The sequence below is a fragment of the Bacillus horti genome (assembly GCF_030813115.1).
Taxonomy (GTDB): Bacteria; Bacillota; Bacilli; order Caldalkalibacillales; family JCM-10596; genus Bacillus_CH; species Bacillus_CH horti.
Genome location: NZ_JAUSTY010000014.1, coordinates 1 through 57,671 on the forward strand (window position 1 = coordinate 1; position 57,671 = coordinate 57,671).

At 41.0% G+C, this 57,671-nt stretch carries 48 protein-coding genes and 1 riboswitch (1 of these 49 running past the window's edge); of the genes, 37 read left to right on the forward strand and 11 right to left on the reverse strand.

The window, feature by feature from the left end:
- Positions 1-481 precede the first annotated feature (481 nt).
- The 14 genes from J2S11_RS15310 to purD all read left to right on the forward strand — a co-directional run bounded on the left by J2S11_RS15310 (position 482) and on the right by purD (position 16,700).
- Entirely contained in the window at positions 482-1,348 is an 867-nt protein-coding gene (locus tag J2S11_RS15310; RefSeq protein ID WP_307395994.1) for an alpha/beta fold hydrolase, read from the forward strand.
- Positions 1,349-1,627: 279 nt separating this feature from the next.
- The gene (locus tag J2S11_RS15315) at positions 1,628-2,791 is read left to right on the forward strand and encodes a metallophosphoesterase (protein WP_307395996.1); all 1,164 of its coding nucleotides are present in this window, start codon (positions 1,628-1,630) and stop codon (positions 2,789-2,791) included.
- Between the two features lie 227 nt (positions 2,792-3,018).
- Positions 3,019-3,121, forward strand: a riboswitch (purine riboswitch).
- Between the two features lie 313 nt (positions 3,122-3,434).
- Positions 3,435-3,926: a 5-(carboxyamino)imidazole ribonucleotide mutase gene (gene purE, locus J2S11_RS15320; RefSeq protein WP_307395998.1), complete on the forward strand. Its 492-nt coding sequence runs from the start codon at positions 3,435-3,437 to the stop codon at positions 3,924-3,926.
- Positions 3,923-5,068, forward strand: coding sequence for a 5-(carboxyamino)imidazole ribonucleotide synthase (gene purK / locus J2S11_RS15325; RefSeq protein ID WP_307396000.1), 1,146 nt, complete (start codon positions 3,923-3,925; stop codon positions 5,066-5,068). Before purE ends, purK begins: the two co-directional genes overlap by 4 nt.
- A gap of 126 nt (positions 5,069-5,194) precedes the next feature.
- Positions 5,195-6,490, forward strand: coding sequence for an adenylosuccinate lyase (gene purB, locus J2S11_RS15330; protein WP_307396002.1), 1,296 nt, complete (start codon positions 5,195-5,197; stop codon positions 6,488-6,490).
- A 151-nt stretch (positions 6,491-6,641) separates the two neighbouring features.
- Complete coding sequence (purC, locus tag J2S11_RS15335; RefSeq protein WP_307396141.1) at positions 6,642-7,361, forward strand: phosphoribosylaminoimidazolesuccinocarboxamide synthase; 720 nt, start codon at positions 6,642-6,644, stop codon at positions 7,359-7,361.
- Positions 7,354-7,602: a phosphoribosylformylglycinamidine synthase subunit PurS gene (gene purS / locus J2S11_RS15340; protein WP_307396003.1), complete on the forward strand. Its 249-nt coding sequence runs from the start codon at positions 7,354-7,356 to the stop codon at positions 7,600-7,602. Before purC ends, purS begins: the two co-directional genes overlap by 8 nt.
- A 36-nt stretch (positions 7,603-7,638) precedes the next feature.
- On the forward strand, positions 7,639-8,319 hold the full coding sequence (gene purQ / locus J2S11_RS15345) for a phosphoribosylformylglycinamidine synthase subunit PurQ (RefSeq protein WP_307396005.1): 681 nt from the start codon (positions 7,639-7,641) through the stop codon (positions 8,317-8,319).
- Positions 8,306-10,540 (forward strand): phosphoribosylformylglycinamidine synthase subunit PurL, encoded by a 2,235-nt coding sequence (purL, locus tag J2S11_RS15350; protein ID WP_307396006.1) that lies wholly within the window; start codon positions 8,306-8,308, stop codon positions 10,538-10,540. The genes purQ and purL overlap by 14 nt, the downstream gene beginning before the upstream one ends.
- Positions 10,540-11,955 carry an amidophosphoribosyltransferase gene (purF, locus tag J2S11_RS15355; protein WP_370875543.1) on the forward strand — a complete coding sequence of 472 codons (1,416 nt, stop codon included), beginning with the start codon at positions 10,540-10,542 and terminating at the stop codon, positions 11,953-11,955. Before purL ends, purF begins: the two co-directional genes overlap by 1 nt.
- 104 nt (positions 11,956-12,059) lie before the next feature.
- Positions 12,060-13,136: a phosphoribosylformylglycinamidine cyclo-ligase gene (purM, locus tag J2S11_RS15360; protein ID WP_307396008.1), complete on the forward strand. Its 1,077-nt coding sequence runs from the start codon at positions 12,060-12,062 to the stop codon at positions 13,134-13,136.
- 6 nt (positions 13,137-13,142) lie between these two features.
- Entirely contained in the window at positions 13,143-13,748 is a 606-nt protein-coding gene (gene purN, locus J2S11_RS15365; RefSeq protein WP_307396009.1) for a phosphoribosylglycinamide formyltransferase, read from the forward strand.
- On the forward strand, positions 13,733-15,361 hold the full coding sequence (gene purH / locus J2S11_RS15370; protein WP_307396010.1) for a bifunctional phosphoribosylaminoimidazolecarboxamide formyltransferase/IMP cyclohydrolase: 1,629 nt from the start codon (positions 13,733-13,735) through the stop codon (positions 15,359-15,361). The genes purN and purH overlap by 16 nt, the downstream gene beginning before the upstream one ends.
- A gap of 28 nt (positions 15,362-15,389) precedes the next feature.
- Positions 15,390-16,700 (forward strand): phosphoribosylamine--glycine ligase, encoded by a 1,311-nt coding sequence (gene purD / locus J2S11_RS15375; protein WP_307396011.1) that lies wholly within the window; start codon positions 15,390-15,392, stop codon positions 16,698-16,700.
- Positions 16,701-16,908: 208 nt separating this feature from the next.
- On the opposite strand, the gene J2S11_RS15380 is transcribed toward purD, so the two are convergent.
- From J2S11_RS15380 to J2S11_RS15415, 8 genes are all read right to left on the reverse strand, one after another.
- The gene (locus J2S11_RS15380; protein ID WP_307396013.1) at positions 16,909-18,288 is read right to left on the reverse strand and encodes an MATE family efflux transporter; all 1,380 of its coding nucleotides are present in this window, start codon (positions 18,286-18,288) and stop codon (positions 16,909-16,911) included.
- A 2-nt stretch (positions 18,289-18,290) separates the two neighbouring features.
- Positions 18,291-19,385 (reverse strand): hypothetical protein, encoded by a 1,095-nt coding sequence (locus J2S11_RS15385; protein WP_307396015.1) that lies wholly within the window; start codon positions 19,383-19,385, stop codon positions 18,291-18,293.
- 14 nt (positions 19,386-19,399) lie between these two features.
- On the reverse strand, positions 19,400-21,058 hold the full coding sequence (locus tag J2S11_RS15390) for a YcaO-like family protein (protein ID WP_307396016.1): 1,659 nt from the start codon (positions 21,056-21,058) through the stop codon (positions 19,400-19,402).
- Entirely contained in the window at positions 21,033-22,154 is a 1,122-nt protein-coding gene (locus J2S11_RS15395; RefSeq protein ID WP_307396018.1) for a hypothetical protein, read from the reverse strand. Before J2S11_RS15395 ends, J2S11_RS15390 begins: the two co-directional genes overlap by 26 nt.
- A complete protein-coding gene (locus tag J2S11_RS15400; protein ID WP_307396020.1) occupies positions 22,155-23,144 on the reverse strand; it encodes a hypothetical protein in 990 nt (329 codons plus the stop codon).
- Positions 23,125-26,073 carry a lantibiotic dehydratase gene (locus J2S11_RS15405; RefSeq protein WP_307396022.1) on the reverse strand — a complete coding sequence of 983 codons (2,949 nt, stop codon included), beginning with the start codon at positions 26,071-26,073 and terminating at the stop codon, positions 23,125-23,127. Before J2S11_RS15405 ends, J2S11_RS15400 begins: the two co-directional genes overlap by 20 nt.
- Before the next feature lie 104 nt (positions 26,074-26,177).
- Positions 26,178-26,330, reverse strand: a complete 153-nt coding sequence (locus J2S11_RS15410; protein WP_307396024.1) for a thiopeptide-type bacteriocin — start codon at positions 26,328-26,330, stop codon at positions 26,178-26,180.
- A 545-nt stretch (positions 26,331-26,875) separates the two neighbouring features.
- Positions 26,876-27,643, reverse strand: coding sequence for a CPBP family intramembrane glutamic endopeptidase (locus tag J2S11_RS15415; RefSeq protein ID WP_307396026.1), 768 nt, complete (start codon positions 27,641-27,643; stop codon positions 26,876-26,878).
- A gap of 237 nt (positions 27,644-27,880) precedes the next feature.
- Between J2S11_RS15415 and J2S11_RS15420 the strand changes: the two genes are divergently transcribed.
- The 13 genes from J2S11_RS15420 (at position 27,881) to J2S11_RS15480 (ending at position 41,823) form a co-directional block, all read left to right on the forward strand.
- Entirely contained in the window at positions 27,881-28,201 is a 321-nt protein-coding gene (locus tag J2S11_RS15420; RefSeq protein ID WP_307396027.1) for a YokU family protein, read from the forward strand.
- 21 nt (positions 28,202-28,222) lie between these two features.
- Entirely contained in the window at positions 28,223-29,971 is a 1,749-nt protein-coding gene (locus J2S11_RS15425) for an adenine deaminase C-terminal domain-containing protein (RefSeq protein WP_307396029.1), read from the forward strand.
- 122 nt (positions 29,972-30,093) lie between these two features.
- Entirely contained in the window at positions 30,094-31,164 is a 1,071-nt protein-coding gene (locus J2S11_RS15430) for a DUF3048 domain-containing protein (protein WP_307396031.1), read from the forward strand.
- A gap of 47 nt (positions 31,165-31,211) precedes the next feature.
- On the forward strand, positions 31,212-31,517 hold the full coding sequence (locus tag J2S11_RS15435) for a YerC/YecD family TrpR-related protein (protein WP_307396032.1): 306 nt from the start codon (positions 31,212-31,214) through the stop codon (positions 31,515-31,517).
- Between the two features lie 69 nt (positions 31,518-31,586).
- Positions 31,587-31,937: a hypothetical protein gene (locus tag J2S11_RS15440; RefSeq protein WP_307396033.1), complete on the forward strand. Its 351-nt coding sequence runs from the start codon at positions 31,587-31,589 to the stop codon at positions 31,935-31,937.
- A gap of 247 nt (positions 31,938-32,184) precedes the next feature.
- Positions 32,185-32,889, forward strand: coding sequence for a heptaprenylglyceryl phosphate synthase (gene pcrB, locus J2S11_RS15445; RefSeq protein WP_307396035.1), 705 nt, complete (start codon positions 32,185-32,187; stop codon positions 32,887-32,889).
- The gene (gene pcrA, locus J2S11_RS15450; protein WP_307396036.1) at positions 32,886-35,144 is read left to right on the forward strand and encodes a DNA helicase PcrA; all 2,259 of its coding nucleotides are present in this window, start codon (positions 32,886-32,888) and stop codon (positions 35,142-35,144) included. The genes pcrB and pcrA overlap by 4 nt, the downstream gene beginning before the upstream one ends.
- Before the next feature lie 127 nt (positions 35,145-35,271).
- A complete protein-coding gene (gene ligA, locus J2S11_RS15455) occupies positions 35,272-37,284 on the forward strand; it encodes an NAD-dependent DNA ligase LigA (RefSeq protein WP_307396038.1) in 2,013 nt (670 codons plus the stop codon).
- A gap of 204 nt (positions 37,285-37,488) precedes the next feature.
- A complete protein-coding gene (locus tag J2S11_RS15460; RefSeq protein WP_307396040.1) occupies positions 37,489-38,382 on the forward strand; it encodes a Yip1 family protein in 894 nt (297 codons plus the stop codon).
- Positions 38,383-38,455: 73 nt separating this feature from the next.
- Complete coding sequence (locus J2S11_RS15465) at positions 38,456-38,818, forward strand: DUF4395 domain-containing protein (RefSeq protein WP_307396042.1); 363 nt, start codon at positions 38,456-38,458, stop codon at positions 38,816-38,818.
- Between the two features lie 312 nt (positions 38,819-39,130).
- Positions 39,131-39,952, forward strand: a complete 822-nt coding sequence (locus tag J2S11_RS15470) for a cobalamin-binding protein (RefSeq protein ID WP_307396043.1) — start codon at positions 39,131-39,133, stop codon at positions 39,950-39,952.
- A complete protein-coding gene (locus J2S11_RS15475; protein ID WP_307396044.1) occupies positions 39,936-40,301 on the forward strand; it encodes a toprim domain-containing protein in 366 nt (121 codons plus the stop codon). The genes J2S11_RS15470 and J2S11_RS15475 overlap by 17 nt, the downstream gene beginning before the upstream one ends.
- 133 nt (positions 40,302-40,434) lie before the next feature.
- Positions 40,435-41,823: a sodium-dependent transporter gene (locus tag J2S11_RS15480; protein ID WP_307396045.1), complete on the forward strand. Its 1,389-nt coding sequence runs from the start codon at positions 40,435-40,437 to the stop codon at positions 41,821-41,823.
- A 143-nt stretch (positions 41,824-41,966) separates the two neighbouring features.
- On the opposite strand, the gene leuD is transcribed toward J2S11_RS15480, so the two are convergent.
- Together leuD and leuC are read right to left on the reverse strand one after the other, a co-directional pair.
- Positions 41,967-42,557, reverse strand: coding sequence for a 3-isopropylmalate dehydratase small subunit (gene leuD, locus J2S11_RS15485; RefSeq protein WP_307396046.1), 591 nt, complete (start codon positions 42,555-42,557; stop codon positions 41,967-41,969).
- Complete coding sequence (gene leuC / locus J2S11_RS15490) at positions 42,557-43,990, reverse strand: 3-isopropylmalate dehydratase large subunit (protein ID WP_307396144.1); 1,434 nt, start codon at positions 43,988-43,990, stop codon at positions 42,557-42,559. The genes leuD and leuC overlap by 1 nt, the downstream gene beginning before the upstream one ends.
- A gap of 925 nt (positions 43,991-44,915) precedes the next feature.
- Here leuC and ilvB point away from each other — a divergent pair.
- The 9 genes from ilvB (at position 44,916) to J2S11_RS15535 (ending at position 56,470) form a co-directional block, all read left to right on the forward strand.
- Positions 44,916-46,658: a biosynthetic-type acetolactate synthase large subunit gene (gene ilvB / locus J2S11_RS15495; protein WP_307396048.1), complete on the forward strand. Its 1,743-nt coding sequence runs from the start codon at positions 44,916-44,918 to the stop codon at positions 46,656-46,658.
- Positions 46,655-47,167 carry an acetolactate synthase small subunit gene (gene ilvN, locus J2S11_RS15500; RefSeq protein WP_307396050.1) on the forward strand — a complete coding sequence of 171 codons (513 nt, stop codon included), beginning with the start codon at positions 46,655-46,657 and terminating at the stop codon, positions 47,165-47,167. Before ilvB ends, ilvN begins: the two co-directional genes overlap by 4 nt.
- A gap of 149 nt (positions 47,168-47,316) precedes the next feature.
- The gene (ilvC, locus tag J2S11_RS15505) at positions 47,317-48,333 is read left to right on the forward strand and encodes a ketol-acid reductoisomerase (protein ID WP_307396051.1); all 1,017 of its coding nucleotides are present in this window, start codon (positions 47,317-47,319) and stop codon (positions 48,331-48,333) included.
- Between the two features lies 1 nt (position 48,334).
- Positions 48,335-49,909: a 2-isopropylmalate synthase gene (locus J2S11_RS15510; protein WP_307396053.1), complete on the forward strand. Its 1,575-nt coding sequence runs from the start codon at positions 48,335-48,337 to the stop codon at positions 49,907-49,909.
- Between the two features lie 144 nt (positions 49,910-50,053).
- Positions 50,054-51,160 carry a 3-isopropylmalate dehydrogenase gene (gene leuB / locus J2S11_RS15515; RefSeq protein WP_307396054.1) on the forward strand — a complete coding sequence of 369 codons (1,107 nt, stop codon included), beginning with the start codon at positions 50,054-50,056 and terminating at the stop codon, positions 51,158-51,160.
- Positions 51,161-51,215: 55 nt separating this feature from the next.
- Entirely contained in the window at positions 51,216-52,121 is a 906-nt protein-coding gene (gene ilvE / locus J2S11_RS15520; RefSeq protein WP_307396056.1) for a branched-chain-amino-acid transaminase, read from the forward strand.
- A 311-nt stretch (positions 52,122-52,432) separates the two neighbouring features.
- Positions 52,433-53,590, forward strand: coding sequence for a CamS family sex pheromone protein (locus J2S11_RS15525; RefSeq protein ID WP_307396146.1), 1,158 nt, complete (start codon positions 52,433-52,435; stop codon positions 53,588-53,590).
- 174 nt (positions 53,591-53,764) lie between these two features.
- Entirely contained in the window at positions 53,765-55,312 is a 1,548-nt protein-coding gene (gene pruA, locus J2S11_RS15530) for an L-glutamate gamma-semialdehyde dehydrogenase (RefSeq protein ID WP_307396058.1), read from the forward strand.
- Between the two features lie 204 nt (positions 55,313-55,516).
- A complete protein-coding gene (locus tag J2S11_RS15535; RefSeq protein ID WP_307396060.1) occupies positions 55,517-56,470 on the forward strand; it encodes an MraY family glycosyltransferase in 954 nt (317 codons plus the stop codon).
- Positions 56,471-56,483: 13 nt separating this feature from the next.
- Here the strand turns inward: J2S11_RS15535 and J2S11_RS15540 are convergent, their stop codons facing one another.
- Complete coding sequence (locus J2S11_RS15540) at positions 56,484-57,209, reverse strand: TioE family transcriptional regulator (protein WP_307396062.1); 726 nt, start codon at positions 57,207-57,209, stop codon at positions 56,484-56,486.
- A gap of 185 nt (positions 57,210-57,394) precedes the next feature.
- Between J2S11_RS15540 and gatC the strand changes: the two genes are divergently transcribed.
- A protein-coding gene (gene gatC / locus J2S11_RS15545) for an Asp-tRNA(Asn)/Glu-tRNA(Gln) amidotransferase subunit GatC (RefSeq protein ID WP_307396064.1) crosses the window boundary here: on the forward strand, positions 57,395-57,671 show its 5' portion. 17 nt of this gene lie beyond the right edge of the window; only the first 277 of its 294 coding nucleotides appear in the window; the start codon lies at positions 57,395-57,397; the stop codon falls past the right edge of the window.

The following is a 57,671-nucleotide window of genomic DNA, read 5'->3' on the forward strand; positions in this document are numbered from 1 at the left end:
CAAGCTAAAACGACTTCTGATGGAGTCGTTTTTTTGTTGGACAGAAACCTCTAGGGGTGGATCCTAGGGACTTTTTTATGGAGAAAACGTCCACTCTCGTCATTCGCTGAAAGAGTATCCGGAACCTGAATCGCAGCCAACTCGGAGAAGGGCATCCATGATTAGAGGAAGGTTCCGATGCCGACCTCGAAGCGTGGACAGGAGAAGTGTCGCTCGGTGCGGGAGGACGTTGCCGGGGAAACCAAACGACTTCAATTGAGAAGTCGTTTTTTAATTGAGAAGTCTTTTTTTATTTGGTCTCTTAGGAGTTTATCCTAGGGGCTTTTTTTATTAGGAAAACGTCTCCTCTCATCATTGGCTGAGTGGGAAAAGGAATTTTGGATTTCATCATAGAATATTATTTCTAAGTAAACAAAAAGGTGAACAAAGATAGAATACTAAACCGAAAGAAAAAAGATCGAAAGTGGAAAAGGAGGAGAAAATGCAAGGGGAGATTTCGCAGGTGAACGGTGTGTTACTCTGGCATCTTGGACAAGGTCAGGGTATCCCAATTGTGCTTATTCATGGTGGTCCAGGTGCATATGATTATTTAGCGCCAGTGGCTGACTTATTGGATAAAAGTCGTTTTCAAGTTATTCGATACGAACAAAGAGGAAGCTGGAGATCTGAGAAAAAGGGTCCTTATGATATTGCGACTTTTATAGAAGATTTAGAGCAATTAAGGATTTATTTAGGTCTTAAGAAATGGATTGTATGTGGACATTCTTGGGGTGCCTCATTAGCGTTAGCTTATTCCACCAAATATTATACGAGTGTTAAAGCACTAATTTATATATCGGGTACGGGAGTTAATCCCGCTTGGCATGCGGACTATCGTGTAAACAGACTCAATAGAATGAGCCCAGCTGACAGAGAAGAATATATTCATTTACGTTCCATCCTAGAAACATTGGAAGGAGCAGAAGGGGAACATACAAAAGATCGATTACGTGAACTGAGTATAAGAGCTGATTTATTTAATCAAGAAAATTTTGATAAACTTCCTCGTACTGATGGACAGTTTGTAAATAATAAAGTGAATCAAGAAATTGGTTCTGAATGTACTGAGTACTTTTTAAATGAGGAATTTCTTAAAGCCATTTCAACTCATAGTTTCCCATCTCTTTTTGTTCATGGAGGGACAGACCCACGCCCATATCAATACGTTTATGAGCTTGCTTCCAATATGAAAAACAGCGAATTTGTAGTGATTCCTAACGCTGGACATTATCCTTGGCTTGATCATCCAGTTGCTTTAGGGGAGCAGATTAACGAGTTTTTAGCTAAGAAAGTTTTGAGTGAACGATAATTTTCTATAATTTACTCTCCATTGTGGGGAGAATGTTGTCGAACAGCCATTGTCCATACATGTCTCTTCACAGTATGAAAGGGTGTAAAGCAGGCATTAAGTAATGACTGACTTTGAATTTTACTATATTATAGGCAATAGATTGTGGTACTAATGATGTGTAGTTTACAAAGAAGAGGTCCACATTATTGGTTAGGAGAAAACAAATTTATGCAGTCACCATATACATCACAATACACATCATACATCAAATAGATGGGATCTGAGGAGAGTATAATCATGAATGCTAGGCGCTTTTTGGGGAGAATAGGTCTATTTTTAGTGATCTATTTAGTTTTACTTTTTTATGTTGGAATACATGGTTGGTGGTATTTAAACGCACTTATCGAAGGCTTTAATGGGTTTCCATCGGTGATCTATTGGATTGTTTTTTCATTTATAGGACTTGCTTACCTTATAGCCATGCTTGGAAGAAAGGCGCTCCCTTATTCCCTTAGTCCTTTTTTTAAATACACCGGTGCACTTTGGTTAGCAGCGTTTCAATACAGTGTAATTTTACTTCCTATAGCAGACATAATGGTGGGTATACTCTCTCTTTTTTCTGCTCCACTACAGACTTCTGTTATTATATTAGGCACTATTGTGGTTATTGTCCTAACAAGCATCTTAATATTAGGGTCATGGAATGCTTGGAATCCAAAAATCCGTAAAGTTGAGATTACCGTACCAAAATCGGGAGGAAATATTGAATCTTTAAAAATAGCTGTAGCTTCTGATCTACACTTGGGAGTTATCGTAGGAAATAAGCATATCAAGCGTTTACTGAAGACCATTGAAATCATAAAGCCGGATTTAGTTCTACTTCCTGGGGACGTACTTGATGATGAGCTTAAACCATTTATCCATAAAAAAATGGCGGACACTCTACAGCATTTAAGAGCTCCATTAGGTGTATATGCGGTATTAGGAAACCATGAATATATTGGAGGCAATTCAAAAGAATATATATCTATAATGAAAGAAATCGATATTCAGGTTTTGACAGATGAAACGATTCTTATAGAGGATTCTTTCTATATTATAGGAAGAAAAGATCGTGCTGTGAAATCATTTGGTTTTAATCAAAGGGTCGAACTGTCAGAGCTTATCTCTACTCTTGATCAAAAAAAGCCCATCCTCTTGATGGATCATCAGCCCACGGATTTAAAGGAGCCTTCCGAGTTAGGGATTGATGTTATGCTTTCTGGGCATACTCATCGGGGTCAATTAGCTCCAAACCATTGGATTACACAAAGAATGTTTGAACTCGATTATGGCTACCTGCAAAAGGAATCTATGCATGCCATCGTGTCCTCAGGTTTTGGAACATGGGGACCGCCTGTAAGGATTGGAAGTCGCTCTGAAGTCGTGGAGCTAACGATACATTTTAATGGTACTAATTAATGTGTCCCCAATGGTGACACAACGTTAAAGAGAAAAAGTAAATAAATTAGCTCGTAGATTGATTTAAAATTGGATTTGAAAACATTTATTTTCAGACTATTTATAGCAAAACACGAACATTAAATGTTAAAAAACGAATGTTGAGTTAAACTAGCTTAATATTGTTCGGAAATTGTTGACGAGATAAAGTGTCTTTTGTTACACTAATCATGTACTTATGGTAAGGTTTTTTAACAATCGAATAGCCTCGTATAAAGTCGGGAATATGGCCCGAAAGTTTCTACCTAAAGACCGTAAAATCTTTAGACTACGGGGGAAAGAGAATCTAGGGTTCCACATTTTTCTGCAATGCGATTATCTCGCTGAAAACTGGTCGGTCCGAGCGATTCTAATAGGCTTGCTTAGATTAAAAGAAATGCTAAGAAAGAATGCAAATTCATTCTAGAGGATTTATTTAGTAAATTCCTCTGCGTTTTCTTTTAGTTTAAACAATTGCTGTCTATTACACCGAAGGGACAAAAACCCAGGCGGGTAGGTTTCTCTCATGCTTTAGAAATCTACCCGCCTTTTTTTAATGTGTTAAAGAAGAAAAAGCTTGTTTAGCAGTAAGGAGTAAGCAAGAAGCTGATAAGGGAGGAAGACAATGAAGAACTCAGTAGGTGTGATCATGGGAAGCACATCAGATTGGGAAACGATGAAGGAGGCTTGCCTTATTCTTGAGGAGTTAGAAATTCCGTATGAAAAGAAAGTGGTATCTGCCCATCGTACACCAGACGAAATGTTTGTATACGCTGAAACAGCGATTGAACGTGGAATAGAAGTCATCATTGCTGGAGCGGGGGGAGCTGCTCATCTTCCAGGAATGGTTGCCTCGAAAACCGAGCTTCCTGTTATCGGAGTTCCCGTTAAATCATCTACACTAAACGGAATGGATTCACTACTGTCTATTGTCCAAATGCCTGGTGGAGTACCGGTAGCCACTGTTTCCATCGGCAAAGCTGGGGCGATCAATAGTGCTCTTCTTGCAGCTGAAATTTTGGGTATTAAATATCCACAGATTCAAAAGAAACTGAAGGAGAGAAGGGATCAGATTAAGCAGAGAGTTATAGCAGAATCCGATCTTGATGCAGAATGATGAGTCATAAGTCTATTCTTCCTCCAGCCACTATTGGAATTTTGGGAGGCGGTCAGCTTGGCCGCATGATAGCGAATGAAGCAAGAGAAATTGGGTATCGGATCATTACTCTAGACCCTACACCAGATAGTCCTTGTGGCCAGCTTGCTGATGAACAAATTTTAGGGGCATTTGATGATCTTGCTGCTGCCCAACAGCTAGCGCAAAAAGCAGATGTTATAACGTATGAATTTGAGAATATAAGTCCAGAAATAGCCAAAGAGCTAGAGCAACACAGTCATCTTCCTCAAGGCTATCAATTGCTATACACAACACAAAATAGAGTAAGGGAAAAAAGAGCAATAGAAGCTGCTGGAGTCAAGGTTGCTCCATATGCTGTCATTGAATCCTATACAGATTTAGTTCAAGCAACGAACAAGCTAGGCTATCCTTGTGTGCTGAAAACTACAGAAGGCGGATATGACGGTAAAGGGCAGCTTGTTTTGCATTCTGCTGAGGATTTGGAACTTGCCAAGCAGCTGTTAAAGGAAGCTCAAATGACCCTTATTCTAGAAGCCTTTGTCCCTTACGTTAAAGAAATTTCAGTAATTGTGGCTAGAAACGGACGTGGGGATGTTCAAACATTTCCAGTGGCTGAGAACATTCACCAAGAGAATATCCTGCATGTTTCCATCGCTCCTGCTCGAATCACGCTAGATTACCAAGATCAAGCAAGACAGTTAGCATTACAGCTTGCTCAGCATGTTGAGCTTGTGGGACTATTGGCCATTGAGATGTTTGTTCTAGAGAACGGAGAAATCTACGTCAACGAGCTAGCACCTAGACCGCATAATTCAGGACATTATACGCAGCAGGGCTGCTATACAAGTCAGTTTGAGCAGCATGTTCGTGCTGTATGTAATCTTCCTTTAGGGTCTACTGAACTTTTACATCCTACGGTGATGGTGAACATTCTAGGTGAGCATGTCGAGCCTGTAAGGGAGAAAATGGCTCATTTTGATCCAGCTATTAAGACGCATTTTTATGGTAAAAAAGAGGCTAAAGTAAAGCGTAAAATGGGGCATCTTAACGTATCTAAGGGTAGCATAGCAGATTCATTAGCAGTGGTGAACGAGCTAGGCATTTGGCCACCAATAGAATAGGTTACGATTCCAAGAAATAACAGGTTACTATAACAAGCGTTTATTTGTCATATAATCCAAATTTAAACAAGTGTTTAAATCAAAATATATATTCGATAGTGATGTAAATAATGGAGGGCAGCAGACATGATAGAACGTTATTCAAGACCACAAATGACAGCAATTTGGACAGAGGAAAACAAGTTTAAAGCTTGGCTCGAGGTTGAAATTTTAGCCTGTGAAGCATGGTCTGAGCTAGGGCATATTCCTAAAGAGGATGTAGCTTTAATTCGCCAAAAGGCAAAATTCAATGTAACTCGCATCAAAGAGATTGAGCAGGATACGCGTCATGATGTGGTGGCTTTCACAAGAGCAGTGGCCGAATCACTAGGACCAGAATCAAAATGGGTACACTATGGTCTGACTTCTACTGATGTCGTCGATACAGCGTTAGGCTATCAGCTTAAGCAAGCGAATGAGCTTCTCCTTCAGGATGTGAAGAACTTCATAGAAATTCTAAAGAGTAAAGCGATTGAGCACAAATATACGGTAATGATGGGACGTACCCATGGTGTACACGCTGAGCCTACAACATTCGGTCTAAAGCTGGCTTTATGGTACGCCGAGATGAAGCGAAATCTTGAGCGTTTAGAGCATGCGGTCAAAACAGTGGCTTTTGGTAAAATGTCTGGGGCAGTAGGAACGTTTGCTAATATTGATCCTTTTGTTGAACAGTACGTCTGCGAAAAGCTAGGCATCCAACCAGCGCCTATTTCTACACAAACTTTACAGCGTGATCGCCATGCTCAATACATGAGTACATTAGCTCTAATTGCTACGTCTCTCGATAAATTTGCTACAGAAATTCGCGGGTTACAGAAAAGTGAAACAAGAGAGGTAGAGGAAGGCTTTGGTAAGGGGCAAAAGGGATCTTCGGCTATGCCTCATAAACGTAATCCGATCGGTTCAGAAAATATCTCTGGTTTAGCTAGGGTGATTCGCGGACACATGGTATCTGCTTACGAAAACGTGCCTTTATGGCATGAAAGAGATATTTCTCATTCTTCTGTGGAACGAGTTATCTTACCAGATGCAACTATCCTTTTAGATTACATGCTGAATCGCTTTGGCAGGATTATAGAGGACTTAAGCGTATTCCCAGAGAATATGAAGCGTAACATGGAGCGTACATTCGGATTAATTTATTCTCAGCGTGTCCTTTTGACGTTAATCAATAAAGGATTAAAAAGAGAAGAAGCCTATGATTTAGTACAATCGAAAGCGATGGAGGCTTGGGAGAAGCAAACATCCTTTAAGGAGCTTATAGAGGCTGAGGAAAAAATAACGGCTACACTTTCACAGGATGAAATTAACGAGTGCTTTAACTATGAGCATCATATGAAAAATGTAGATTTGCTGTTTGAACGTGTAGGCTTGCAATAGAGCTAGTAGGATCAATTAGGGCAGCAAGAGACACATGCTTAGAATACATTCACTCGGAGGAGCGAAAAAAATCATGACAAATGAAGGACAGGCAGCGGGTTTGCAGCAAAGTCAGTCTTGCGTGGTTCAGATAGGCACAGAGCAGGTTCAGGTGAGCAAACAAGAGCAACTCTATGAAGGTAAGGCAAAGAGAATTTATAAGACAACTCATCCTGAGCTATATTGGGTGGTTTATAAGGATGATGCAACAGCGTTTAACGGAGAGAAAAAAGCTCAGGTATCCAATAAAGGAATGCTTAACAACCTCATCAGTACGATTTTTTTTGAACAGCTTGCTCAAGCTGGAGTGAAGAATCACTTCGTTCAAGCGATTTCAGATCGAGAGCAAATTGTTCGTCAGGTGAGCATTATTCCGGTAGAGGTTGTCGTACGTAATATTGCTGCAGGCAGTATGGCCAAAAGACTGGGGATCGAAGAAGGTCAGCCTTTAGCCCATCCAGTCCTTGAGTTTTATTATAAGGACGATGCCTTGGGTGATCCACTGATTAATGACGATCATGTCTATATGCTCCAGTTAGCCAATGAACAGCAGATCAGCACAATGAAGGAGCTAGCCTTACAGGTAAACAGCATTTTAGTTCCATTCTTATTAGATAAAAAGATCACACTTGTTGATTTTAAGCTTGAGTTTGGTGTGGGTCAGGACGGGAACGTCATTTTAGCGGATGAAATCTCGCCCGATACATGCCGCTTCTGGGACTCAGAAACACAAGAAAAGCTAGATAAAGATCGCTTCAGAAGAGACTTAGGTGGAGTAGAGGAAGCATATCAAGAAATCTTACAAAGACTTGGAGGACAACAGCATGTATAAAGCTATTATTCATATCACATTAAAAGAGAGTGTTTTAGATCCACAGGGAAGTGCCGTCAAGCAATCCTTGCATTCTTTAGAATACGGAGAAGTACAGGACGTACGTATCGGCAAATTTATGGAGCTAGAGCTAGACGAGCAGGATGAGCAAAAGGCTCAGGCAAGAGTCACAGAGATGTGTGAAAAGCTTTTAGCTAATACTGTAATTGAAGATTATACGTTTAAACTAGAAAAGAAGTAATTTATCACATAACACAACCTATGGGAGGTTAACAAAATGAAGTTTGCAGTGCTTGTTTTTCCTGGGTCAAACTGTGACGTAGATATGTACCATGCAATTAAGGACGGGCTTCAGGAGGAAGTAGAATACGTTTGGCATCATGAGACAGACCTTAGCTCCTTCGATGCTATTCTTTTACCAGGTGGATTTTCTTACGGAGACTACTTACGTGCAGGAGCGATTGCTCGCTTTTCACCTGTCATGGGTGAGGTTGTGAAGGCGGCTGAGCAAGGGAAGTTAATTTTAGGAGTGTGTAATGGATTTCAGGTTTTATTAGAGGCAGGGTTACTTCCAGGAGCTATGAGAAGAAATGAAAGCTTAAAGTTCCGTTGCTTCCAAACGCCATTAAAAGTGGAGAATGCACAAACACCGTTCACTCGTGATTATACGCAAGGGGAAACGATCAGTATTCCTGTTGCTCATGGTGAGGGGAATTATTATTGTGATGAGCAGACACTTAAAGAGCTTGAAGCGAACAATCAAATCGTATTTCGATATGCTGAAAATCCTAATGGATCTCTTAAGGATATTGCCGGGATTACGAACAAGGCTGGGAATGTACTTGGGATGATGCCGCACCCAGAGAGAGCAATGGAGGAGCTTTTAGGTTCAGCAGATGGGAAGCGTTTATTTACATCAATTTTAGCCGCATGGAGGGAAAAGCATGTCACAGTATAAAGAACCAACTCCAGAACAGATTGAGGAGCAACGCATTTATACAGAAATGGGATTAACGGATGAGGAGTTTGAGCTAGTTAAAAAGCTTCTTGGTCGTCGTCCTAACTATACGGAAACGGGTCTTTATAGTGTGATGTGGTCAGAGCACTGTAGCTACAAAAATTCTAAACCAGTATTAAGTCGTTTCCCAACGAAGGGTGAGCACGTTCTTCAAGGACCTGGAGAAGGGGCAGGAATCGTTGATATTGGGGACGGACAAGCGGTTGTATTTAAAATTGAATCACATAACCATCCATCGGCGATTGAGCCTTATCAAGGAGCTGCTACTGGTGTTGGCGGTATTATCCGTGATGTCTTTTCAATGGGAGCACGTCCAGTTGCTTTATTAAACTCCTTACGCTTTGGCGAGCTTCAATCCCCGAAGGTACGTTATTTATTTGAGCACGTAGTTGCAGGGATTGCTGGATATGGAAACTGTATCGGTATCCCTACAGTAGGGGGAGAGATTTACTTCGATCCTTGCTATGAAGGAAATCCATTAGTGAATGCAATGTGTGTAGGTTTAATTGACCATGACAAAATCCAAAAAGGTGTAGCAAAAGGAATCGGCAACCCAGTTATGTACGTGGGGGCAAGCACGGGTCGTGATGGAATCCATGGAGCCACCTTTGCTTCAGAGGAGCTAAGTGAGGAATCGGAGGCAAAACGTCCTGCTGTGCAAGTAGGAGATCCATTTATGGAGAAGCTATTATTAGAGGCTTGCTTAGAGCTCATTGAAACAGGAGCTGTTCAAGGGATTCAGGATATGGGAGCTGCTGGCTTAACCTCCTCCAGCTCTGAGATGGCCAGCAAAGCAGGGAACGGAATTGAAATGAATTTAGACCTTGTCCCACAACGTGAGACTGGGATGAGTGCTTATGAAATGATGCTTTCAGAATCTCAAGAGCGTATGCTTGTTGTGGTTGAGCAGGGTAGAGAGCCTGAAGTGGAGGAGATCTTCAAGAAATGGGGTCTTCATTCAGCGATTATCGGTAGGGTAACGGATGACGGCATGCTTCGCTTAAAGCATCATGGAGAAGTAGTGGCCGAAGTTCCGGTGGATAGCTTAGCAGAGGATGCTCCAATTTACCATAAGCCTTCAAGTGTTCCTGCTTATTATACAGAGTTTCAAGCACAGGAGACTAAGGAGCCAGCTGTTGACGATGTAAAAGAAACATGGCTAAAGCTTATGGCTGCCCCGACAATCGCGAGTAAAGAATGGGTTTATGACCAATATGATCACATGGTACGGACAAACACGGTCCTTTCTCCAGGTTCTGACGCTGCTGTTATTCGTATTCGTGATACGAAGAAAGCCTTGGCAATGACAACGGATTGTAACTCAAGATATATTTATCTTGATCCCGTTGTGGGTGGAGCTATCGCAGTGGCAGAAGCAGCTCGTAATGTTGTCTGCTCGGGAGCTAAACCACTAGCTATTACTGACTGCTTGAATTTTGGTAGCCCAGAAAATCCAGAGATCTTCTGGCAGTTTGAAAAGGCAGCAGAAGGAATGAGTCAGGCCTGCTTGCATTTGAACACGCCGGTAATTGGCGGAAACGTAAGCTTTTATAATGAGCGTAGTGGAATGGCAGTGTACCCTACACCAGTTGTGGGAATGGTAGGGTTAATAGAGGATACAAAGCATATTACAACTCAAGGATTTAAAAATGCTGGAGATACACTTATTTTACTAGGTCAAACACTAGCTGAATTTGGTGGTAGTGAGCTACAAAAGCTTGTTGAGGGTACAATTTCTGGTAAACCTCCTGTATTGAATTTAGATCAAGAGCAGACGATTCAGCAATTCACTTTGTCTGCGATTCAAGAAGGTGTGATTCAATCAGCTCATGATCTTGCGGAAGGTGGGTTAGCGGCTACTGTAGCTGAATCGTCCATTAGTGGTGGAAAGGGTGCAACTATTGAGGCTTACTACGACGGATCAGTGATCTCCTTCTTGTTCTCTGAGTCACAATCAAGAATTTTATTGAGTGTAGCGGATGAGTATACGGCTGCTCTTTTAGAAAAAGCAGAAGTAGCAGGTATCCATGCTCGGGTTATTGGTCACGTTACTGAAGATGATCAAGTAAGCGTTTCTGTAAATGAAAAACAGATTGTGTCCGTAACAGTAAATGAGTTAAAAGCAGCTTGGAAGGATGCGATTCCATGTCTTATGAAGTAATGCATGATGACTTTATGCTTGATAAGTTAAATGAAGAGTGTGGCGTGTTCGGTATTTACGGGCATGCCCATGCTCCAGATTTAACGTATTATGGACTACACGCCTTGCAGCACCGTGGACAAGAAAGTGCTGGAATTGTAGCTTCGACGGGAGAGCAATTTCTTTCGCATAAAGGAATGGGGCTTGTGACTGAGGCTTTTGCGAACAATGCTTTGGAGAAGCTGAGTGGAAAGCATGCTATAGGCCATGTTCGTTACACGACTGCTGGTGGGAGTCAGCTTGTGAATGCTCAGCCCCTTATTTTTAAATACAAGGCTGGCAATCTGGCCTTAGCTCATAACGGTAATTTAGTGAATGCGAATCAAATTCGCAGTCATTTAGAGCGCCAAGGCTCCATTTTCCAAACAACAAGTGATACAGAGGTTATTGCCCATCTAATTGCACGCTCTGGTTATGACAGAATTGAGGACTCTATCAAAGAGGCGTTAAGCATGATTAAAGGCGCCTATGCCCTGTTATTCTTAACTGAGAATAAGCTAATTGCTGCTTTAGATCCAAATGGACTGAGACCTTTATCTTTGGGGAAAATCGGGGATAATTATGTCTTTTCTTCTGAAACCTGTGCCTTCGATGTAGTTGGAGCGGAGTATATTCGTGAGGTTGAGCCAGGGGAAATGATTATTGTAGATGAAGATGGACTTCATTCGGAACGTTTTACCCAACAGACGCAGCGCTCAATTTGTAGCTTTGAATATATTTACTTTGCTCGTCCTGATAGTAATATTGATGGGATTAATGTTCACCAAACGCGTAAAGAGCTAGGAAAAAAGCTTGTTCGAGAATTTCCAATTGAGGCGGACGTGATTACTGGAGTTCCTGATTCAAGTATTTCAGCTGCCATTGGTTATGCTGAAGAATCTGGCATTCCATATGAATTGGGCTTAATCAAAAACCGCTATGTTGGACGTACGTTTATTCAACCTAACCAAGAACTACGCGCACAAGGGGTTAGAATGAAGCTCAGTGCAGTGCGTAAGGTAGTGGAAGGAAAACGTGTGGTGATGATCGATGATTCGATTGTTCGAGGGACAACTAGCGGAAGAATTGTTAATATGCTACGCGAAGCAGGGGCAAAGGAAGTTCATGTGCTAATTAGCTCTCCTCCTGTTATGAACCCATGCTTTTATGGGATTGATACGTCAACACGTGAGGAGCTTATTGCAGCGACAAAAACGGTTGAAGAGATTCGTGAATTTATCGGAGCAGACAGTTTAGGCTTCTTAAGTGTTGAAGGCATGATTGATGCGATTGGTCGAGAGGACCATGCTCCAAATAACGGACATTGTGTAGCTTGCTTTACAGGACAGTATCCAACGGAAATCTATCCAGATACAGCAAACTGTGTTGATAAATAACCAACTGTGTTGTTCAATTACGAAATGCTGTTGCCATGAAATATCTAGACAATAGTTGAGAAACGATTATAGGTAAAAACCATACGGTGTAAGGAGTGGCCAAAATGAGTGAAGCTTATAAACAAGCAGGGGTAGATATCCACGCTGGATATGAGTCTGTTGAACGGATAAAAAAGCATGTACAGAAAACAATGCGATCTGAGGTGCTTTCTGGTATAGGTGGCTTTGGGGCTATGTTTGAGCTTCCGGTGGACCGCTTCAAGCGCCCTGTCCTTGTTTCAGGGACAGATGGAGTCGGAACAAAGCTAAAGCTAGCTTTTACACTGGATAAGCATGACACAATTGGCATTGACGCTGTAGCGATGTGTGTCAATGATATTGTTGTACAAGGGGCAGAGCCCCTTTACTTTTTAGACTATGTAGCTTGCGGAAAGCTTGATCCTGCTCAGGTTGAAGGGATTGTCAAAGGGATTGCTGACGGCTGTCAGGAGGCAGGCTGTGCTTTAATTGGTGGAGAAACGGCGGAAATGCCTGGGTTTTATCCAGATAAAGAGTATGATGTAGCTGGTTTTACTGTAGGTGTCGTAGAAAAAGATAAGATCATCAGCGGTCAAAGCATTGAGCCAGGTGACTTACTCATTGGCTTACCATCAAGTGGTATTCATAGTAATGGATTCTCCTTGGTTCGAAAGCTTCTTGTTGATTCAGGAAAGTTTAACCTAGCTACTCCCATTAAGAAGCTTATCGAGACAGATGAATATGGAGAGGTAACCCTTGGGGATATTCTACTTACACCAACACGTATCTATGTCAAACCTATCTTAAAGCTGCTAGAGCAGTTTGAGGTGAAAGGGATGGCTCATATCACAGGTGGAGGCTTTTATGAAAATATTCCACGTATGCTACCTGAGCAATGTGAAGCTGAGATTGATGTAGGCTCATGGCCAATTCCAGCTATTTTTAAGCTTCTACAGCGTGAGGGAGAGCTAAGTGATCAGGATATGTATAACACGTTTAATATGGGAGTCGGATTTGTTATAGCGGTTAAAAATGAAGACGCCATTGAAGTGCTGAACTTCCTAGAGTCTATTGGGGAAAAAGCCTATCTAATGGGACGTATTCAACAAGGCTCCGCAGGCATTCATTTAGCAGGTTTAGCTTATGACGAAGGTAAGGAGTAGTAGGGGATGGGTAAAGTAGCCGTTTTTGCTTCTGGCAGTGGAAGTAATTTTGAAGCGATTATGCAAGCTTTTCATAACCACAAAGAGGTTAAACCTGCCTTGTTGGTTTGTGACCAGCCAGAAGCATATGCTATTCAGAGGAGCGAGAAGTGGCAGGTTCCTGCGTTTGTTTGCTCTCCAAAGCTCTATGCTTCTAAGCAGGAGTATGAGGAAGCGATTCTTAGACAGCTAGAGGAAAAGCAAATTGAATATATTGTGTTAGCAGGGTATATGCGTTTGATCGGTCCAACTCTGCTAAAGGCATATAGAAACCGGATTATTAATATTCATCCTTCTCTGCTTCCGGCATTTCCAGGTAAGGATGCGATTGGACAAGCTTTTGCTAGTGGGGTGAGAGTTACTGGAGTAACGGTTCATTTTGTGGATGAAGGAATGGATACAGGCCCCATTATTGCCCAAGAAGCACTGGCAATAGAGATAGATGATACAAAGGACACCCTAACTAAGAAAATTCAAGAGGTAGAGCATAGGCTCTATCCTCGTGTTATAGAAGCATTTGTTTTGAGACTAATACATGTGGAGGAGGGAAAAGTCATATGGGAAACAGCGTGAAACGTGCGTTAATTAGCGTATCAGATAAGACGGGTGTGTTGGAGCTAGCACGTGAGCTTGAGCAGCTTGGAGTTGAAATCATCTCGACGGGTGGAACGGCTAAGCTTTTAGAGGAATCCGGGGTAAAGGTCACAGGAATATCCGAGGTAACGGGTTTTCCTGAAATCATGGATGGCCGAGTTAAAACACTTCATCCAAATATTCATGGCGGTTTATTAGGGGTTCGTGATCTATCTGAGCATCAACAGCAGATGGAGGAAAACGGGATTAAGCCTATTGATTTAGTTATCGTAAATTTATACCCCTTTGCTGAAACGATTGCAAAACCGGATGTTACGTTCAAGGATGCGATTGAAAATATAGATATTGGCGGTCCGTCCATGCTACGCTCAGCGGCTAAAAACCATGCCTATGTTACTGTGCTCGTTGATCAGCAGGACTATGCCCAAGTACTTTCACAGCTTAAGCATACGGGTGAGGTAGAAGCGTCAACTCGTCAGCGTTTGGCAGCTAAAGTGTTTAGACACACGGCAGCTTATGACAGCATGATCGGAGAATACCTGACTCAGCAGGTGCTCGAGCAGCAAGACGTAACAAGCCAAGGTATGGAAAGTAGTAGTGAAGCTCAAAACCTTGCAGATAGTGAGCTTGTTAAGGAACAGTACCATACGGAAAAGCTAACTGTTACATTTGAAAAAGTTCAGGATTTACGTTATGGAGAAAATCCTCATCAAAAGGCTGCTTTCTATCGATTGCCTCAGGCTGTCCCTAGTACAATTAGTCAAGCAGAACAGCTACATGGCAAGGAGCTTTCCTACAACAATATTAATGATGCTGACGCAGCATTAAGTATTGTACGTGAGTTTAAACAGCCAGCAGTGGTGGCCGTTAAGCATATGAATCCTTGTGGTGTTGGAATCGGAGCTACAATTGAAGAAGCGTTTGATAAAGCGTATGAGGCAGATCCAGTGTCTATCTTTGGTGGTATCGTAGCAGCTAATCGAGTAATTGATGAGCAAACGGCATTAAAGCTAAGTGACATTTTCCTTGAAATCGTTATGGCTCCTGACTTTACTCCTGAAGCGTTAAGCCTTTTACAAAAAAAGAAAAACATTCGCTTGCTGAAAATGGGAGAAATCTCTGCATTCACCGAGCCGTTCTCGCGTTATCAAACAGTTGCTGGAGGGCTCCTGGTTCAGGATCAGGATATCCTAGAGATCGAAGCGGATCAGCTGCAGGTTGTGACAGAGCGCGCTCCTTCTAACGAAGAGCTTGAACAGCTATTATTTGCTTGGAAGGTCGTTAAGCATGTAAAATCTAACGCGATTGTGCTAGCGAAGGACGGTCAAACGATTGGTGTGGGTGCGGGGCAAATGAACCGTGTAGGCTCAGCAAAGATTGCTATTGAGCAGGCTGGTGAAAAAAGTAAGGGCTCTGTTCTATCCTCTGATGCCTTTTTCCCAATGGGAGATACGGTACAGACAGCGGCAGCAGCAGGTGTTACGGCTATTATCCAGCCTGGAGGCTCGATTAAGGACGAAGAGTCTATTCAGGAAGCAAATAAGCATGGGATTGCCATGGTGTTTACGGGTGTGAGACACTTTAAACATTAGTTAATATATAGGAATTAGGAGGTAGCTCATGAAAGTACTAGTGATTGGTCAAGGAGGACGTGAGCATACGATCTGTTGGAAGCTCAAGCAAAGCAATAAGGTCAGTGAGGTGTATTGTGCTCCCGGTAACGGTGGAATTGGCTCTATCGCTGAAATTGTACCGATTAAGGAAAGCCAAGTCAATGAGCTTATCCAGTTTGTGCAGGAGAAGCAGATTGACCTTACCTTTGTAGGACCGGAACAGCCTTTAACTGAAGGGATTGTCGATCAGTTTGAAAAGGCAGGCTTAAAAATCTATGGTCCTCATCAATCGGCAGCAGTCATAGAGGGAAGTAAGTCCTTTGCTAAGGAGCTTATGAAAAAATACCATATCCCGACAGCAACCTATGAGGTATTTACCACGGAAAACGATGCGATTCGTTATCTTGAACAGGAACAAACGAAGGCTCCAATTGTAATTAAAGCGGATGGTTTAGCAGCAGGAAAAGGGGTTGTCGTCGCTCAAACAATGGAGGAAGCTAAGCAGGCTGTTCATGACATGATGGGTGAAGCTAAGTTTGGAGAGGCTGGCTATCAGGTTGTCATCGAGGAGTTTTTACAGGGTGAAGAGCTATCCCTAATGGCCTTTGTTGACGGAGAAACTGTCCTACCTATGGTACCTGCACAGGATCATAAGCCCGTTTTTGATGGAGATGAAGGTCCTAATACAGGTGGAATGGGGGCCTATTCACCAGTTCCGCAGTTTGGAGAAAAAGATGTGGAGCAGGCTGTAAAAACAATCCTGCTTCCGACAGCTAAAGCGATGGTAGCTGAAGGTAAGCCGTTTCGAGGTATTCTGTACGCTGGCTTGATGATGACAGCAGAAGGAGCAAAGGTTATAGAGTTTAACGCTCGCTTTGGTGATCCAGAAACCCAGGTTATTTTACCAAGATTAGAAACGGATTTAGTAGAAGTTATTGAGGCTTCTTTAGATGGGACGCTTCATAAGCTAGAGCTAGAATGGTCAGAGGATAATGTGGTTACTGTTGTTTTAGCCTCACCTGGATATCCTCAGGATTATCCTAAAGGTCTTGAAATCACTGGAGTTGAAAAAGCGCAAGAACAGGAGAATGTTTTCTTGTTTCATGCAGGAACGAAGCTAGAGAAGGAAAGCCTCGTTACTTCTGGGGGACGAGTCATTAATGTGACGGCAAAGGGCTCCTCTTTAAAGGAAACGAGAGAGAAAGTATATAAAGCTGTTGACCTAATCAAATTTGAGGGTGTACATTACAGGAAAGACATTGCTCAAAAGGCCATGAATTTCTTTGGTAACCTTGTTCAAAAAGCTCAAGAGGAATAGAGCTTTACAGAGCTTAACAAAGCTTAATCTAGTAGAGGAGCTTACAATATATAGAAAGCTCTTAGCAGGCGTACTCAGCCAAATAGCTTTGAAAAATAAATGGCGTATACCTAGGTCATATATAGACTTTGGTGTACGCCTTTATAAATTATGGAATAGACAACCTCTTCGAGTGGGCTTCAATAGAAGCTTTTCTTATAGGCATTAATCAAGCCTCTGCAGGCTGCTGCTCCTCGTTTCTTACTAATGATGCTTTCTCCCAACGTCCCAATAGATAGTAGAACCATGAGAAGAAGAAGGTTAATACTTGAATGAAACCTAGCGTGAAAAATACTCCTGTTGTTACGTTCTCAAATAAATGAGGAAGAGTAAACATACTCACGATGACGATGACGTACATATTTACGATGGTCAAAGTCATGCTTCCTTTGGCATCTCCTGATCCTGCTACAACAAAGATAAAGACAGTAGCTACGATATTCAGAGCCCATGGAATGGAGTAGAACATGATAAACTCTGAAAATAAAGGGACAAGATGTGGCTCAGCAGCCAGAAGAGAAGCAAATATGGAATGCGAACTCATGACAAGAAGTGCCACAAGACTTCCAAAGCTTAATAGAACAGTGGCCATTTTTTTAACTAGATCACGAATCTCATCATATTCTTTAGCCCCTACATGCTTAGATACCATAGGTATTAAGCTAGAGGTGAAATTTTGAGCCAGCACACCAAAGAAAGCGAAGATATAAGTCCCAACAGCAAAAACATTAAAGGCATCAGACGGATAGTAAGAGAGAATGAGTATATAAAGAAACATAGAAAGGTTGAAGGTTAATCCAGTAAAGACCTGTGAGCTAATATAACCTTTGTTTTCAAGCAAAAGCTTATAATCCAGTCTCCAGGATAAATCGGATTTCTTCATATTAATCTCCAAGTAATCTTTTAAGAAAATATGCCAAAATACAAAAATGGCACAGCATAAATTAGCGATGATGGTCCCCATAGCTGCTCCAGACAAAATAGGGAGTCCAAGATTGTTAAATAAGAGCATGGAAAGTGGTGTTACGATTATATTGATTATTGCAGTTAACGCTAAGGCTTTATATATAATTTTGATTTTCCGAAAATACCTAGGTAATAGTAAAAGCAAATTATTAAGAGACATAAAAACATAGCCGAGCAAATACACCCCTAAATAATTTTTTACAAATTCACTTGTAGCTGCATTGACCCCAAATAACTTCACTAGCAAAGGAAGAAAAAGGACTCCAAGACAAGTGATTACTATACCACCATAAATGGTGAAGGAGAAGGCTCCTCTAATTCCCCTTTTAACCTCATCTAATTTCCCTGCTCCTAGATTTTGACTGAGGTAAATAAGAAGGGAAGAAACCACGGCTACTAAAACAGCTTCGATAAGAATAACCACTGAGGCGGAGACTCTAACAGCCGCTAGTGCATCTGCTTCCCCTACCATAAAGTAAATCCAAAATAAATCGATCCATATTAATAGTAGATCAAAAATACCTATTAAAGTGACCGGCAGAGAAAAGGTTAAGATTGATTTCCACGTATTTTTCTTGTCCATACCTATAGTCTCCTCTGTGGTTTGCTACCGGAAAGTGTAAAGTAAAAAGGAGTGTAGCTGGAGCTATCTAAGCCAAACAACTCTTCAACCTCATCAATATTAAAGCTTTTAATTGGTCTGCAAAACTGCTCCTTATCGGAGTGCTGTAAACAAAGAAACTGAGCGATAAATCCTAGGGCAAGTAAATAATCTGAAGCATTTTTATCTGTAAGACAACGATGATCTAAAAGCAAAAAAGTAACAAAAGAAACACCATATGAATTAACAAAGGGATAAATTTTATTTAAGCTTTGATAGCTAATGGGCTGCTGTTTATCTGTGGAACAGACAAAGTCCCCTTCTCCTACGTTATAATAAGTCAACGCTTGAATGCTGTGCTTATCCTCAAATTGAAAAAATTTCGCGGTATCCCTAATTACCTGTTCAAGACGGCTATTAAACTCATCCGGATTCGTTAGATATTTTGGATAGGGGTATGTGATTGAATGAAGATAAGGACCACTGTTTCTGATTGCAGCAGTTTCCATAAAGCTCGAAATATCTTTGAAGTTCGTCGAATCCATAGCCATATCTATTAATTCAAGATGAATCTGCTGTTGTGTGCAGTGAAGCTTGTACGTCAGACCAAGCTGTTCGCCCACGTATAACACGTTGTATAGGAGATGACCTGCTTCTAAAAGAAGGAGTGTCTTTTTAATATGTAAATAATAAACAGGATACTTGTCTTCAAATTCTATGAGTATATCTCCTTTAGTAGCATGCAACACATTATTTCTAAAATATTCCAGTCTGTGATCAGTGGGATGCTTTGATATAAAATATTGATCTCCTAAAGCGATAAACAGCTTAATAGGATACAAACTTCTGGGTGATGGATAACCTTTATGGGTTTTATAGTGTGTATCCTGTTCCACTCTATTGAAATCATTAAGCTGTAGCAGGAGCTCAAACCTCTCTAGCTCTGAGTTGCTTAAACTAGTAGGGATCTCCGCTGTGACCGATTGGTAATCGTTTAAATTGGAGTGAAGCTGTTGTTGGATAGAACGGACGCCATAGTTAGAAGCTAATTCTCCAAGAAAATCTTTTTTTGTATACATGCTTCTGCCCCCTTTTAAGCGAGTGGATGGATGTTTTTCTTTTTTATTTTTATCTGCTCTGTATCAGATTCATGCTGTCGGATAAGATGTGAGGTGAAGTCTAGAGGAACAGCACCTAGCAGCAAAGCTTTAGTACAGGACAACCCAAATGCATGGAGAAATGGATTGCCTTGATCCACAATGAGTACATCGGAGTAAGTGTCTTTAATACGGTTAAGAAGGACCTCGAGCTCAATGGACATATCTTGATGCTGAAAGGAGTAATGCTCCAAACTTTTGTAGGGAATGGTTTCAGCTCCTCCTACCTTTTCTTCTATTAATGGCTTGCTTCTATAGGACAAAAAGTAATGGATGTGTTCAATCACTTCATTGATATGCTGTGTTTGCTCAATATGAGCGATTTTTTCTCGTAGCCATGTAGGATCTTGCTTGCGAATATCCTTGAAGGATTTGTAGGCTTCAAAGAAGGCCGCCTCTAAGGCATGCTGAGCTTGCAGGTGACAGCCTAAACCAGTGACAGAATAAAAGCGATTCTCTTGATTTTGGCTAGTAATGAGACACCATACTACAGGTATGTTCATAGGATTCTCAAGATAATAAAAGGATAAATCATAGTTTAACGCTTCAAAGTAAAGCATCTTACCTCTAATTGATAACATGTCACTTGGAAATTCAATTTTTTTCAATGGCCGTCCATAAAACCAGGCTTTCATAAATTGATCTCTTTCAACAACTTCAAGAATGGAGTAGAAGCTTGCTTCAGTGTACGTATTTCCAATAGCACATCCGTTAGAACTGTCATATACATATTGATTCTCTATATGCTCAAGCAGATACTGAGACATTTGCTCAGGTACAAGGTGAATCTGTTTAGTTAAAAGAGAGGCAGCTTGGACCCATTTCATAAGTAGCTCAGGAGTATAAAAGGATAACTGATGCTTTTGTGTCATTTCATCCGGATAATAGCCAAATTTTTCGGGATCGATTGCTTTGTCAGAGAGCTGTGTATAGGTCCCTGCCACTGATTCTGGAAGCTCGTAGGCAGCAGCACATCTTTCTAAATACTCTAAAACTGCTTTTTGTATGGCTTTCCCTTGATTAAAGTCGTATCCATATCCTTGAATCACAAATCTTTGGCGATTTGCTAGGGAGACATTTCCTTCATCAATATTTAGTACATATCCCCCTTGATAGAACATCATTAATTGCATAAGTTCTTCAATAACAAGCGGAGACTGTAATCGTTTGTCGTAAGAAAACTCCTTAAGCTGATCCGCTTTTGCTTCATAGGAAACGGTGATAATAGCTTCCTTAGAATTAAAGGAAAGCTTGTCATAGCGCTCATGGTGAATAAGAAAATAAAATAGCTGACGTTGTATGTCTTGAATATGCTTGTGAGGGTAATGCAATGTACTCTTTGACTGCTGACGATATTCTTTCTCCTCTGTTCTAGGGGAAGAATTTGATGCTGCTCTTATTTTTACAATGGTTGCTCCTGAGCTAGTTTCTTCAACTTTATACTGACGATTATCAAATTGAAGGATATACGTTTGCTGTTCTTCGTTAGAACTCTTCTCTTTGTAAAAATTCTGCCCTTCGTTATAGCATAATAAAACACAGCTCGTAGATAGTAGTAGATCTCTAAGCTTACGTTTGTATAATGTGACGCTCATTTGAAGGGGCTCCTTTGTTGGTCATTGTATGATTGGCGTATAGGGAAATAAGTAGGGACCGAGTCCCTGCCTGCCCCGATGCTACATCGTATACCTGTCCAGCACAGAGCATTTCTTTACCATCATTGGTATGATTAAGCTGAACGGAGCTTTCATTAAAATAGATACTCATGAACTTTAAGAGAAAAGAGTCTTTATCTAGTTCATACTCCTTTTCAAAGCTTGTGCGTGGATTAATCCTTTTTCCTATCTTTTCTTTTACTTGATCATCATTCTCTATCAAGTAAAGAAGATTAAAGAAGGCATCTTGTTGATCAAATCCATAGGAGTAAATAACTCTATTAAAGGCATGGTAGGTCACATAAACAAGGGGAAAGTAGGACTCATAATCAACCTGAATAGAATGTCCAGTTAGACGGCCCTCATTTAGAAAGCTATCCAACAGCTGGGCTTCATGAATGTTTCGTGTAGCTAGTTTCTTAATGTCATTTGTATAAATTGCAAGATCTATCTTAAGAAGAGCATCGGTATTAAGATCATCTAACTTACCTTTTTCGAGCTTCTCTAGCAAAACATAAGCCGCATATTCCAGCTGTATATCACTTTCTGTTCCACCCTGAGCGTAAGGACATTCTTCTAGGGAAAGATAGAGGAAATCCTCATAGATATAGACGAAGAGCTTGTCTTGTTTAGTATCGTTATTTGAAATGAACAGCTGTGCCGACCCATTTAATTCTGTTGCTAGATTTAGTTCGCATGAAAAAGGGAGATGCTCTTGTAATATAGCTAAAAAGCTTTTTGGGCCAACGATTTCCTGAAAGGGAAATGCTTCTTTACTTGACTCTTGTTCCATTTCCGTTTCTATTTTAGCTACACCTTTATTTAATAGAACCTTTAAAAATTTTGCTTCAAAGGTTTGTAGAGAGTGCATGTTCTCTGAAATAGACTGCTGATTTTCGATGTGCTTTAACAGCTCATAGATTTTCTTTCTTTCTGGATCTCCAAGATGAAAAGCAAGATTGATCTCATTTGTTGTGACAATAAAATCTTTTTCCGTATCAATAATGTGTAACGTAGGATCTAGTATGATCTTCATTTACCTAACCTCCAAAGCCGCTTGATCATATTTAAGACTGCTATAAAAGTAATTCATATAGAATTTTTCAATCGGTTTAATTTTCAGTAAGACTAGCTTTTCATATAAAACGTTCAGGATCCATTTGTTTGTGCAGGAAACATGGTCTAACAGGAGCTTTTCCCTCGTTTCTTGGTTCTTAAAAACCATAGAATGCCGTTCATTATAGAGGTGCAGGTAGGGAACAATATCTGTTTCATAATTTTTAGGTGAAAAAAAATTGATAAATCCTTCATCTACATAGGCTCCAACGACCTCATAAATATTCATTAGATCCTTTAATAGCCCGGGGTTATCCTTGTTTAGTTGAGCTTCAAATAAAGGTAAATCCTCTTGAATCTGAGCATCAAATCTTGCTCTAACTTTATCCCGGTCATGCTCTTTTAAAGAGTTAATCAGCCCCACGTAATGAGATAAATGAGAAGCGTACCCATTTGATTGGAGACCAGATTCCTTATGCAGCATAGTCTCAGGCAATGCCTGAACAAAAGGATACAATTGAATAATGATATCTAAGATTTGATTTTCTATAAAATAGTTCTGTGCAAAATGCTTATCGAAGGTATGATGAATCAGTAGGTACAGGTGCAATTGCTCACTATTTTCAAAAGAATAGAAGTCATTTTTTTCAAGCACTTGAACATCATTTTGAAAGATAGTATCTAGGCCGGATTCAGCCTGAGTAAGCTTAGCCACTTTCAGGTATCTTTGTTTAAATTCCTCAATATCATAAATCGGTGAGGGATGTACTTTTTGAATCTGCTCTAGCTGATGCGTAATATGAGCACACCGCTGTTCCTCTAAATATCCAAACAAGCACAGGTGGTAGCCATTTTCCCAGCTCTGCTTTACAGAAAGCTGTTCTTCAACAGTAACTAGATGACGAATGTAGTCAAAGACGGGGGAATGTATAGCCTCATCAAGAAAGTATTTAATTTCGTACAGTTTCATAATATCCTCCTAAAATTTCTAATGGATACTTTAGGTTGTGATACGTATAGCAGGAATAAGCGTATATTTCTTCTTCTAATTTGCGGTCTGTTCCAATAAATCGGTTCATGGTCATATGCACCATACTTTTTAATATGTAATGGGCTCTATCATTTTCAAAGGTGTGTACGATCCTTTTTACATAATTTCTCTGATCCATTCTTTTCTGCTTCATCGTTGCGTTCATTGGATCGAATAGCTTAATCGCAGAATCTCCCAGAGCAATGTACTGTTTCCTATTCTTTTTAAACGATCTCAAATGCTTTTTTTGCTGTTCCTCTATGTTGCTTTCAAGAAAATTCATGCCACTTTCATACGTTTCAAACATATCCATGATTGTATGCAAGCACAGAATTAGACCGATCTCCAATTCTGACTTACCTTTAAAGAAATGGGAGCCTAATAAATAGTGCAGCCATCTTGTCTCTTGACAGAATATATCATACGCGTAAGAGCTAAGCAGTTCTCCACCATAGCGTTCATATTCGGGGAGAAAAAGCTCCTCTGAAAAGGCCTTAATAATTTTGTCCTGCACTAAGGTAGTCAAAAAATGCTTTAGATTCGTACCTAGATGATCATTTTCCTTTTTTACTCTCAATCGAATATGTTCATCAGGATCAACATAATGGATGATAAAATATTTTTTTGCTCCAAGCTGTTCAACGTAATTCAAACATGTCTGTAATGTTGCTAGTCGTTTCCCTTGGCGATAATAGATATTAAAGTAGCTCCAGCTAAAATCAAAATGGGCCGGTTCATCCACTGTATAATTTGGATTGGGCTGAGCTTTGACGTGTGGTTGCTCTTGTTTCTCAGGAAACACCGTTACAATGTAATCCTGGATGTAGTCGGTTTCTTCGGGATGAACGTCCAGGGCCTCTATTAAAGTTAAAGTAGCCTGTTGATCAAGCTGTTTGAGTTCTTCTACGATTAGAGTCAGACCGAGCTCCGTTTCTGTCAAAATAGGCATAGTCTGATCACCAGTTAGAAGATAGACAATGGGAGAGACTGCATATAGCTTCATAAAATGCTTAATGTATTCCAATTCCGATAGGCCACTCTCACTTGCTTTACGCATCTCTTCGTGGTGTATATTCCAGCGCATAGGAGAAAGAATGATATTTTTATGCTCGAACCTTGGGACAAAAGCTAATTGCTTTTGCCAGCTAAAGGTAAGGTTTTCAGGAGTTGTGGTCATAAACTTACCTAACTCAGCTAAAAAGATGAGAGCAGGATTTTCATTAAAATTGCTGTAATGTAGGAGATGTGTAGTTACAGGAATTACTTTTTTATCTAAGGATTTACTTTTAAGGTATAGTCCACTTTTGTCCATGCCCACAAATAAATCATGAAGGGGAATGTTGCTCCTATGGTCAGCAGAGCCAGTATTTAAGTTAATCTGGTATTCGGATGAATAATAAGTAATACCAATATCACCATACTGTAGCGGTATGGCATTAATTTCAGCACTGATATAATTTTTATCCCTATATTTAGGCATTTCCTTTTGATTCAGTGAATCACAAAATCGTCCAGAAAAAGACCCTGCAGTAGCACTAAAGGCATTTTCAGTAATTAAAAATATTTGCTGCTGCTCCAGTTCAATAATGGAGAACTTCACATCATAGCCTTCCTGAGGCTTATAGAGGGCTCCATCACCAAGGATGTTCTTTAAATTCTGAATATGATCGTTTGATAGTTTAATTGATTGGTTTTGTTGAATGAGTGCCTCTTGAATTAAACGTAGGACATAGGCATCCCATTGCTTTTCCGATTTCTTTGTTCGTTGATTGACTATGTGGGGTAATCCAATCCCCGTATCTGTATCTATTAAATCTAACAAAGGTCGCTCATGAAACAGTCCATACTCATTAAGAAATCTAGTACAGTACTCCTCCCATGTTTTATGATTAATGGAAAGGAAATCAAATGCTTTAAGAAAGCTAATGTCCTTAAGGAACGCCTCAACCTGTTGCTTGTCAAGCTCAGGTACTCGCCTCTCAAGAAAAAGGTCGACTACAATATAGCGTTGACTAGTGCAAACATTAGACATTTGATTTATCACTTCAAGATACGTGTTTATCCCTTCCCCGATGGGCTTCTGTTCATAAGATTCTAATCCTTCCTTTATAGCTACTAATCTACTATATAAAGATATATGGATATTCTCCCTTTCTAGAATAATTTGTTGTAGCCCATCCTCGTCCACCATAGAGCTAGGTCTTAGTCTACTGTAAAGAAAGTCATGCTCTAATAATGTTTTGAGTGAGCGTAGCAAAGGGACAGAAAGAGTAGTATCTCCTCCGGAAAAGAACTGAATAAACTCCTTAATGGTCTTTGGTTCACTTAAATATCGAATGACTTCGGAGATAAAAGAGCTTTTTTTAAACTCTACACGTTTTGTCTGTGTTTCTTGGGCAACATCAAGATAAATATACTCATTTGTCTCTCTCAGCATTGAATTGCAATAGATCGTTAGAGAGGAGTTTTCCACAAGTTGACTTTCAATCAGCTTTGCAAGCTTTGATAACCACTCTACAGAAACTCTAGCTTTTTTATAAACTGAAGAGATTGGTTTCTGAGAAGCCTTAGAAAAATGCTCTCGACTAATGCCAGAAAAAAGTCCAAAAGGCATTGGTCTAGAGGACATCCTAAGCATATACTTCATAACTTTATGTATGGTGTCTTTCTGTAAGGGCTTTTTATGATCTCGGACACGGACAAGCTCTTCAAATAATGCTCGGCTGGCTACAAGAATTCTTTCCATAAAAGCTGAGTCATGAACCAGTTCAAGAACATATGATTTAGGGTCTTCTAATTGAAAGATTGAATAGATATTAGCTTGAGTCAATACGGGTCTTCTAGAAACATATTGTTCATGAATAGGCACACCGCAACACTCTTTCTTCAGTTTATTTCTGTCTTCTTTTGGTAGAAAGAGTGCTCAGCAGATACAACTGAGCACTCTTTCATTTCTAAGTAGTTTAATTGAGATTAGTTACCGAATCCTATCTCTGGTAATGATGGGTTTACTTGTGAACAGGAATTATATCCCTGAGAAGCTCCCATTTTTTCTAGAACTGTAGAAGATGAAACCTCATACACCTCTAGTTCTACTGCGAAATCCTCTTCAAATAATTTTTTCATGATAAGTCCTCCTTTCAACTGGTTAATAGTATTAGATAGAGTTTGAATTATCTATCTATTTAAATAATAAGGAATATTATAACTTTTGTAAATAACTATTTTTCATTTTTTGGGACAAAAATTAATTTTTGGGTATACCTAAATACTGGAAGCCCTTATAGCACTAGGATTTATAGATTTTAAAAAAAATAAAAAATACAAATATTTAAGAGATTTTTCGGCATATTTTACACTATTAACAGCACATTTATATGAAATCAACATAAGAAAAGTAGAATAGTTTTTAGATCAGGCATGCAAATCAAATGATAGGAAAGGTGTGATAGGTAGGTTTTTGAACTAGATGATGGATAAATATTCTAACTGAGAGTAAGAATGTTGGGAAGCAGCTAATGAGTAATAGAAAAGGTAAATAAAGACTTTTATATGGATGTTAATAGTAGTGGTATATATGAGCATGGGACAAGTGTTACACGACATTTGTTCCATGCTTTTTTGCATGTGTTTGCCTATCCCAATGCGTATGCTCCTACATCTATGGCTTCTTAGTAGAAAAATAGTAAAAAAATTAATGGAATACTCCCAAATAGGAAATTCGTCATAAAGTGGGCGATGATAATAGGTAACAGTCTTCCATGCCATTCATAGATAATCGCTGCTCCCAATCCCCAAAAGAAAAACGCAACAGCATAAACAATAGCCCCTGTTAGAGTGCCAGCTAACATAATATGCTGAATACTGAAACCGATTGTTGGTATGAGGATAGCCACCCACTTTTTAGTAACTGCGGCTAGTCGCTTCTGAGCATATCCTCTATAAAGTAACTCTTCTATTGGGGCGTTAAGTAGAGGAAATAAGGTAGCCGATACAATAGCTGAAACAATCATAAGAGCATAGGGCATTTCAATATCATATCCACCTGGAGCGAATACAGCTTCAAAATGTAAGAACATCTCTGCTTCAAACATGACCCACATCGTCCCCATGACGGCCAACACAAAAGGAAAGTATAAAACCATAATCCAAAGAAAGCCTAAAAGTATATCCTTACCAAGCCTAGCTCCCTTAAAATCTATTAATTGGGCAATAGAACTTCCTTCCTGCTTAAGCACACGATAGAGAATGTAAAAGCAAATCAAATTAATAACAGTAAAATATAATGTTGAAATCCCCGGCAATAAAGGAATTGTATAAGCTGTGTCAGTCAAAATAAACAGCAGATATGTAATAGCTGCACCAACTAGGAGTAAAGGAATACGAATAAAAGAAAGAATAAGTGGCCATTTCCATTTGTTTTCTGTGGATGATGTCATAGCAAGCTCCTTAATTTGCGAATATAAACCCAATATAGTCATAGCTAGGTTCTTAACACTAATATATTCTTTAAAATAGGGAGAAATCCTTTGTTTCCTCTTTACCGAAAATTCTGGAAATGATATCTTAGAAGGAGCATCTCTCCTAGAAAAATGAACGATAGTCATTCTAAATAATTTAATCATGTATTCATAAAATTGATGGCTAGTTTCATCAAACAAAAAGGAGGATTTACAATGAAATGTGAATGGTGTGAGCAGGAAGGGGCAGTTGAGGTCAAGAAGGACTGTACCTGGATAGAGCCAGCAGGTAAAGCAACGGTAGTGGTGGAGCAAGTACCTGCTATAGATTGTTCAATCTGTCAGGATATTTATATAACTGATGAACTCACAGAGGAGGTAGAGGAAGCATTAAATAGTGTCGATTTGGAAGAACTAGGTGAGGCGTTTAGCTATGAGGAGCTAATGAATGCTCCAAGGTTAAGCATATTTGATTTATATAAAAAAGAAAGTGAGCATAAAGGACATTCGCGAGCGTCTGGAGCTTGTAAATTCTAGGAGGATGTGGGGTGAAACGAATTGAAAATCAAACCGTTAGACCTTAAAAGCTATCAGGAGCTTATACAGGTTGCTTTGAGAAAGTCTCCTGCTGATTTATGGTTCAAGAATGCTCAATTTCTAAATGTATATACCGGTCAACTGCAAAGATCGCATATTGCATTGAGTAAAGGGAGGATTGCTTATGTAGGAGATAAGGAACCCTTAACTGATAAGCGTACTGAGGTTGTGGAGCTAGAGACTCCACAAATTTTAGTACCAGGATATATTGAGCCACATGCGCATCCTTTTCAATGGTATAACCCTTATACGTGGGGGCGTTTTCTAGTTACCCAAGGGACCACGACTTCTATTAATGATAACATGGCTCTTTTTAAATATCTCGATGATGAACAAGCGCTCAGTTTTATTGAAAAGCTACATGCAGAAGAGGGACATTTGTGGCTTTGGTGGTCCCGCTTTGATGCTCAAACCGGTCTAAGCCAGGAGGAAAATCGGTTTGCTCCGTCAAGCCTTAGGAGATGGCTTAAGCACCGTTTAGTTGTTCAAGGGGGAGAATTTACATCATGGCCTTTGTTACTAAAAGGGAATCAAGCTTTAGCTGAAGCTATGCTTATCACAAAGCAGGAATTTCATAAACGGGTGGAGGGACATTTACCTGGCTCCTCCCCTGAAACGCTTAATGCTATGGCTGCTTCTGGTGTAACGGCAGATCATGAGGCTCTATCAGGGGAGGACGTGATCGAGCGCTTAAGGCTAGGGCTGTATGCCTCGCTAAGATATTCCTCCATTCGTCCAGATTTGCCTAATCTACTCGAAGAGATAAAGGCTCATCCAGAATTAAATCGATCTCGAATCTTATTGACCAATGATGGGTCTATGCCTTTTTTTGTGGAGCAATCCGGGTGCAACAGAATGATTGAGCATGTTATAGCTGCAGGTTTTTCACCTATTGAGGCTTATCGGATGGTTACGTTGAATCCTGCTACTTACTATGGATTAGAGGAGGAGTTAGGCGGGATTGCACCAGGTAGACTAGCTCACATTAACGTGTTACAGGATGTATTAAATCCTACTCCGCTGCGTGTCATGGTGGACGGCAAGTGGGTTGTTCAAAATCAAAGCACCGAGCGTAGCCATTACTCAGAACAGAGACAGTCACCTCAATGGATGAAGGAGTATTTTCCACCAAAGACAGCCTCATTGACTATCTCTTCGGAAATGTTACATCAATCTCCTGCCCCTGTAGGTATTGAACTCATCAATGAAGTCATTACAAAACCGTATGAGCTTGATCCACACGGTGCACTAGAGTTAAATGAATTATATCTTAGCTTAGTCGACGAGCACGGCAAATGGGTGCTTAATACAAGAATTAAGAATTTCGCTTCAAACTTACAAGCGTTGGCTAGTACATACACAGCATCAAGTCATTACCTACTTATGGGAAGAGATAGGGATGAAATGGCTCAAGTGCTAGAGCATACCTTGGTTAGAGGTGGAGGAATTCAAGCCACTTTTACTTCTGGTGATGAGGTGTGGGTCCCCTTACCTCTAGCTGGGGGCATGAGCGATGAGCCCATGAACCTATTAATGCAACATAGTAAGCATTTTGTTGAGAAGCTTAAGGAGAACGGCCATCCCTTTGCTGACCCTATATACACATTATTATTTTTAACGGCTACCCATTTACCTTTTATTCGAATGACAGATCATGGATTATATTTAATTAAAGAACAGAAGGTCATTGTTCCTTCACATAAGCTATAGTATACAAAATGCCTCTAAATTTTCTTTAACTCTTTACTCAAAAAAAGGATTTATTGATATAATGGAGAAGTGTTTTCGGAAGAAAAGGATATATGGATAATCAGCTAGAAAGGGTGGACAAGTTGAAAAGATGGTGGTTTCTAGGTTTAACCATGCTTTTACTGTTTTTTGTAGTCGCATGTAGTAATAATGAGCCTGTTGATATAGAGGCGCCTGATGAAGCGAATGAGGAAGAGATTGAAGAGGTGGAGGAGGATGTTGAAGCTCCATTTACAGCTTCACTTACTGGACTAGGTGTACAGCAAGAAATAACAGACCGAATTATAGCTGTCATGATTAATAACCAAGGCAGTGCTCGTCCTCAGTCTGGACTTGATCAAGCGGATATGATTTATGAAATTCTTGCCGAAGGAGAAATTACAAGGCTGGTTGCTTTCTTTCAAAGCCAATCTCCTGATGTAATTGGCCCTGTGCGTAGCCTGCGTCCTTATCTTATTGATTTAGCCACAGGCTTTGACGCTGTATTTGCTCACGCTGGAGGATCGCCAGAGGCATTAAGTAGGGTGCAAACAGAAGGGTTAGCCTCATTAGATGAAATCTATAACGCTGGAAACTCGTTTTATAGAGTTGATTTTAGAAGGGCTCCACATAATCTTTATACAAGCTTAGAGAGATTAAGAGCGGGGGCAGAAGGTAGAGGCTTTAGGCAGGAGGGTGAGATTCCTACTCTACTGTTTAAGGATACAGAAGAGGAAATGACAGGTACGGAAGCAACAAATATACGAATTGATTACCATTCCTTGTATCATGTTGCTTATGAGTATGATGAAAGTACTCAGCTATATACACGTACTGTAAGAGACGAGCCTCATATTGATATGGAGACAAATGAAGTTCTCACGACTACCAATTTACTTGTTATAGAAACGCATCACAGAGTTTTAGATGATGTTGGTCGCAGAGCGATTGATGTAATGAGTGAGGGGAAGGGTTATCTTTTCCAAAGGGGGAAAATGCAAGAGGTCGACTGGAAGAGAATTGATGGTGTAATTAGACCTTTAATAAATGGTCGAGAGGTTGGACTATACCCTGGTGTGACGTGGGTAAATGTTATCCCTGATAGCCCTGGGCTAACTGAAAGAGTGCAGATTGGTAATGGAATTGAGCAAGAGGATTCTGATTCTAATGATTAATGTAGCTTCCAGCAAGAGAAGATATAACTTTAAAAGGGGGAATACCTGTGCAAATAGATAAGCTTCGTGGCAAAGAATTAGATCAGCTTTTTAATGCCGTATTGACGTTAAAATCTGTAGAGGACTGCTATATTTTCTTTGATGATTTATGTACGGTCAATGAAATCCAATCCTTAGCTCAGCGCTTGGAGGTAGCACGGATGCTAAGAGAAGGATTTACGTATCATAAGATTGAGTCAGAAACGGGCGCAAGTACAGCAACGATTTCCCGTGTGAAGCGTTGTTTGAATTATGGAAACGATGGCTATATCATGGCGTTAGATCGTATTGAGAAGGAAAAAGGTTCAGATTAAAAAGGGTACAACAAAATAATTAGTAAGCTATACGAATGAATATGTAAGTAAAGGAAGCAGAATGAAGCTATGGGTAAAAACAGTCACATCAAGCAACAGAGCAAGCAACAAAACGAATCACAAATCGGTCACAGAGAGCAGCTAAAAAAGAATAATACACGATTATTTCTGTACTACATGAACAGTGTGCTATTGCCTATTATTTTTATTACCGTAGTCGGAATTTATATGTCTATTCAAGGAATAACGATTGAGCAAGCAGAGTCATTTCCTACTATTGTGGTTTTGGGTATATATTCCGTATTATTGTATCTGAACTTCTTGCTAGTGCGGACGTTAGAGCATAAATGGGTGCATTTTGCTTTTGGTGTGCTTGTTCCTGTAGGTACTTTATTATTTTTAGGGTTTTTCTTACGTTAACAGCTTCTTTTTATATAAAGCTGGAAAGTTATGGTTATAGAAAATATACCACCTAGAATGGGAGTCAGAGAGCGGTAGAATTTCCCCTCTAAAGACATTCATCTTAATAGGTGGTTTTTTATATGTATGGTTTTCCAAACACACAGCACTAAATAATTCCAAACAAATAAAGAATGTATGTTTGCTTTTGACTTTTGTACAGCTTAGGAATTTGGTATAATGTCTGATGAGAGTTAGGAGGAGCGCCATGATTGATACGAGTACCTGGAGACATGCTTTTAAGCTTGATCCAGATAAAGATATAACGGATGAACATCTAGAAGCCCTGTGTGAGTCAGGGACGGATGCCATTATTGTTGGTGGGACATTAGGTGTTACGTTTGATCATACGATTGATTTACTTAGTAGAATTAGACGATATGCTCTGCCCTGCATTCTTGAAATTTCGAATCGTGAGGCGATTGTACCCGGCTTTGACCATTATTTCATCCCGGTTGTACTAAATGCAAAGAATCCAAAATGGTTGTTTGAACCACATATTGAAGTTATTAAAGAGCTTGGTACGATTATTCCTTGGCACGATATATCTACGGTAGGTTATTGTGTGTTAAACAGGGATTCAAGTGTGGCGAAGCTAACAGAAAGTGATACAGAGCTAACTGTGGAGGATGTGCTCGCTTACGGAAGGCTAGCAACACATGTATTGAACCTGCCCTATTTTTATATCGAATATAGTGGGGTCTATGGGGACATTGAACTGGTTAAAGAAGTCTACGGTAGATTAGGAAAAAGCGAAAATGGAAAAATTCAAATGATTTACGGTGGAGGCATTAGCGATAAAAGGCAGGCAGAAGCCATGAATGGTGCTGCTGATATGATAGTGGTCGGAAATTTAATTTATGAAAATATAGAGGCGGCGTTGCAGACAGTAGTGAAGGAGGAAGTGGAATGAATCCAACAGCAGCTAGATTAGTGGACGGTTTGAATGAACAGCAAAGGCTGGCCGTTGTGACGACAGAGGGACCCGTGCTTCTTATTGCCGGTGCAGGAAGTGGAAAGACGAGGGTGCTTACGCATCGCATTGCTTTCCTTTTAGCAGAGAAACGGATTACACCTTGGAATATCTTAGCGATAACGTTTACGAATAAAGCAGCAAAAGAAATGAAGGAAAGAGTAGCTAGGCTCGTTGGTGGAGCAGCGGAGGATATTTGGATTTCTACCTTTCACTCGATGTGTGTACGCATTCTAAGAAGGGATATTGATCGCTTGGGCTACAATCGTAGCTTTTCTATTTTAGACAGTACCGATCAGCTTTCCGTTATTAAGGATGTCATGAAGAGATTGAACATTGATCCTAAAAAGTTTGAGCCAAAAGCCATTCGAGGCAGTATCTCTACGTTTAAGAATGAGTTAAAAACACCTAAGCAGGTTCATCAATTGACTGGCAATTATTACGATAAAATTGTAGCGGATGTTTATGAGGAATATCAAAAGGTCCTTAAATCCAACTCATCCTTAGATTTTGATGATTTAATTATGAAGACGGTTGAGCTTTTTCAAGAGATTCCTGAAGTCTTAGAATTTTATCAGAAGAAATTTCAATATATTCATGTGGATGAGTATCAGGATACGAATAGAGCTCAGTATATGCTTGTGCAAATGCTGGCCGATCAGTTTCAAAATATTTGTGTGGTCGGGGACAGTGATCAGTCCATTTATCAGTTCCGAGGAGCGGATATTAGTATTATCCTATCCTTTGAAAAAGACTATACGAACGCTAAGGTTATTAAGCTAGAGCAGAATTATCGTTCCTCTAAGCGCATACTACAAGCGGCAAATGAAGTAATTAAGAATAATGCGGGTCGAAAGGCTAAGAACCTGTGGACAGAGAATGATGAGGGACAGAAGCTAACGTATTTTCGTGGTCAAAATGAGCATGATGAAGCGTATTTTATTACGGAAAAGATTAAGGAATACTATGATCAAGGTATAGAATATGAGAATGTTGCCATTCTCTACAGAACGAATGCTCAGTCTCGTGTGATTGAGGAGGTTTTCCTCAAGTCAAATATTCCTTATCAGCTAGTCGGAGGAATTAAGTTCTACGATCGAAAGGAAATCAAAGATATTTTAGCCTATTTGCGAGTGATTTCTAATCCTGATGATGATACTAGCTTAAGACGAATCATTAACGTTCCTAAACGAGGAATTGGGCAGGCGACCGTTGATAAGCTAGCCGAATATGCGGCAGAAAAAGGGATGTCCATGTATGCGGCTTTAGGTGAGGTGGATTTTATTGGCTTAAGTGCTCGCGCAACGAATCAGCTTGCTGCTTTTTATGAGCTTATGAAGAATTGGATTCAGATGATCGACTACCTAACGGTGACTGAGCTAACGGAGGAGGTTCTTAGCAAATCTGGCTATCGGGAAGAGCTAGAAAAGGAAAATACGCTAGAATCGAAATCACGCCTGGAGAATATTGAGGAGTTTTTATCCGTTACGCTTGAGTTTGAGAAAAATAGTGAGGATAAGACGTTGCTTACGTTCTTAACGGAGTTGGCCCTTGTTTCAGATATCGACCAAATGGATGAGGACGAGCAGCTTACGAAGGTTGTCTTAATGACCTTGCATTCAGCAAAGGGCTTAGAATTTCCGATTGTTTTCTTAGTAGGTATGGAGGAAGGCTTATTTCCTCATAGTCGCTCCTTGATTGATGAAACGGAGATGGAAGAGGAGAGACGCTTAGCGTATGTAGGTATTACGAGGGCGGAGAAGGAGCTCATTCTAACGAATGCCAAGATGAGAACCATCTTTGGTCAGACGAAGGTTCATCCTGAATCACGCTTTATTGATGAGATTCCAGGAGACATTCTAGAGCGAACGGGTGAGTCAGGCCCTGGGGAGGATGTAGGCTATAGAGCGCTGGCAGGAGTCAGCCCTTCCTCTCGGCAGCTTAGCGGTGGGTTTCGAGGAAGAAATCCAGAATCCAGCCTACGTTATGCACAAGGTAAGACAGGGGCAGCAGGAGCAGAGAATCTAGGATGGACAGTTGGTGACAAAGCGAAGCACGGAAAATGGGGCATTGGAACGGTCGTTAGCTTGAAGGGAGAAGGCGATGATTTAGAGCTGACGATTGCCTTTGATCAGCCTGTTGGCTTAAAGCGACTTTTAGCTAAATTTGCTCCTGTAACGAAAAGCGATTCATAGACTGAGAATCACAATGACCATGCTGAGTTCATGATCAAAAATGAGTAGGGCAAGAAACTGCCGTTCATAGATAAGTAAGCTGTGAGGAAAAGAAAGATGATAACCCAAGGAAAGAGGGAGATATTCGTTGAGTAAGGAGCAAGCCATACAGCGTTTAGAGGAGCTTTATACAGAGATTGAGAATCACAATTATCAATATTATGTTCTCGATCAGCCGACGATTTCAGATCAGGAGTGGGATAAGCTCATGAAAGAGCTGATTGCCTTAGAGCAGGAGCATCCTGAGCTAAAAAAGCCTAATTCTCCAACAGAGAGAGTTGGAGCAGAGCCGCTACCGCACTTTACGAAGGTCACTCATGAAATCCCTATGCTGAGCTTAGGGAACGCTTTTGATGAAGCTGACTTAAGGGATTTTGATCGCAGGGTGCGTCAGGCTCTTGGGCCTGAGGAGCAGGTAGAGTATGTAGCGGAGCTAAAGATTGACGGTTTAGCTGTTTCTTTACGCTATGAGCAGGGGGAGTTCGTGCGTGGAGCGACTAGGGGAGATGGAACAACGGGGGAGGATATCACCCAAAATCTGAAGACAGTTCGATCTATCCCCCTGCGCTTAAAGCAGAAGGTTGATCTGGAGGTTCGTGGAGAAGCATATATGCCGAAGAAGGAATTTGAACGCTTAAATAAAGCACGCGCTGAACGAGGCGAAGAGCTATTTGCTAATCCAAGAAACTCAGCTGCTGGATCCCTGCGACAGCTGAATCCACAAATTGCGGCTGACCGTAAGCTAGATATCTTTTTGTATGGTATTGCTCATTTACAAGGAATAGATGCTGAATCCCATAGTGCTGGATTAGATGCGCTAGAGCAGCTAGGCTTAAAAACAAATAAAGAAAGAGTGGTCTGCCAGTCCGTTGAAAAGCTCCTAGAGTATATTCAAGCCTGGACAGAAAAGCGTGCAGAGCTTCCATATGAGATTGATGGTATTGTCATTAAGGTGAATAAGTATGCTCACCAGCAGCAGCTAGGCTTTACAGCCAAAAGCCCAAGGTGGGCAGTAGCTTACAAGTTTCCTGCCGAGGAATCGATTACAATCCTCCATGACATAGAAATCAGTGTCGGACGGACAGGAGCTGTTACTCCTACCGCTTTGCTAGAGCCTGTATTGTTGGCAGGGACGACGGTAAAGAGAGCGTCTCTACATAATCAGGATTTAATTAAAGAGCGCGATATTCGTATTGGTGATCATGTTATTGTGAAGAAGGCAGGGGATATTATCCCTGAAGTGGTGGGAGTCATCGTGGATAGGCGGACAGGGGAGGAGCAGTCCTATGAAATGCCTACGCACTGTCCTGCTTGCGGAAGCGAGCTAGAGCGTATTGAAGAAGAGGTTGTGCTACGCTGTTTAAATCCTAGGTGTCCAGCTCAGATTCAAGAGGGGATGATTCATTACGTTTCGAGAAATGCGATGAATATTGACGGACTTGGAGAAAAGGTCATTATCCAGCTATATCAGCAAGCTCTTATCCAAGAGGTAGCAGATTTGTATTATTTAGAGCGTGAAAAATTATTACAATTGGAGCGTATGGGAGAAAAGTCGGTAGACAATCTTCTACAATCCGTTGACCAAAGCAAGCAGAACTCCTTAGAGCGACTTGTTTTCGGCTTAGGGATTCGTTTAGTAGGAGCGAAAGCGGCAAAAACGCTAGCACAGTACTTTGAAACGATGGACATGTTAATGCAAGCTACCGAAGAAGATTTAACGAGTATTAATGAAATTGGCCCTAAGATGGCTAACAGTGTAGTTACGTATTTTCAAAAACCAGAAGTGCACCGCTTAATTGAACGACTTAAACAGGTGGGAGTAAATATGGAATATAAGGGCCCTAAGCTATCTGCTGCTGAGGAAAGTGATTCTCCTTTCGCTGGAAAAACAATTGTATTGACAGGGACTCTAGAGCATTTCAAGCGAAACGAATTAAAGGAGAAGCTCGAAGCCTTGGGAGCCACAGTGACAGGAAGTGTGTCAAAAAGCACGGACCTATTGATCGCAGGGGAAAGTGCAGGCTCAAAGCTGACGAAGGCACAGGAATTAAATATTCAGATTATGGATGAAGAGGAATTGCTTAAGCTTTTAGCTGAGTAAGCCGATTTAACTAGTTGACAGATGAAGAATGAAACAAGAGGATCTCAGTAGCTATTATTTGATAGAGCTGAGATCTTTATTTTTGGAAGAACCGTATATAATATTTTACGTAATGACATTTACTCCATAAAAAGTTTATGATAGGCTCGAAAAAGGACATAATTTTCAATTTATTATAAAAGATTAAAGGAGAGGATCAGAAGCATGGGCACAGAGGAGCATAAAAATAAAGAAAATGAAGAAGATGTAATAGGAGGACAATCAGGTAACGAAAATCCTCCAGATCAGGTACAGAATGAAACAGAGCAGCCCTTAACGGAAGAGGAAGCTTGGCATCAGGCTGAAAATACGTATACACCTGAGCAGGAAACAGGCGTTACCCAAGATGCTGTATATCAAACTGAACCAAGTTCACCCTCCTCGGCACACACCCCATCAGAGGAGTCAACAGGCTCAGATAATGATAAGAAGGCAGATCAATTTCAAGCGTATGTGGATCAAGGAAAGAAGATTGGAAAAAACTACTTCTCATTTTTTGTCCAAGCCATCCAAGCCCCAACGAAAGCTTCGGTCAGACATCATGAATCCTTCTCCAATGCAATCGTATCACTTGCTTTAATTACTTTACTTATTCCTACTATTATGTATCTTCAATTTAGACCATTGTTACAGCTTGCATCTATGTTTGGGGGAGGTCCTTCACCAGCAGGAACATTATTTTTCAGACCTCTTTTATATATAGCTTTATTAGTTACTGTCATTGTGTTTATCATATTTGGGATAACAAAGCTGATGAAGGTTCAGTATTCCTTACAGCAGATTGTTGCTAGATTTGGAGCATTGCTTATCGCTCCTATCGGAATTTTAATTGTCAGTTTACTTTTATCTGTAATGCAATTGGGTTGGGGGGTTCCAGTAGCAGGCTTAGGCATTCTTCTTATTTTCTTTTCAGCAGCTTTCACCATATACTCCTTCCGTCATCCAAATGAGGAAGGGCTAGACCCTTACTTTGGTATCATTTTATTACTTGTTGGGATTGGACTATTTAGCAGAATCGTGATGAGCGGAACCTTCAATCTATTTACAAACTTTCTATAGGCATTTATTATAAGCATTTAATAATAAGATAAGTATGTGATGACAGCACATTTAGAAATGGAGTGAGACTGGCATGAAGGAAATCCCTGTATTTTTAGTGAAGGCGAATCAATCGGTTTTAGTTGTGGGCACAGGGCTAGGGATTATTTTGCAAAATGTCTGGATCATCACTTCATTGTTCATTCTCTCCCTGCTTCCTATTATTTTTGGACCAAGGCTTAATCTCGTATTTATGTTTACAAGACGATTGCTTCAAAGCAAAATAGATACGCAGAAAACAGAAGCTGCTGAATTACAGCGCTTTAATCAGACTTTGGCCACCATTCTATTAGGGTTATCAACTCTGATTCTATGGCTAGGGCCTCATTGGAGCGGGTATGTCTTGGCTGGAATGGTTACAGTGGCAGCTGGAGTTGCATTAGCTGGTTTTGCGTAGGCTGCTACATCTATTTTCAGTGGAAGCAATGGAGACATAGAGCTAAGGCCTAGTTACTGGCTAAAAATAGCCTGTATGGGTAATGTGTGATGGATCAATTTTTCGGAAATCTAAGCTTGCACCCTGTGGCTAGGTACAATCTAGCAATAGGGTGTTTTTTCACGACAATCTCTTAAACTGGACAATCTGAGGGAAGCAAACAAAAATCACTCATTCTCAGGAGCTTTCTGAAAGTATGTTTTTATTAGCTACAGTCAGCATGTTATGATGATGGTATAACAGGATATCCTAAAAAGGGAGGAATCGAGTATCATGCGAATCGTATCCATTTGTCCAAGCAATACGGAGCTTTTAGTTTATTTGGGACTAAAAGAAAGCATCGTAGGTTTAGACGACTATTCCGATTGGCCAGCGGATATTCAGCATTTACCGAAGCTTGGCCCTGATTTAGATATTGATATGACGGCTGTTGAAGCATTGAAGCCAGACTTAGTAGTGGCTTCATTAAGTGTTCCCGGCATGGAGAAAAATATTGAAGCGTTAAAGGAACGAGATCTTCCCTACATTGTCCTTAATCCGAATAGCTTACATGAGATTGGTGAGGATTTGATTACGCTTGGTGAGGCAACTAAGCAAACACAAAAGGCACAGGAAGTGTATGAGCAATATCATCGCTTTTTGCAGGACTATAAAAGGATCAGTCAAACGATTCAGCATCCACCGACTCTTTATTGGGAATGGTGGGCTAAGCCTGTGTTTACACCAGGTGGAGTGAACTGGCTCACGGAGATTAGTGAATTAGCTGGAGCAAAGAACATATTTGCTGATCAGAATGTGGCCAGTGTGCAAACGGATTGGGAGGATGTGAGAAGAAGAGATCCTGATTTGATCTCCTTGGTTTGGGTTGGTGTAGAAAAGAGGAGAATTAAACCAGAGCTTGTGTATCAACGTCCAGCATGGGAGACGATGAAGGCGATTCGAAACAAGCAAGTGCACGTATTAGATGAGCCTCTTTATTGCAGACCGTCTCCAAGGCTATTAACAGGGCTTAAAAAGCTAGCTTATTTGCTTCATCCTAATAAGTATCCAGCTTACGTGGAAGGAGATGAGTGGCTTGATGATGGTAGCGGATAAGGTATTTAAGGTATTGATTGTAGAAGGAAAAACGGACGTACAAAGACTCCAGCAGGTTTTGCTTGAAGAGGTTCAGTTTGTTTGCACATATGGGACTTTAAGCGATGATAAAATGGAGGAGTTGATCTACCCTCTACAGGATGAGGAACTCTATATTCTAGTAGATGCGGATGAAGCAGGTATTAAGCTCAGAAAGCAATTAAAGCAGGAGCTACCCAATGCTATTCACCTGTATACAAGGAAAATGTATGGTGAAGTGGCTTCAACACCGCTTGAGTATTTAGCTAGAATCCTCTATCAAGCTCATTTTGAGATAAAAGAAGAGCTCCTAACCCCTCATACCATGTAAGGTTTAAACGAAGGCTATTTCAAGAAGATAGAATATTAGAAAGAATTTTTCTTTGGAGGAACCTCCCTTAAGTTGAACAGGGGGATTCTTTTTTCTTTCTTTTTCTAAAATTGAATAGCTAGGAGGAGAATTTGTGAGCCAAACCGGATTACAGGGAAGTAAGGAACGAGAGCAGTGGAAGTCACGGGTGGGCTTCATGCTTGCAGCTCTTGGGTCAGCAGTAGGGTTAGGGAATATATGGAGGTTTGCTTATGTAACAGGCGAAAATGGTGGAGCAGCCTTCTTAATTATCTATCTAGTTTGTGTCACTCTAATCGGCCTACCTATTGTGCTGGCAGAGTTTGCTATAGGAAGAAAAACCCAAAGTGACGCGGTCGGTTCGTTTGTGAAGCTTGCACCAGGTAAGCCATGGGTGCTAGCAGGGATACTTGGAGTGGCTTCGGCCTTTATCATTTTATCTTTTTATGCGGTAATTTCAGGCTGGTCTTTAAAGTATTTATTCGGATATGTTACGGGAGAGCTTTGGTCTACACCAGCTACAGGCTATGAGGGCTTTTTTTCAGATTTTACGGCTAGTCCTCTAGAACCTCTAATTTGGCAATCTATTTTTATGTTTTTTACCATTGGGATTGTGTTGGCTGGTGTAAAAAAAGGCTTGGAGCTATCGAATAAGATATTGATGCCAGCATTAGCCATCTTGGTCATAAGCTTGGCTATTTATTCGGTTTCGCTAGAAGGCTCCTCTGAAGGTCTTCGATTTCTTTTTTCACCGGATTGGAGTGCCTTTAGTGATCCTAATGTATATTTAGCTGCTTTGGGACAAGCCTTCTTCTCCTTATCCTTAGGAATGGGAGCTTTAATTACGTATGCTTCTTATTTGTCAAAAAAGGAGCGTTTACCTGGAGTTACAGTTGGTGTAGCTACTATGGATACAATGTTTGCTATTGTGGCAGGTGTGATGATTTTTCCAGCTGTCTTTGCGTTTGGGGGAGAGCCTGGAAGTGGACCAGGCTTGGTTTTTATGACTCTACCAAACATTTTTAATAGCATGGCTATTGGAGGAGTAATTGGGTTAGCCTTCTTCCTTTTATTAACGGCGGCTGCTTTATCATCAGCTATTTCTCTGCTAGAGGTTGCGGTTGCTTATTTCATCCGTAAATTTAATTGGAGCAGAAAGAAAGCTACTTTACTCATTGGTGGAGTGATCTATATTTTAGGAATACCGTCCTCATTAGGCTATGGTTTGTTAAGTGACATTAAAATTTTTGGAGAACGAGATATTCTGGACAGCTTAGACTTCCTCGCGTCAGATATTTTCCTTCCTCTAGGTGGTCTAATCATTGCCTTATTTGTAGGATGGGGTTGGAATAAGGCGGAGGCGTTAAAGGAGTCTGATCTTGGTAGAACAGCACTAGGAAAGGTATGGTACAACCTCTTAAAATATGTGGCTCCTATTGCTATCCTATTAGTGTTTTTACAAGCGTCTGGATTATTAGCTTTCTTTGGTCTAGGTGGGGAATGATTATGTGAATATAAGTTAAAAAAGCTGGATGACGGCAACGTAGCTGCAGATAAATCTGCAAGTAACGAAATGTCATCCAGCTTTTTAATAGGTCGCTAGTTTATGATGCTTTAGTCTTCCGTTATGAAAGGTAAAGGAGTTTCCTACACGAATGCTTTCTGCTCAAATTGAGTAATCTTATCCTGCTGAAGAAGGGTTAAACCAATATCATCTAGACCTTTGAGTAGCATTTCTTTACGGAATGGATCAACGTCAAATGTAGCCTCAAAGCCTGTGTTATCTGTGACCTTTTGCTGCTCTAAATCAACGTCTAGCTTGTACCCTTCCGTTTGTTCTGTCTTTTCGAAAAGCTGCTGTACCTGCGCTTCTGATAGCTGAATAGGCAGGATTCCATTTTTAAAGCAATTGTTGTAAAAGATATCGGCAAAGCTTGGGGCAATGATGACCTTAAAGCCGTGATCAAGCAACGCCCAAGGAGCATGTTCTCTAGAGGAACCACAGCCAAAATTTTGGCGTGCTAGAAGAATAGAAGCTCCTTCATACCTAGGCTGATTTACCTCGAATTCTAGATTTTCATCCCCATTATCAAGGTATTTCCAATCATAAAAGAGGAACTGACCGAATCCGGTTCGCTCAATTCGTTTTAAGAATTGCTTAGGTATAATCGCATCAGTATCAATATTTGCTCGATCAATGGGAACGACGGTACCGTTATGTGTGATAAAAGCGTCCATTATAGGGCCTCCTTCTGGGCTGTTGCTTGATCGGATGGCTGAGATTTAAAATCCCACTTGCGTACATCCACAAAATGTCCTGAAATAGCTGCAGCGGCTGCCATCATTGGACTAACTAAATGAGTTCGCCCTCCTTTACCCTGCCGTCCTTCAAAGTTACGGTTAGAGGTGGAGGCACAGCGCTCACCTGGCTGAAGAATATCATCGTTCATGGCTAGACACATACTACAGCCTGCATCACGCCACTCAAATCCAGCAGCCGTAAAGATTTTATCTAGTCCTTCCTCCTCAGCTTGAGCTTTAACCGTTCTAGAGCCCGGTACAACCATTGCATGAACATGATCAGCTATTGAATAACCATTAACTACCTTAGCGGCTGCTCGCAGGTCCTCAAGACGTCCATTCGTACATGAACCGATAAACACCCGATCGATTTTGATGTCTGAAATCCGAGTTCCTGCAGAAAGTCCCATATAATCTAAGGCTAGCTGTACGGTCTTTTTATCTGTTGCTGTTTCAAAATCAGCTGGATTCGGTACATTGGAGCTAATGTTGGCTCCCATTCCTGGACTTGTACCCCAAGTAACCTGTGGCTCTAACTCAGCAAGATCAAGCTCTACACGGAAATCATAGCTTGCACCAGGATCTGTTTTTAGTGCATCCCAACGCTCCACATACTGGTCAAACTCATCGGCTTTAGGAGCGTGTGCGCGACCTTTTAAGTAGGAATAAGTTGTTTCGTCAGGTGCAATCAGGCCAGCTCTTGCTCCACCTTCTATGGACATGTTACAAATCGTCATTCGTTCCTCCATAGAAAGCTCCTTTAGAATATCACCTGTATATTCAATGACCGTTCCTGTAGCGAAATCTGTACCATATTTGGCGATAACCCCTAGAATAATATCCTTTGCTCCTGTACCTGGTGGGAGAGCACCTTTAAGGTGAACCTCCATCGTTTTTGGTTTGCTCTGAGGGAGACACTGGGTAGCAAGTACATGCTCTACCTCACTTGTTCCGATCCCGAACGCAAGGGCTCCAAATGCACCGTGTGTGGAGGTGTGGCTGTCTCCACATACGATTGTTTTACCAGGCCATGTTAGACCTAGCTCTGGACCTATAACGTGTACAATTCCTTGGTTTGGGTGGTTTAGATCAAATAGAGGAATCTTAAATTCCTTACAGTTTGCCGAAAGGGTAGACATTTGTTTTGCCGAAATTGGATCCTTAACCTCAGGTAGGTTTTGCGTAGGAACATTATGATCCATTGTAGCAAACGTCAGATCAGGGCGGCGAACGCTTCTGCCTGCTAAGCGAAGTCCTTCAAACGCTTGGGGTGAGGTGACCTCATGAATTAAATGGAGATCAATATATAAAAGGCTCGGTTTTCCTGGCTCCTCATGAACGATATGCTGCTCCCAAATCTTTTCAAACATGGTTTTCTTATGTGTAGACACGTCTAGTCCTCCCTTTTCATTCCAACACAGTCCGATGAGAATCAATTGAGAATTAGTATTAATATTCAGACAAATGTTTTTAATATAGTATTTTATCAGAAAAAAAAATTTTGAGAACCCTTATGTGGCCTGATTTTACGCATGCTGGGACAGGTAAACAAAGCTATAACAGCTATGAAAACGCTTCAAAAAAATTAATAATAACTTTCAGGTAAGCGATTGCAAGAAAAACGGGCTAAAAATAGGGGTTGAAATCAGTTGTAGTCTCATGTAAGATAAACAGCAATATAAATATTGTTCAGTTTTGAATTTTCAGATTAATCAGAGCTGTGTGTTTATGTAAGAAATAGTAGCTTTTACAGTTGAACCTTGAATTTAAGCTTTAAACGGAAGGTTATCTAGGGTTCCATTTCATATTACTGCCAAGGGCAGTGAAAGGAAGGTTGGTCCGAGCGATAACAGGCTAGTCCACTAGCTACACCGTGAGGATAAAAGCCTCTGCGGAAGGTTCTGTTTAACGTACGTTTCTAAAAGAAGCATAAGACTAGTTTGTTGCATAGCTGTGACAAGCTTGATTGTGTAGAACGTATGGATTGACAGATGATCTTCCACATAGGGGCTTTTGGTTTTTTTTACATTCTTTTTGTCAGTTTTTATGACAAAGGTCAAAGTAATTAAGGATTTATTTTTGATAAAAAATCGGCGTGATAAATGGGGGGATAGCAGGGAACAGAATGTATCAATGTTGTCATTAATAGAAACCTGTAACCACAAATTTTAGTGATTTAAAGCGGTATGGCTTGCTAGCATTAAAATGTTTGAATATTCTACGATTTAAATCGAACCTATTTTTAACCCAAGCAAGAATAGGGAGATTTTTAAAAACGAATAGGAGGGGCAAATGATGTCAGCTCACGTAAAGGAGCGATCTATTGATCCTAGTAAAAATGAATCTGAGTGTACAATGAATGGAGCACAAATCCTGTTTGAATGCTTGAAGCAAGAGCAAGTAGACATCATGTTTGGTTATCCAGGAGGAGCAGCCTTACACATCTACGATGCTCTATACAAAGCGGATATTAGACATATTTTAGCAAGGCATGAGCAAGGAGCCATTCACATGGCAGAAGGGTATGCAAGAACTACTGGAAAACCGGGTGTTGTCCTCGCTACTTCCGGACCAGGTGCTACAAACCTTGTTACTGGTCTAGCCGATGCGTATATGGATTCACTTCCATTAGTTGTTTTTACAGGTCAGGTAGCAAGCACGGCCATCGGGACGGATGCTTTTCAAGAAGCTGATGTGTTAGGAATAACGATGCCGATTACGAAGCATAACATCCAGGTCAGAGACGTTCGGGATTTACCTCGTATCATCAAAGAAGCCTTCTATATTGCTACTAACGGACGTAAGGGCCCTGTTCTCATTGACATTCCCAAGGATGTATCAGGGGCAGAGACGTTGTTTAACTATCCTGATGAGGTTCAGCTAAGAGGTTTTAAGCCAACCACCGTACCTAATTTGGTTCAAATTCGGAAAATGAAACAAGCAGTTAGTAAAGCGAAAAAGCCGGTTATCTTAGCAGGGGCAGGAGTCTTATTTGCTCAAGCTAATACATTACTCCTTGAGTATGTGGAGAAAGCAAGGATTCCTGTAACCAATACACTGCTAGGTCTAGGAGGGGTTCCAGCAGAGCATCCTTTATTTTTAGGAATGTGTGGTATGCATGGGACGTTTACCGCTAATATGGCCATCCAGCAAGCTGATTTATTAATATCTGTTGGCGCACGGTTTGATGACCGGGTGACTGGACGCCTAGATCAGTTTGCTCCTAACGCTCGTGTTATTCATATTGATATTGATCCAGCTGAGATCGGTAAGAATGTGGAAACAGATATCCCGATCGTAGGAGATGCGAAGGAAGCCTTTAAGCTGTTACTCCAGGAAGGGATTGAAGCGGCACATTCTGAGGATTGGCTTACTGAGCTAAGCGGATGGAAGCAGCAGCATCCGTTATGGTACGAGAACGATGGTCAGACACTTAAGCCGCAAAACGTGTTAGAGGTACTAAATGACACAACTAAGGGTGAAGTGATCGTCGCTACTGACGTAGGGCAGCATCAAATGTGGACGGCTCAATACATCCATTTTTCAACACCAGATCGCTGGGTTAGCTCCGGGGGACTAGGAACAATGGGCTTTGGTTTTCCTGCCGCCATCGGAGCAGCGTTAGGTCAGCAGGAGCTTCCAGTCGTTGCCGTTGTAGGTGACGGAGGCTTTCAAATGAATATTCAAGAGCTTGTAACTATTAACAACTATCATATTCCTGTAATTACGATCATTCTCAATAACGCTTCTTTAGGAATGGTACGCCAATGGCAGGAGATCTTCTATGATGGTCGATACTCACAGTCCTTGCTCCCGCAAAATCCTGACTTTGCTAAAGTGGCAGAAGCGTTTGGCGTGAAGGGATATAACGTATCCAACATAGATGACTTCAAAGTGGCCTTACAGGAGGCTCTGCAGTCAAAAGCACCAGCTGTCATTGATGTACAGGTTACGCAAAATGAAAATGTCTTCCCTATGGTTTCTCCAGGGACTGCGCTACATGAAATGGTTGGTGTAAAAGGGAGGGATATCCTATGAGGAGAATCATCTCCGTCTTAGTTAATAATACTTCTGGAGTTTTGGCTCGTATGGCGGGTTTGTTCGCTAGAAGGGGCTTCAATATCGAAAGCTTAACCGTTAGCCCAACAGAGGATCAGAGCTTGTCTAGGATTACGCTAGTGGTCGTTGGCGATAAAAAGATTACGGAGCAAATGATTAAGCAGCTCTACAAGCAAATTGATGTCCTGAAGGTTACAGACCTAACAGAGGACCCGGTGATAGCAAGAGAGCTTGTACTGATCAAAGTGGCTGTGAATCACCAAAATAGACCAGAAATTAATCATCTAGTGGAGCCCTTCAGAGCGACGATCATTGATGTAGGCAGGGAGTCTGTCACCATTCAATCGACAGGGGACACAGAGAAAAACGAAGCTTTAATTGAGCTTCTACGTCCCTTTGGAATCAAAGAGATTGCTAGAACAGGTGTGACAGCCATGGCCAGAAGTCAAAAGAAAAGCTTACAAACTGTTCATTTAATGAACATTTAAGTACCGAACATCTAATGTCATCCAATGACTAGATGAAATCAACCAACGAGAGAATAGATGAACTTCTGAACGTTCAGTTGAGAAGTCCATTTCACAAAACATATAAACATCTACAAATTAAACAGATGGAATTAAAGGAGAGAATAATAATGGCAAACATGTATTATGACGAACAGGTATCTCAACAGGCTCTACAAAATAAAAAGGTAGCCGTAATCGGTTATGGGAGTCAGGGGCACGCACAAGCACAAAATCTAAGAGATAGCGGCATTTCCGTTGTCATTGGTTTAAGAGAAGGAAGGTCTTGGACGAAGGCCGAAGAGGATGGCTTCCAAGTTCTTTCACCAGGCGCAGCAGCCGCTGAAGCTGACGTCATTATGATTCTTCTTCCAGATGAAACACAGGCTAAGGTGTATCAGGACGAAATTAAGCCAGCTCTAGCTCCAGGGAAAGCTGTATTCTTCTCCCACGGCTTTAATATCCATTTTGGTCAAATTGTTGTTCCTGCTGATGTAGACGTCGCTATGGTTGCTCCGAAAAGTCCAGGTCATTTGGTTCGACGAGTATTTGAAGAGGGTGGTGGAGTACCTGGCTTAATCGCTGTTCATCAAGATGCAACGGGCGAAGCAAAGGATTTAGCATTAGCCTATGCGAAAGGGATTGGCTGTACGAAGGCAGGTGTCATTGAAACAACGTTTAAGGAAGAGACAGAAACAGATCTGTTTGGAGAGCAAGCGGTGCTTTGTGGAGGAACTACGGCATTAATCAAAGCGGGTTTTGAAACATTAACAGAGGCTGGCTATCAGCCTGAGGTAGCATACTTTGAATGTTTACACGAGCTAAAGCTTATCGTAGATCTGCTCTATGAAGGAGGCCTATCGTATATGCGCTATTCCATTTCCGATACGGCTCAATACGGTGACTTTATGGTCGGTTCTAGAATGGTGACAGATGAGACGAAAAAGGAAATGAAGAAGGTACTAGAAGAAATTCAAACGGGTAAATTCGCACAAAACTGGATTCTTGAGAATCAAACAAACCGCCCTGTATTTAATGCCATTCAAGCTAAGGAGCAGGAGCATCCTATTGAAAAGGTTGGACAGGAGCTACGTGAAATGATGAGCTGGATCAAAAGCAAAAAAGCTCCCGAGGGGGTGAAAGCGTAGCATGCGAAAGATTACCGTTTTTGATACGACATTACGAGACGGAGAACAATCTGCCGGAGTGAACTTAAATCTACAAGAGAAACTAGAGATAGCTAGGCAGCTTGAGCGTTTAGGTGTAGATATTATTGAGGCCGGTTTTCCTGCCGCCTCTCCTGGGGACTTAGCGTCCACCAAGGAGATTGCTCAGACGATCAAAGGGGCAAGTGTAACAGGATTAGCTAGAGCTTCAAAAAAAGATATCGATGCCGCTTGGGAAGCGCTAAAGGTTGCTGCTGAGCCAAGGCTTCACGTGTTTTTAGCAACCTCTCCGATTCATCGTCAGCACAAGCTTAAGATGAGTAAGGACGAGGTCGTGGCTAAAGCGGTAGAAACAGTTCGTTATGCGAAAACATTTTTCCCACAGGTTCAATTCAGCGCTGAGGACGCTGGACGGACTGAGCTAGAGTTTTTGAGAGAGGTCATAACTGCTGTCATTGATGCTGGTGCTACGGTGGTGAATATACCTGATACGGTCGGCTACCTAATGCCGGAGGAGTACGGTGCGATCTTTAAATATCTTAAGGATGAGGTGCCAAATATAGATAAGGCTCTGCTGAGTGCCCATTGTCATGATGATCTAGGGTTTGCTGTGGCTAACAGCTTAGCGGCGATTCAAAACGGAGCTACTCAGGTAGAAGGTACGATTAATGGTATTGGAGAGCGAGCTGGAAACGCGGCTCTTGAGGAAATCCTTGTGAACCTAAACATTCGTCAGGATTTCTATCAAGCAGAAGCTAGGGCTAAGCTCGATCAGCTTTCTAGAACAAGTCGTCTAGTGGCTAGCTTGACAGGGATGCAGGTTCCTCCAAACAAAGCAGTTGTGGGAGCTAATGCGTTCGCTCATGAATCAGGCATTCATCAGGATGGAGTCCTAAAAGAGCGTACAACGTATGAGATTATATCTCCTCAGCTAGTGGGACTTGATTCTAACCAGCTGGTGTTAGGGAAGCATTCAGGTCGGCATGCTTTAAAAGAGCGGATGGAATTCTTAGGCTACTCTCTTAGTGAGGAACAGCTACAAGACTTGTTTATTAAATTCAAGGAGTTAGCTGATAAGAAGAAGGAGCTTCATGATGATGATCTAGTTGCTTTAGTGCATGACAGCACACTAACAGAGGATGGAGATGTATTTAAGCTAGATTATCTACATGTTTCTTATATGAACTCTATTGCAACAGCGACTATTCGTTTGGAGACACCTAGCGGTTTACAAACAGAAGAAGCAGCTATCGGGTCGGGAAGTGTAGAAGCGATTTATAATACCATTGAAAAGATGGTTCAGATGAGAATTCACCTCCTAGATTATAAGATTCGCAGTCTATCCAAGGGTAGAGACGCGCTAGCAGAAGTATATGTGAAGGTTTCCTATGAAGGATTCGTTGGGACGGGGCGCGGAATTGATCACGACGTACTAGGAGCAAGCTCTAAGGCGTTTATTGATAGTATTAACCGCCTACGAAAAATGAAGAAGCCTAAGCATTTTATTGAGGATCAGGAGGAGTACTCCACTCATTGTGTACAGGATTCCTTTAACTAAGTTAACTAAATCGACTAGATAAGGCTAGATAAGGCTAGATAAGGGTCGCTTCCCTTCATAAGAAGCGAAGTCGGCCCAAATAGCTGATAAAATTAAATAACAACAAAGATTGAACCTGAGTGGAGAGACTGAGAGGAGCTAACGATGGAGAAAAAGATAGTGGTCTTGCCCGGAGACGGAATCGGAAAAGAAGTTGTCGATGAGGGCATTAAGGTATTAGATACGGTAGCGGAACTGTTTGGTCATCAATTTAAGTATGAGGAAGATGTGATTGGTGGAGCGGCTCTGGATCAATTCGGGATTCCACTGAGGGAAGAAACACTGGAGAAATGCCAGCAAGCTGATGCGGTGCTTTTAGGAGCGGTGGGTGGCCCAAAATGGGACACACTTCCTGGTCATCTTCGTCCGGAAAAGGCGTTACTCGGATTACGTAAAGGATTAGGGCTATTTGCTAATCTTCGTCCGGTAGAAGTGTTTGGACCAGTTGTTGAATCCTCTACGTTAAAACGAGAGGTTGTTGAAGGAGTAGATGTTCTGGTCGTTCGAGAGCTGACAGGAGGTATCTACTTTGGTCTAAAGGATCGCGGAGAGTATGATTCTGGTGAAGCGTGGGCTAAGGATGAATGTATCTACTCTGTAGAAGAGGTTAGGCGAATCGCCAAGGTAGCCTTTGAGGCGGCAAGGGGGCGCCGGAAGAAGGTCACCTCCGTAGATAAAGCAAATGTGCTAGAGACAAGTCGTCTATGGAGAGAGGTTATACAGGAGGTCCATCAGGAATATCCAGATATTGAATTAGAGCATATGCTTGTGGATAACGCAGCCATGCAGCTTGTCAGACAGCCAAAGCAATTTGATGTGCTTGTGACGGAGAACATGTTCGGTGATATTCTTAGTGATGAAGCGTCTGTATTAGCTGGTTCAATTGGCTTAATGCCTTCGGCTAGTCTTGCTGATGCAGGAGGACTTGGGATGTATGAGCCTGTTCATGGAACAGCCCCTGATATAGCTGGACAAGGGAAGGCGAATCCACTGGCCACTATTTTATCCTGTGCCATGCTACTCAGGTATTCCTTTGGCTTAGAACAGGAGGCTGATGTGATCGAAACGGCGGTAAAATCCGCTCTAGAACAAGGCTGGAGGACACCTGATCTAGTGCTCAGTCAAGATGATCCAAAGTCAGTACTAGGTACGACGGAGATCACGAATAAAATTATTGAGTATATTCGCAAAAGCGCACTTATTCAATCATAAAAAATTTTATGAACAGCATATTTTCAATACGCAAACGCAATCAGGAGGGATTGTTATGGGGGAGCGCCTCATCTATATGTCGGGGAAATTTGTACCACAGTCAGAAGCAAAGGTTTCTGTGTTTGATCATGGTTTTTTATACGGTGATGGAATTTTTGAAGGACTTAGGGTATATGAAGGAAATATTTATAAAAGTCGTGAGCATCTCATTCGTTTATACGAATCAGCTAAATCCATTATGTTAGATATTCCTATGACTATCGATGAATTGGAAGAGGTCATGGTGGAAACGGTCAAAAAAAATGACCTAAGAAATGCGTATATCCGATTGGTTATTTCTCGAGGACCAGGAGATTTAGGTTTAGATCCGTTTACCTGTAAAAATCCTGAAATTATTATTATTGCTGATCAGGTTCGTCTTTTCCCACAGGAGTTATATGACAAAGGCTTAGATATTGTCACGGTTCCAACCCGACGCAATACACCTGATGCGCTAAATCCAAAGATTAAGTCCTTAAACTACCTGAACAATGTGCTAGTGAAAATCGAAGCTCGGCGAGCAGGTGTACTTGAGGCTCTAATGCTTAACCATGAAGGATATGTTTGTGAGGGAAGTGGAGACAATATCTTTCTTGTAAAGAAAGGGAAGCTGATCACACCACCAACATATTTAGGAGCACTAGAAGGAATCACGAGAGAAACGGTGATGGAGCTTGCTAAAGCTAAAGGGTATGAGGTTGTAGAAACTCCGTTCACAAGACATGACGTGTATGTAGCGGATGAGTGCTTCCTAACAGGTACAGCTGCCGAGGTTATTCCTGTCATTTCTGTAGACGATCGTATTGTAGGTGATGGTACTCCTGGACCAGTTACAAAAGAATTGATTCAGAGCTACAGACAAGTTGTGACAGAGGATGGGAGACAGGTATATCCTGAAAAAGTGGTAAATATTACAGCATAGAAAAACGATCTATACAATTGTCATAGCTAGAGATTTTCATCGATCCTTACCTTAATTATTAGAGCATTAAATGCTATAATGGTTAAGGTGAGGATTTTTTGTTTTTTAGTCCTAGAATGTAGTCCACCCTTTTACTTGAAGCCGAAGAATTGAGTAGAAGGAAATGGAGTCGATTATAAATTATTACAGGACTTTAGGTTGACATGAATCCTCATTGAATAACGAATACTTGTTAAGATGAAATCTCAATATAGTTGGATAATAGATTTGTATTTAAATAGCTCTTAGAAGGATAGGTGTTATAAATAGTGATGGATTCAGTTTGGAATAAACCTTGGTACAAAAAAAGCTGGCTTAAGACAGGTGTTACATGTAGTCTACTCATTTTAATGTTAACAGGCTGCCTGCCGGATCGAACTGATACAACTGATGAGCTAGATCTTGATTTGCCACCAATTGATCATGCTCCTACTGTATATGTACAGGAGGATTACTATAGTGCCTTGCTTCCTTTTGTGACTAGCCAAGCTAGAGGAACCCTGGACACGTATTTAGGAAGATATCGACTAGACGCTGAGCGGTTGGAGCTTGGACTTCTAGAGTTAGCTCAGGACGTTTTTCCTACGGAGTCTCATCTATATAGGGAAGGGCAGTTTATTACGAAAGAAGAAATTCAATCTTGGTTAAGAATTCAAAGTGATGACTACCCACTTGGGCTCAACCCAGAGGATAAGGATGAGCGTGTGCTTCTGCATATTTTAGAGCACAATTACTGGGATACGAGAGCAAATGCCTTACAAGGGATTGTTATTGGATTATCTCTAGCTCCTCGCTATACAAGTGTAGAGGAGGTGGGCGGTAATACGGAAACAAGACAGCTCTATTACTCTGACGATGAGCTACGTAATTATGGTCAGGCCATGGCTAATAAAATTGCTGAGCGTTTAAGAGGGAAGCTACGCAACACAGAGTACAGTGATATCCCGATTGTTTTTGCGTTATATAGACTAGAGGAGCAGGACAATTTAGTTCCTGGGAACTTTTTATCTACAGGGATCTCTAGACAAGCCCAATATGAGGTTTCCGAGTGGAGAACGATTAATGAGATTTATTTTCTTTTCCCATCGGGGCCATTGAATCGTTTTGAAAATGAACGGTCCTTAACAAATGCTACACAATTTGATGAGTTTAGAAATCAAGTACAGGAATATTTTCCGAATTATATTGGTATTGTGGGCTTTGGGAGATATTTAGACGAAAATCTAGTTGAACTAACGATTACAGCAAACACAGAGTTCGCCGCGAAGACCGAGGTTATTCAGCTCACACAATTTTTGGGTGGTCAGGCGATGGAGCTCTTTCCTGAAAATGTTCACCTAAATATCTATGTGCAGTCAATTAATGAGCCACAATCAATCTTTATAAGGCCAACCGAAGGTGAGCCTATTATGCATATTTATCGAAAATAGTAACAAATATATTTGATGGATTTCATAATTATCGTTACAATAGGATTGAATAAAAGTTACGTGATCTTTAATTGCACGTAAAAATGTGGGAATAGGTTTAATACCTTGTACAAATGTCTTCCTTGTTAAAGGGAAGAGATCGTACAAAAAATCCTAGTAAGGAGGAAGTAAAACATGGTAGTAGATTACAGACCAGAACCGTTTACAAATTTTAAAGATGAGCAAAACCGTCAGGATTTTGAGGTAGCCTTAAAGAAAGTGGAGCAGGAGCTTGGACAGGATTATCCACTTATCATTAACGGGGAACGTGTAACAACAGACTCTAAAATTACCTCAGTAAATCCTTCAGATAAATCAGTTGTTGTTGGTACCGTATCAAAAGCGGATCAAGCCCTTGCTGAAAAAGCAATTCAAGCAGCTGCTCAAACGTTTGAGGAGTGGAAAAAGGTAACAGGACCACAAAGAGCTCGCTATTTATTTAAAGCGGCAGCTATTCTTCGCCGTCGTAAGCATGAGTTCTCTGCCTGGTTAGTTTATGAAGCAGGTAAGAGCTGGGGAGAAGCGGATGCAGATACAGCTGAAGCGATTGACTTCTTAGAGTTTTACGGACGTGAAATGATTCGTCTAAGTGAGCAACAGCCTTTAACTCGTCTTGATGGAGAAGATAATGAATTAACTTACATTCCACTTGGTGTAGGAGTTGTCATTCCACCATGGAACTTTCCATTAGCTATTATGGCAGGAATGACAACAGCTTCTCTAGTAGCAGGAAATACAGTTGTGCTTAAGCCGGCTAGTACGACACCTGTTGTTGCAGCTAAGTTCGTAGAAGTATTAGAGGAAGCAGGAGTTCCAGCAGGAGTTGTGAACTATCTGCCTGGTAGCGGAAGTGAAGTTGGAGATTACCTTGTCGATCACCAATTAACTCGTTACATTAGCTTTACTGGATCTCGTGACGTAGGTCTACGCATTAATGAGCGTGCAGCTAAGAAAACTGACGGACAAAAATGGATCAAGCGTCTAGTAGCAGAAATGGGTGGAAAGGACACGATTGTCGTTGATAAGGATGCTGATTTAGAGCTAGCTGCTCAAAATATTGTGTTCTCAGCTTTCGGCTTTTCTGGTCAGAAATGCTCTGCCTGCTCTCGTGCTGTCGTCCACCAAGATGTGTATGATGAAGTCTTAGAAAAAGCAGTTGAGCTAACCAAGCAATTAACGATCGGAAATATTAAAGAACGTGATATTTATACAGGTCCAGTTATTGATGAGTCTGCTCAGAAGAAAGTCCTTGATTATATTGAAATTGGTAAAAAGGAAGGTCGTCTGGTTGCAGGTGGTGAAAAAGGACCTGAAGAAGGGTTCTTCGTACAGCCTACCATTTTTGCTGATGTAGCCCCTGATGCTCGTCTTATGCAAGAAGAAATCTTCGGACCAGTTGTAGCGTTCTGTAAAGCTGATGACTTTGATCATGCATTAGAGATTGCTAATAATACAGAGTATGGCTTGACAGGCTCAGTATTTTCTAGAAATAGAAGTCACTTAGAGCGTGCTCGTGATGAGTTCCACGTAGGAAATCTATATTTCAACCGTAAGTGCACGGGAGCGATTGTTGGTGTGCATCCGTTTGGTGGATTCAACATGTCTGGAACAGATTCCAAAGCAGGTGGAAGAGACTACCTACTATTGTTTACTCAGGCTAAATTAGTTTCTGAGCTACTTTAGTTATAATCGCTAGCACCTACTATAAAGCAATACAAGTTATAAGCACTACAAGTTTAAAAGCACTACAAGTTACAAACTATAGATTATTTTATACAAAGAAGGCCAAGAGGTGTACTCTCGGCCTTCTTTTTTACATAAGGATCATTATATTTCACCGTCTAATTGGGTCATACTAATCCTACTACTGATTAGAGGGTGACTACCGTGCTTCTATACCTGTTTCCTTTATTATCTTCCTTTACATTTGTGTATTTATTTATCCCTATCGTCAGCAAATGGGCTCATCAATATCAGATTATTGATCGCCCGACGCAGCGCAAGCAGCATCAAGGCGTAATCCCTCTCACTGGTGGATTAGCTATCTTTCTAGGGGTCATGCCTCTCGTTTTTATTTTCCTCGGTGTAAACCAAATGACGTTAACATTTCTTCTTGGCAGTGTTCTAATTGTAGGCATAGGACTTATAGATGATTGGTATAAAGGAAAAAGCAAAGAGCTGTCTCCATGGCCGAAGCTCTTTTTTCAAGGCCTTGCCGCTACAGTCCTTTTTCTAGGAGGAACTAGGATTTATGGGATTAGTGATTGGTTCGGGGACTCGGGGATTCACTATTTTCCTATGTGGCTTTCCTTCTTAACCACGTTTCTTTGGGCTGTTGGTTTGATGAACATGCTGAACTTTATTGACGGAATGGATGGATTGGCTAGCGGCATTAGTGGTTTTATTATGCTTACCCTGTTTTTTATTGCTTTTTTAAAAGGTGAGATGTCTGTTGCCCTCTTAGCTATTGTCATGACGGGAGCCATTTTAGCTTTTCTTAGGCACAACTTTCACCCTGCTTCTATTTTTTTGGGTGATTCAGGAGCGATGTTTTTAGGCTTTACGATTGCCTTTTTATCCATTGAAGGAGCCATGAAGGGGGCTACACTGATCTCCTCTGTTGTTTTACTTTTAACTTTAGGTATCCCTATATTTGATACACTGCAGGTCATCCTTACACGATTAAAGGAAGGTCGCCCGATATACAAGGCTGATCGATCTCATCTTCATCATCGTCTACTCTCCAAGGGTTTAAATCAACGACAGGTGATTGTCATACTTTATTTGATTGGCTTTGGATTTTCTCTGATGTCTTTATTTTTGTTTTTCTTTTTTGATTAGACATGTAAAGTCTTCATAGAATAGGAATTAGACGATCTATTAACTCTATCTCTTTGCATAGCTCAATTAATTGATGAATGCCATAAAGCTGTTGACGATTACGCTCGTGGATGCTAACCAGAGCGTTTTCTGTCACCTTTTTGGCTTTTTCTAAACTATGGTGTTCTACAGCTTGTACAATTTCTTTCATGTTCTCTAAAAAATAGACCGTTTTTCTTAAGGTGCGTATCAGTAAAATTTGCCGGATGTGCATAGGGGTAAATAGGCGGTAGCCATTTTCAGGGTCTCGTTCAGGTATAATTAATCCTTCCTTCTCCCAGTGGCGTATAGCAGAAGGCTGAACATCAGCAATTTTGGCGACCTCTCCAATGTTCATTTGACTCTTAAGCCTTTTACTAGCAGATACAGGTACATCAGGGTCTTGCAATAGGGCAAGTGTCTGATCGGCTACGACCTTTTCTTGCTGCAGAACGGCTTGCTCTTTGTTTACAAGCCAAAAGGCTGTATCGACATCTCTATTTTGAATATGACGAAGTACGTCACAGGTTAGAGCAACTCCAAAGCCAGCAAACATGGCACGCAGACAACGGAAATAAGCTAAATGGACCTTCGTGTAGAGACGATAACCGTTTGGAGCACGATCAGGTGCTGGAACGACTCCCCAAGATTCGTAGTGTCGTAACGCACTTGTACTTATATGGAGCTCTCTGGCAATTTCAATAGGTTTGTAGTAGCGCATCTTATATCCCCCTAGCTGAAGTAGTTTAACTATATCAGACCATTTGTTTAGTAGGCAAACGTTGTCTAGATCCATAATGAAATATAAATATACGAAGGGGGAAAGGGCTTGATCGTATTGATTGAAGCTTTTTTCTTTGATATCATCTATTTAATGCGATAAAGAGAGAAAGTGGAGGTGTCAGAATGAGCACGATCACGAAAAAGGATGTTGAACATGTCGCTCACTTAGCAAGGCTAGAGCTATCGGGGGAAGAGGTTCAGACGTTCACAGAACAGCTGGATTCGATTTTAACGTTTGCTGAAAAACTAAATGAATTAGATACGGAGAATGTTGAGCCGACCACACACGTGCGGGACATCACAAATGCTGTTAGAAAGGATGAGATACGTCCTTCTTTAACAGCAGAAGAAGCATTAAAAAATACAGAAGAGCATAAGGAGCAGCAGGTCAAGGTTCCGA

Bases quoted from the DNA above. Each gene is read 5' to 3' on its own strand.
- J2S11_RS15310 (WP_307395994.1), top strand. From the start codon at position 482: ATGCAAGGGGAGATTTCGCAGGTGAACGGTGTGTTACTCTGGCATCTT.
- J2S11_RS15315 (WP_307395996.1), top strand. From the start codon at position 1,628: ATGAATGCTAGGCGCTTTTTGGGGAGAATAGGTCTATTTTTAGTGATC.
- purE (WP_307395998.1), top strand. From the start codon at position 3,435: ATGAAGAACTCAGTAGGTGTGATCATGGGAAGCACATCAGATTGGGAA.
- purK (WP_307396000.1), top strand. From the start codon at position 3,923: ATGATGAGTCATAAGTCTATTCTTCCTCCAGCCACTATTGGAATTTTG.
- purB (WP_307396002.1), top strand. From the start codon at position 5,195: ATGATAGAACGTTATTCAAGACCACAAATGACAGCAATTTGGACAGAG.
- purS (WP_307396003.1), top strand. From the start codon at position 7,354: ATGTATAAAGCTATTATTCATATCACATTAAAAGAGAGTGTTTTAGAT.
- purQ (WP_307396005.1), top strand. From the start codon at position 7,639: ATGAAGTTTGCAGTGCTTGTTTTTCCTGGGTCAAACTGTGACGTAGAT.
- purL (WP_307396006.1), top strand. From the start codon at position 8,306: ATGTCACAGTATAAAGAACCAACTCCAGAACAGATTGAGGAGCAACGC.
- purF (WP_370875543.1), top strand. From the start codon at position 10,540: ATGCATGATGACTTTATGCTTGATAAGTTAAATGAAGAGTGTGGCGTG.
- purM (WP_307396008.1), top strand. From the start codon at position 12,060: ATGAGTGAAGCTTATAAACAAGCAGGGGTAGATATCCACGCTGGATAT.
- purN (WP_307396009.1), top strand. From the start codon at position 13,143: ATGGGTAAAGTAGCCGTTTTTGCTTCTGGCAGTGGAAGTAATTTTGAA.
- purH (WP_307396010.1), top strand. From the start codon at position 13,733: ATGGGAAACAGCGTGAAACGTGCGTTAATTAGCGTATCAGATAAGACG.
- purD (WP_307396011.1), top strand. From the start codon at position 15,390: ATGAAAGTACTAGTGATTGGTCAAGGAGGACGTGAGCATACGATCTGT.
- J2S11_RS15380 (WP_307396013.1), bottom strand. From the start codon at position 18,288: ATGGACAAGAAAAATACGTGGAAATCAATCTTAACCTTTTCTCTGCCG.
- J2S11_RS15385 (WP_307396015.1), bottom strand. From the start codon at position 19,385: ATGTATACAAAAAAAGATTTTCTTGGAGAATTAGCTTCTAACTATGGC.
- J2S11_RS15390 (WP_307396016.1), bottom strand. From the start codon at position 21,058: ATGAGCGTCACATTATACAAACGTAAGCTTAGAGATCTACTACTATCT.
- J2S11_RS15395 (WP_307396018.1), bottom strand. From the start codon at position 22,154: ATGAAGATCATACTAGATCCTACGTTACACATTATTGATACGGAAAAA.
- J2S11_RS15400 (WP_307396020.1), bottom strand. From the start codon at position 23,144: ATGAAACTGTACGAAATTAAATACTTTCTTGATGAGGCTATACATTCC.
- J2S11_RS15410 (WP_307396024.1), bottom strand. From the start codon at position 26,330: ATGAAAAAATTATTTGAAGAGGATTTCGCAGTAGAACTAGAGGTGTAT.
- J2S11_RS15415 (WP_307396026.1), bottom strand. From the start codon at position 27,643: ATGACATCATCCACAGAAAACAAATGGAAATGGCCACTTATTCTTTCT.
- J2S11_RS15420 (WP_307396027.1), top strand. From the start codon at position 27,881: ATGAAATGTGAATGGTGTGAGCAGGAAGGGGCAGTTGAGGTCAAGAAG.
- J2S11_RS15440 (WP_307396033.1), top strand. From the start codon at position 31,587: ATGGGTAAAAACAGTCACATCAAGCAACAGAGCAAGCAACAAAACGAA.
- pcrB (WP_307396035.1), top strand. From the start codon at position 32,185: ATGATTGATACGAGTACCTGGAGACATGCTTTTAAGCTTGATCCAGAT.
- pcrA (WP_307396036.1), top strand. From the start codon at position 32,886: ATGAATCCAACAGCAGCTAGATTAGTGGACGGTTTGAATGAACAGCAA.
- J2S11_RS15460 (WP_307396040.1), top strand. From the start codon at position 37,489: ATGGGCACAGAGGAGCATAAAAATAAAGAAAATGAAGAAGATGTAATA.
- J2S11_RS15465 (WP_307396042.1), top strand. From the start codon at position 38,456: ATGAAGGAAATCCCTGTATTTTTAGTGAAGGCGAATCAATCGGTTTTA.
- J2S11_RS15470 (WP_307396043.1), top strand. From the start codon at position 39,131: ATGCGAATCGTATCCATTTGTCCAAGCAATACGGAGCTTTTAGTTTAT.
- J2S11_RS15475 (WP_307396044.1), top strand. From the start codon at position 39,936: ATGATGGTAGCGGATAAGGTATTTAAGGTATTGATTGTAGAAGGAAAA.
- leuD (WP_307396046.1), bottom strand. From the start codon at position 42,557: ATGGACGCTTTTATCACACATAACGGTACCGTCGTTCCCATTGATCGA.
- leuC (WP_307396144.1), bottom strand. From the start codon at position 43,990: ATGTTTGAAAAGATTTGGGAGCAGCATATCGTTCATGAGGAGCCAGGA.
- ilvB (WP_307396048.1), top strand. From the start codon at position 44,916: ATGTCAGCTCACGTAAAGGAGCGATCTATTGATCCTAGTAAAAATGAA.
- ilvN (WP_307396050.1), top strand. From the start codon at position 46,655: ATGAGGAGAATCATCTCCGTCTTAGTTAATAATACTTCTGGAGTTTTG.
- ilvC (WP_307396051.1), top strand. From the start codon at position 47,317: ATGGCAAACATGTATTATGACGAACAGGTATCTCAACAGGCTCTACAA.
- J2S11_RS15510 (WP_307396053.1), top strand. From the start codon at position 48,335: ATGCGAAAGATTACCGTTTTTGATACGACATTACGAGACGGAGAACAA.
- leuB (WP_307396054.1), top strand. From the start codon at position 50,054: ATGGAGAAAAAGATAGTGGTCTTGCCCGGAGACGGAATCGGAAAAGAA.
- ilvE (WP_307396056.1), top strand. From the start codon at position 51,216: ATGGGGGAGCGCCTCATCTATATGTCGGGGAAATTTGTACCACAGTCA.
- J2S11_RS15525 (WP_307396146.1), top strand. From the start codon at position 52,433: ATGGATTCAGTTTGGAATAAACCTTGGTACAAAAAAAGCTGGCTTAAG.
- pruA (WP_307396058.1), top strand. From the start codon at position 53,765: ATGGTAGTAGATTACAGACCAGAACCGTTTACAAATTTTAAAGATGAG.
- J2S11_RS15540 (WP_307396062.1), bottom strand. From the start codon at position 57,209: ATGCGCTACTACAAACCTATTGAAATTGCCAGAGAGCTCCATATAAGT.